This window comes from Pseudomonas sp. C5pp (assembly GCF_000814065.1).
GTDB classification, from domain to species: domain Bacteria; phylum Pseudomonadota; class Gammaproteobacteria; order Pseudomonadales; family Pseudomonadaceae; genus Aquipseudomonas; species Aquipseudomonas asiatica.
Genome location: NZ_JWLN01000017.1, coordinates 54981 through 112651 on the forward strand (window position 1 = coordinate 54981; position 57671 = coordinate 112651).

The 57671-nt window shown below is 54.3% G+C and carries 51 protein-coding genes (2 of these 51 cut by a window edge); 31 read left to right on the top strand and 20 right to left on the bottom strand.

Going from position 1 to position 57671, the window contains the following annotated elements:
- A protein-coding gene (locus RR51_RS15620; protein ID WP_023662237.1) for a conjugal transfer protein TraG N-terminal domain-containing protein crosses the window boundary here: on the top strand, positions 1–418 show its 3' end. 3332 nt of this gene lie to the left of the window's left edge; 418 of the gene's 3750 nt are visible here — the last part of the coding sequence; its start codon lies off the left edge, out of view; its stop codon occupies positions 416–418.
- 250 nt (positions 419–668) lie between these two features.
- Here RR51_RS15620 and RR51_RS15625 read toward each other — a convergent pair whose 3' ends face one another.
- The 3 genes from RR51_RS15625 to RR51_RS15635 all read right to left on the bottom strand — a co-directional run bounded on the left by RR51_RS15625 (position 669) and on the right by RR51_RS15635 (position 3549).
- Complete coding sequence (locus RR51_RS15625) at positions 669–1289, bottom strand: thiol:disulfide interchange protein DsbA/DsbL (protein ID WP_223817437.1); 621 nt, start codon at positions 1287–1289, stop codon at positions 669–671.
- Positions 1195–2829: a GspE/PulE family protein gene (locus RR51_RS15630; protein WP_023662235.1), complete on the bottom strand. Its 1635-nt coding sequence runs from the start codon at positions 2827–2829 to the stop codon at positions 1195–1197. Before RR51_RS15630 ends, RR51_RS15625 begins: the two co-directional genes overlap by 95 nt.
- 288 nt (positions 2830–3117) lie before the next feature.
- On the bottom strand, positions 3118–3549 hold the full coding sequence (locus RR51_RS15635) for a lytic transglycosylase domain-containing protein (RefSeq protein ID WP_039614013.1): 432 nt from the start codon (positions 3547–3549) through the stop codon (positions 3118–3120).
- Between the two features lie 48 nt (positions 3550–3597).
- On the opposite strand from RR51_RS15635, the gene RR51_RS15640 reads away from it, so the two are divergent.
- The 10 genes from RR51_RS15640 (at position 3598) to RR51_RS15685 (ending at position 16076) form a co-directional block, all read left to right on the top strand.
- Entirely contained in the window at positions 3598–4557 is a 960-nt protein-coding gene (locus RR51_RS15640; protein ID WP_039614014.1) for a tetratricopeptide repeat protein, read from the top strand.
- A 659-nt stretch (positions 4558–5216) separates the two neighbouring features.
- Positions 5217–5633: a hypothetical protein gene (locus RR51_RS15645; protein WP_039614015.1), complete on the top strand. Its 417-nt coding sequence runs from the start codon at positions 5217–5219 to the stop codon at positions 5631–5633.
- Entirely contained in the window at positions 5630–6790 is a 1161-nt protein-coding gene (locus RR51_RS15650; RefSeq protein WP_039614016.1) for a hypothetical protein, read from the top strand. The genes RR51_RS15645 and RR51_RS15650 overlap by 4 nt, the downstream gene beginning before the upstream one ends.
- Before the next feature lie 13 nt (positions 6791–6803).
- The gene (locus tag RR51_RS29345; RefSeq protein ID WP_177328661.1) at positions 6804–8399 is read left to right on the top strand and encodes a conjugal transfer protein TraN; all 1596 of its coding nucleotides are present in this window, start codon (positions 6804–6806) and stop codon (positions 8397–8399) included.
- A gap of 258 nt (positions 8400–8657) precedes the next feature.
- Positions 8658–9125 (top strand): membrane protein, encoded by a 468-nt coding sequence (locus RR51_RS15660; RefSeq protein WP_039614017.1) that lies wholly within the window; start codon positions 8658–8660, stop codon positions 9123–9125.
- Positions 9126–9392: 267 nt separating this feature from the next.
- Positions 9393–11186: a helicase-related protein gene (locus tag RR51_RS15665; protein ID WP_231115669.1), complete on the top strand. Its 1794-nt coding sequence runs from the start codon at positions 9393–9395 to the stop codon at positions 11184–11186.
- A 101-nt stretch (positions 11187–11287) separates the two neighbouring features.
- Complete coding sequence (locus RR51_RS15670) at positions 11288–11842, top strand: hypothetical protein (protein WP_177328662.1); 555 nt, start codon at positions 11288–11290, stop codon at positions 11840–11842.
- An 80-nt stretch (positions 11843–11922) separates the two neighbouring features.
- On the top strand, positions 11923–13650 hold the full coding sequence (locus RR51_RS15675; RefSeq protein WP_039614020.1) for a VWA domain-containing protein: 1728 nt from the start codon (positions 11923–11925) through the stop codon (positions 13648–13650).
- A gap of 124 nt (positions 13651–13774) precedes the next feature.
- The gene (locus RR51_RS15680; protein ID WP_023662227.1) at positions 13775–14839 is read left to right on the top strand and encodes an AAA family ATPase; all 1065 of its coding nucleotides are present in this window, start codon (positions 13775–13777) and stop codon (positions 14837–14839) included.
- A 115-nt stretch (positions 14840–14954) separates the two neighbouring features.
- Entirely contained in the window at positions 14955–16076 is a 1122-nt protein-coding gene (locus RR51_RS15685; RefSeq protein ID WP_023662226.1) for a DUF3150 domain-containing protein, read from the top strand.
- Positions 16077–16132: 56 nt separating this feature from the next.
- Here the strand turns inward: RR51_RS15685 and RR51_RS15690 are convergent, their stop codons facing one another.
- Positions 16133–16822 (bottom strand): XRE family transcriptional regulator, encoded by a 690-nt coding sequence (locus tag RR51_RS15690; protein WP_223817440.1) that lies wholly within the window; start codon positions 16820–16822, stop codon positions 16133–16135.
- 286 nt (positions 16823–17108) lie between these two features.
- Between RR51_RS15690 and RR51_RS15695 the strand changes: the two genes are divergently transcribed.
- The 3 genes from RR51_RS15695 to RR51_RS15705 all read left to right on the top strand — a co-directional run bounded on the left by RR51_RS15695 (position 17109) and on the right by RR51_RS15705 (position 23265).
- The gene (locus RR51_RS15695; protein ID WP_023662224.1) at positions 17109–18101 is read left to right on the top strand and encodes a hypothetical protein; all 993 of its coding nucleotides are present in this window, start codon (positions 17109–17111) and stop codon (positions 18099–18101) included.
- A gap of 137 nt (positions 18102–18238) precedes the next feature.
- Positions 18239–20773, top strand: a complete 2535-nt coding sequence (locus RR51_RS15700) for a DNA topoisomerase (RefSeq protein WP_024717739.1) — start codon at positions 18239–18241, stop codon at positions 20771–20773.
- Positions 20770–23265 carry a hypothetical protein gene (locus tag RR51_RS15705; protein ID WP_039614021.1) on the top strand — a complete coding sequence of 832 codons (2496 nt, stop codon included), beginning with the start codon at positions 20770–20772 and terminating at the stop codon, positions 23263–23265. The genes RR51_RS15700 and RR51_RS15705 overlap by 4 nt, the downstream gene beginning before the upstream one ends.
- A 57-nt stretch (positions 23266–23322) precedes the next feature.
- On the opposite strand, the gene RR51_RS15710 is transcribed toward RR51_RS15705, so the two are convergent.
- Both RR51_RS15710 and RR51_RS15715 read right to left on the bottom strand, forming a co-directional pair.
- On the bottom strand, positions 23323–23784 hold the full coding sequence (locus tag RR51_RS15710; RefSeq protein WP_023662221.1) for a hypothetical protein: 462 nt from the start codon (positions 23782–23784) through the stop codon (positions 23323–23325).
- Between the two features lie 112 nt (positions 23785–23896).
- Complete coding sequence (locus RR51_RS15715; RefSeq protein WP_039614022.1) at positions 23897–24922, bottom strand: DNA-binding protein; 1026 nt, start codon at positions 24920–24922, stop codon at positions 23897–23899.
- 971 nt (positions 24923–25893) lie between these two features.
- Between RR51_RS15715 and RR51_RS31235 the strand changes: the two genes are divergently transcribed.
- From RR51_RS31235 to RR51_RS15735, 4 genes are all read left to right on the top strand, one after another.
- Entirely contained in the window at positions 25894–26565 is a 672-nt protein-coding gene (locus RR51_RS31235; protein ID WP_177328663.1) for a hypothetical protein, read from the top strand.
- Positions 26562–27713, top strand: coding sequence for a tyrosine-type recombinase/integrase (locus RR51_RS15725; RefSeq protein WP_039614023.1), 1152 nt, complete (start codon positions 26562–26564; stop codon positions 27711–27713). Before RR51_RS31235 ends, RR51_RS15725 begins: the two co-directional genes overlap by 4 nt.
- 436 nt (positions 27714–28149) lie before the next feature.
- On the top strand, positions 28150–29271 hold the full coding sequence (locus RR51_RS15730; protein ID WP_004574780.1) for a ParA family protein: 1122 nt from the start codon (positions 28150–28152) through the stop codon (positions 29269–29271).
- Between the two features lie 110 nt (positions 29272–29381).
- Positions 29382–30305 carry a ParB/RepB/Spo0J family partition protein gene (locus tag RR51_RS15735; protein WP_177328664.1) on the top strand — a complete coding sequence of 308 codons (924 nt, stop codon included), beginning with the start codon at positions 29382–29384 and terminating at the stop codon, positions 30303–30305.
- 1255 nt (positions 30306–31560) lie between these two features.
- Here RR51_RS15735 and cadR read toward each other — a convergent pair.
- The gene (cadR, locus tag RR51_RS15740; protein ID WP_009403731.1) at positions 31561–31968 is read right to left on the bottom strand and encodes a Cd(II)/Pb(II)-responsive transcriptional regulator; all 408 of its coding nucleotides are present in this window, start codon (positions 31966–31968) and stop codon (positions 31561–31563) included.
- Between the two features lie 95 nt (positions 31969–32063).
- Here cadR and RR51_RS15745 point away from each other — a divergent pair, with 95 nt between their 5' ends.
- The 5 genes from RR51_RS15745 (at position 32064) to RR51_RS15765 (ending at position 39502) form a co-directional block, all read left to right on the top strand.
- Entirely contained in the window at positions 32064–32960 is an 897-nt protein-coding gene (locus RR51_RS15745) for a cation transporter (protein WP_004364974.1), read from the top strand.
- 3 nt (positions 32961–32963) lie between these two features.
- The gene (gene lspA, locus RR51_RS15750; protein WP_003821921.1) at positions 32964–33476 is read left to right on the top strand and encodes a signal peptidase II; all 513 of its coding nucleotides are present in this window, start codon (positions 32964–32966) and stop codon (positions 33474–33476) included.
- 21 nt (positions 33477–33497) lie between these two features.
- The gene (locus RR51_RS15755; RefSeq protein WP_004574636.1) at positions 33498–34787 is read left to right on the top strand and encodes an ISL3-like element ISPpu12 family transposase; all 1290 of its coding nucleotides are present in this window, start codon (positions 33498–33500) and stop codon (positions 34785–34787) included.
- A 1204-nt stretch (positions 34788–35991) separates the two neighbouring features.
- A complete protein-coding gene (locus tag RR51_RS15760; RefSeq protein ID WP_023662217.1) occupies positions 35992–36459 on the top strand; it encodes a hypothetical protein in 468 nt (155 codons plus the stop codon).
- 1759 nt (positions 36460–38218) lie between these two features.
- The gene (locus RR51_RS15765; protein WP_039614024.1) at positions 38219–39502 is read left to right on the top strand and encodes a RepB family plasmid replication initiator protein; all 1284 of its coding nucleotides are present in this window, start codon (positions 38219–38221) and stop codon (positions 39500–39502) included.
- Positions 39503–39509: 7 nt separating this feature from the next.
- Here RR51_RS15765 and RR51_RS15770 read toward each other — a convergent pair whose 3' ends face one another.
- The 3 genes from RR51_RS15770 to RR51_RS15780 all read right to left on the bottom strand — a co-directional run bounded on the left by RR51_RS15770 (position 39510) and on the right by RR51_RS15780 (position 42039).
- Entirely contained in the window at positions 39510–40439 is a 930-nt protein-coding gene (locus RR51_RS15770; RefSeq protein WP_039614025.1) for a hypothetical protein, read from the bottom strand.
- Positions 40440–40550: 111 nt separating this feature from the next.
- Positions 40551–41207, bottom strand: coding sequence for a hypothetical protein (locus tag RR51_RS15775; RefSeq protein WP_039614026.1), 657 nt, complete (start codon positions 41205–41207; stop codon positions 40551–40553).
- 16 nt (positions 41208–41223) lie between these two features.
- Positions 41224–42039, bottom strand: coding sequence for an HDOD domain-containing protein (locus RR51_RS15780; RefSeq protein WP_039614027.1), 816 nt, complete (start codon positions 42037–42039; stop codon positions 41224–41226).
- 306 nt (positions 42040–42345) lie between these two features.
- Between RR51_RS15780 and RR51_RS15785 the strand changes: the two genes are divergently transcribed.
- Positions 42346–42963, top strand: a complete 618-nt coding sequence (locus RR51_RS15785; RefSeq protein ID WP_023662212.1) for a hypothetical protein — start codon at positions 42346–42348, stop codon at positions 42961–42963.
- A gap of 39 nt (positions 42964–43002) precedes the next feature.
- On the opposite strand, the gene RR51_RS15790 is transcribed toward RR51_RS15785, so the two are convergent.
- Positions 43003–43326, bottom strand: a complete 324-nt coding sequence (locus RR51_RS15790) for a hypothetical protein (RefSeq protein ID WP_039614028.1) — start codon at positions 43324–43326, stop codon at positions 43003–43005.
- Positions 43327–43435: 109 nt separating this feature from the next.
- On the opposite strand from RR51_RS15790, the gene RR51_RS15795 reads away from it, so the two are divergent.
- A complete protein-coding gene (locus RR51_RS15795) occupies positions 43436–43804 on the top strand; it encodes a histone-like nucleoid-structuring protein, MvaT/MvaU family (RefSeq protein WP_004577632.1) in 369 nt (122 codons plus the stop codon).
- 85 nt (positions 43805–43889) lie between these two features.
- Here RR51_RS15795 and RR51_RS31410 read toward each other — a convergent pair whose 3' ends face one another.
- The 9 genes from RR51_RS31410 to RR51_RS15830 all read right to left on the bottom strand — a co-directional run bounded on the left by RR51_RS31410 (position 43890) and on the right by RR51_RS15830 (position 51716).
- Entirely contained in the window at positions 43890–45050 is a 1161-nt protein-coding gene (locus RR51_RS31410; protein ID WP_039614029.1) for a hypothetical protein, read from the bottom strand.
- A 24-nt stretch (positions 45051–45074) separates the two neighbouring features.
- On the bottom strand, positions 45075–45359 hold the full coding sequence (locus RR51_RS15805; RefSeq protein WP_004577630.1) for a hypothetical protein: 285 nt from the start codon (positions 45357–45359) through the stop codon (positions 45075–45077).
- A gap of 162 nt (positions 45360–45521) precedes the next feature.
- On the bottom strand, positions 45522–45806 hold the full coding sequence (locus tag RR51_RS31245) for a hypothetical protein (RefSeq protein ID WP_177328659.1): 285 nt from the start codon (positions 45804–45806) through the stop codon (positions 45522–45524).
- Between the two features lie 245 nt (positions 45807–46051).
- Positions 46052–46597, bottom strand: coding sequence for a hypothetical protein (locus RR51_RS29355; RefSeq protein ID WP_063977446.1), 546 nt, complete (start codon positions 46595–46597; stop codon positions 46052–46054).
- A 95-nt stretch (positions 46598–46692) separates the two neighbouring features.
- The gene (locus RR51_RS15810) at positions 46693–47799 is read right to left on the bottom strand and encodes a lambda-exonuclease family protein (protein WP_371263319.1); all 1107 of its coding nucleotides are present in this window, start codon (positions 47797–47799) and stop codon (positions 46693–46695) included.
- Between the two features lie 88 nt (positions 47800–47887).
- Positions 47888–48526, bottom strand: a complete 639-nt coding sequence (locus tag RR51_RS15815) for a hypothetical protein (protein ID WP_023662208.1) — start codon at positions 48524–48526, stop codon at positions 47888–47890.
- A 910-nt stretch (positions 48527–49436) separates the two neighbouring features.
- Positions 49437–49961, bottom strand: coding sequence for an RDD family protein (locus RR51_RS15820; protein ID WP_039614030.1), 525 nt, complete (start codon positions 49959–49961; stop codon positions 49437–49439).
- 23 nt (positions 49962–49984) lie between these two features.
- Entirely contained in the window at positions 49985–50686 is a 702-nt protein-coding gene (locus RR51_RS15825; protein WP_023662206.1) for a hypothetical protein, read from the bottom strand.
- Positions 50679–51716, bottom strand: a complete 1038-nt coding sequence (locus RR51_RS15830) for a ParM/StbA family protein (protein ID WP_039614031.1) — start codon at positions 51714–51716, stop codon at positions 50679–50681. Before RR51_RS15830 ends, RR51_RS15825 begins: the two co-directional genes overlap by 8 nt.
- Positions 51717–51939: 223 nt before the next feature.
- Here RR51_RS15830 and RR51_RS15835 point away from each other — a divergent pair, with 223 nt between their 5' ends.
- From RR51_RS15835 to RR51_RS15860, 6 genes are all read left to right on the top strand, one after another.
- Entirely contained in the window at positions 51940–52467 is a 528-nt protein-coding gene (locus tag RR51_RS15835; RefSeq protein ID WP_004577623.1) for a hypothetical protein, read from the top strand.
- 1646 nt (positions 52468–54113) lie between these two features.
- On the top strand, positions 54114–54398 hold the full coding sequence (locus RR51_RS15840) for a hypothetical protein (RefSeq protein WP_023662205.1): 285 nt from the start codon (positions 54114–54116) through the stop codon (positions 54396–54398).
- A 30-nt stretch (positions 54399–54428) separates the two neighbouring features.
- Positions 54429–56300: a UvrD-helicase domain-containing protein gene (locus RR51_RS15845; protein ID WP_039614032.1), complete on the top strand. Its 1872-nt coding sequence runs from the start codon at positions 54429–54431 to the stop codon at positions 56298–56300.
- Positions 56301–56333: 33 nt separating this feature from the next.
- A complete protein-coding gene (locus RR51_RS15850) occupies positions 56334–56735 on the top strand; it encodes a hypothetical protein (RefSeq protein ID WP_039614033.1) in 402 nt (133 codons plus the stop codon).
- A 355-nt stretch (positions 56736–57090) separates the two neighbouring features.
- The gene (locus RR51_RS15855) at positions 57091–57576 is read left to right on the top strand and encodes a DUF2726 domain-containing protein (RefSeq protein WP_052261072.1); all 486 of its coding nucleotides are present in this window, start codon (positions 57091–57093) and stop codon (positions 57574–57576) included.
- Positions 57577–57624: 48 nt separating this feature from the next.
- Positions 57625–57671: the start of a hypothetical protein gene (locus RR51_RS15860; RefSeq protein WP_039614034.1), read on the top strand. 622 nt of this gene lie beyond the right edge of the window; only the first 47 of its 669 coding nucleotides appear in the window; it begins with the start codon at positions 57625–57627; its stop codon lies beyond the right edge, outside the window.

A 57671-nucleotide genomic window follows, 5' to 3' on the forward strand; every position in this document is an offset into this window, starting at 1 on the left:
AGCTGATGCTCTCGCTCCTTTAGGTGGTCATGCAGGCAACTTGATGGCTGCTCCCGGCGAAAATGGGCAATCCCCAGCGCTAGGTCAGCCCCTTGTCACACCGATGAACACGAACGCTGAAGCTGGTGACCTGATGACAGGGTCTGGAGGGGGTTTAATGACCGCCGGGCCTCAATCGCCGGCTAGCGCCGGTCTTTCAGCAGGAGAACCTCAACAAGCAGCCTCAGAAAGTGGTCAAGGTAGCCCATATGGCGAGGGCATGATGGGGGCAGCGGATGCGTACCAGTCCCCGTTCTCCGGCGGAGAGAAGCCAGCGCCAGCTACACGAGTAATGACGTTGCAGAACACTGTTGTGGGCCCGGAGGACAAGGGTGACGGGGACGCCAAGCCGCCAACGACAAGAGGAGGCAGTCACTAACCATAGGTACTGAATAAAGCCCGACATAGTCGGGCTTTTTCGTACCATGCCGGTGTGCAACCTTCACCTCTGCCATCTCCTACAACGCTAACCAGGCATTCCGCTGAATCTTTGACGAGTGCCGCGGGGGCCTGGAGCAATAGCATGGCGGTCTAACCAGGTCGCAGCTTGCTCTACAAATGCAAAACCCCCGTCAGTACGGGGGTTAGGCGTATTCACAAGCTTTAACGGACAAACCAGACACCCGGTATTAACGCTCTTGCATCACCTTAGAAATCATACCGTTGGCCAGGTTCATATAGAGTGCACTATCGCCTGAGACGTCGTCAGGCGTGATCACATACTTACCGCTGATCACCATGGACGGTGTGGCGTCGACGCCATATGTGAGGAGCTTGGCAAATGCTCTCTCCAGTCTTTGTTGCGTGACGTTATGCCAGGCCTCATTGAAACCCTGGACGTCTGCCATCGCTACCGCTCTCGACCACGTGCCAGGGTCCTCCATTGTCATGCCGTTTTGCTGGATCAGCGTATAGGCCGCTGACATGAATGCAGCAAGTCGGCTCGGATCTGCATCCTGGACAGCGAAGAATGCACGAGCTGCGATGTAGTTCCCTTTGTCGGGAACCGCTACAGGAAGGAACTCAGCTGACCAGCCGGGCGGCAACGTTTTCGCCCAGCGTGAGAAGGTCTGGTCGTATGAAGCGCAGACAGGGCATGCGAACGAGAAGAACACCACTACCTTGTGACTGTCTTCTGCCTGAGCCGAAACCTCCCTATACGGCAGTGATGGCTGCGACTCCTGCGCTATCGAGAGGACTGGAGTGGCCAGTAGGGCTGCCATAGCCATCTGCGCTATAAACTTCTTCATATAACCGTTCCTTGCTGATCAGGTTCTGCTCGATGAGCATGTCGAAAATCGATTCTTGATTACGCTCGGCACGCCACAACTCAACAGTTTCCTTCAGTGCTTTGAAGTTAATTTCTCGGGCGGCGGCTAGGTCGTTCAAAAACTCGACAGCACCCTCGGTGAAGCCAAGCGCATTTACTACGTCATCTTGTGAGGCAAACTTCAGATCGATGAGGGCTTGCCCGAACTTTTTCACCTTTCCTTCAATAGTGCAGCGGAGTTGCAGCTCCGCTGCCTGATTCGCTTGAGTAAAGGTGATTATGCCTTGCGCAATCAGAACATCGCCGATGCGTCTGACTGTCGGTTTGACTGAGTCGTCTTTAATCAGGGTCCGCACCCGTGACATAGTGGTCACGCCATCAGTCACCATCCGCACGGCGGATTGGCCTAACGTGTCGAATTGGTTTTGTCGCGCAGCAGCGTTAAGGACTGTCATCTCGCTACCGCCACTGACTATGGCTGAGCGAACTTGCTTGTCCGATCTGATAAGTTCAATAATTGGGCATTTACCGGAGAATGCTTCTTTCGATGCCGCTATTGGTACGTATCCAGTCACTGCTGGTAGCCCATTTTTCTTCAGCCACATACGCTCAACATCATTTATGGGCGCCCACTCATGTTCTACATCCGCCCGCAAAGTTGGGACCAGTCTTTGCGCAATCACGCCAATTAGAACGGAAGCTAGCGTCTGGGCGTCGACACCCAGATCAATGATCCGCGGGACAGCTTGAGCGGCGCTGTTGGAGTGCAAGGTAGCGAATACCAGGTGACCAGTGTTCGCAGCCTGAATGGCAATCTGTGCGGTTTCCTGGTCACGGATCTCACCAATCAGAATGACGTCTGGATCCTGACGCAATAGAGCCCGAAGCCCCAAGGCGAAACTGAGCTGGGGTGTAACGTTGATTTGGACAAAGCCCTTGACCACATACTCGACAGGATGCTCGATCGTACAGATGTTAAGCGTTCCATCGTTGATTGCGTTGAGCGCAGCGTAGAGGGTGGTGGTTTTCCCTGAGCCGGTTGGACCGGTGACGAGGATCAACCCTTGAGGTTCGTTGATCATCTCGCGGAAAGCATGCTCAACCAGCATTGGCATCCTGATGCGTTCGAGGTCCATCGACGCGTTTTCTTGATCGAGCAACCGGCATACGATTTTTTGCCCGTTGTGGCTTGGAACCAAGCTCACTCGAACTTCTAGCTCAATACCCGGATATCTCAACCCGATGCGCCCGTCGATGGGAATCTGATGCTGAGAGAGGTCCATGGTGGCTCGCGATCGAATTTTCGTATCGATCATTTTGCCCATCGCCGGCTCTACGGTATCAAAGTGTCTGAGCTTGCCGTCTTCACGCAATTGAATATACACATGCCCTTGAACCCACTGAAAATGAATATCCGGGATTCTTTTCTGAGCAGCCATCAGGAACAAATCGTTCAAGTACGTGGCCGCAGGCTTATCCGATGGCGAGTTGAAAATAAAAAGATCTGGCTCTTTTGCCACAGTCAGCTCCTATTTAGCCTGGCCGCTAGTGCAAGTGAGTTCTGGGCCATAGAACAAACGCGAGATGAAATTTTGCACGGCTTTATCGGCTGCAATGCTCCAGAGCAGCAAATCAATCCGTGAGTCAGTACTGAGATAGTTCGTGCCAGCCCAACGAACCGCATCAAAAACCACTCGTATCGGTAAAGCCCCACGGTCTACTCGCTCACAGGGCTCTTCAGGCGATACTGTGTACAGTATCCACCCGAATAACAAGACAGCAAAACCACTGCTGAATAGCTGTTTCATTTATAGACCACCATAGTTACTCATAACTTTCTGAATATATATCCGCTGATTTTTCTCGTTGGGACTGTTGTATGCGCCAACAGCTTTCCAGACGTGGCCGTGAGAGGCGATGTTGCTTGCTAGGATCCACGCCCCAACATTTGCACTGACACAGCGATCTAAAAGCTCTTTCTCACCGATGCCGTATTTCGACAGCGCAGGGAGCCAAGATGAGTTGATCTGCATCAGCCCAATGTCCCAGCTGCCGTCGCTGTTCTTAGGGCTCACTGCGTCAGCTTTACCCGGGCGATTTTCGGTGATCTGGATGGCGCGGAGCAGCTTCTCGCTGACCCTATAGCGGGCAGCGGCGTCGGCGAAGCAGTCCGCGTGAGCAGCCGAGGACATCTCGGTCAGCACACCTGCCAGAAGAAAAAGGAGGGATAGTTTTTTCATGCGCTTAAGAATACATTACGCGTATCAATAAACAAGGTGTATCAGACCATGGCTTTATCGAATCGACTGCCGGCCTTGTTGGCGCTGCCCCTAGCGCTCGCCAGCGTCACCTGTGCAGCTAACAGCTCCGCAGACACTTCCGCCGCTGCATACTTCAGTAGCGAAGCCGCTGGGGACTCCGGCCTTCCAGATATCTCCTCTGCCATGAAGGGACTACTCTCTACCGCCCGTGAGGGAGGCGACGTGCTTCGGACGTGGGCAGCCTACAAGGCCGGAGATAAGGCCGCACTGCCGAAGCTTTTTGAACTCGCCCAGGGCGGGAATAGCCGAGCACAGAACGTGGTGGGCTATCTGCTGGACCACGGCGAAGGCGTCAAGAAGGACAGCGCTGCCGCTGCCGCATATTTCTCAGCCGCCAGCACTGACTACCCCCTTGCTAGGTACAATCTGGCCGTCCTTACCTTACTTGGCCGTGGTGTTGCGAAGGATGAGGCCAAGGCGATGGAGATGTTCGAGTCTTCTGTGAAGGACGCATCCGTCGACCTCGCCGCTGTACGCCTGTCACTCTACTACCTCAACAAAGGCGACCGTGACAGGGCCTGGACATGGGCAAACGAAGGCGCCAATCGCGGTAACGTGACTGCCTACTACCTCCTTGGGCGCATGCTCTACGAGCGGGGAGAGTATCAGGAAGCGTACAACTGGCTGACGAAGGCGGCGCAAGCCAGCGAGCCCAACGCGCCGGCTATCCTCTCGGCCATGTACAAAAATGGCCATGGCATGAATGAGAACAAGAAGATGGCTGCTTCCTGGTGGATGATCTACGTCGGCCTTAACAAGGGAAAACCGGGGATGAATTCGGGTGGCATATCGTCCTTCGGGCTCAGCTCAAAAGAGCAGAACGACGCGACCAGCTTCGCAACCAACTGGCTTGCGACACATAAGCACATGAAGCGCCCTGACTACGACGCCACACTGCTCCAGGCCAACAGGAACGACAAATCTTGACTCCAGGCGTACAGCGCCGCGGCTAGCAAAGCCAAGCCAAGAATGGGCCACGAGATGAGGGCCAATCGCCAGTCTGTCCTCGATGGCCAGCAGTGCAGGATTATCGGCCCTGCCAGAATCCAACAGCTCAGATCCACCAAAGTCAGTCCCCCCGAATGATTCGAGGTTCGCCAAAAGGCGAGCGCATAAAGGCCTGGCAAGGCAAATAGGGGCGCAAGAGCAGTTATCCAGGCATTCGCCCAGGTCAGGCGCTCGAACTCTACTGACCCTAGGATAATTTGATTCCCTTCGCGGCGGGGTATGAGCGACATTCCGACTGGCTTCGCCTTCGTGAAATACCCCACCAGGAGGTGGGCTATTTCATGGGACAGAACCCCAGCGCTCCTAAGTAGAGACGTTGCTAGCCACCGGGGTGGCAACGCTCTGACGACAACTGCCATTGCGAGCATCGGCACCACGTAACCACGAGGGCTTGCGAACGCAAACTCCATCGTGGCGCGATAGAACTCATCCACCGTGTCGACCTCGCACAATTGTCCTTCAGCATTGGTGACCGGGCGGCGATCGGCACGGCCTCATACAAATCTATCAGATTGCTTTCGATGCCTGAACTGACTTACAGTTACGTGTAAAATACTGTCAGTATCTGGAAAGCAAAAATGCGATTCAAGACCAACCTTTTGCCCCTGTGCACCTCCCTCATCGTCCTTGGCGCAGCATCCTTCACAGCGCACGCCGACACCTCGAAAGAAATTCTGATCGAAGCCGTGAAAACCGGCCACGCATCCGCCGAATTAACCGGGGACCAAGCTGACGTCTGGAAAGCCAAAACCCACTCACGCGAACCAGTCATGGTGGAGGCCAAGGTCGTTGAGCAACTCCAGCAGCCCGGCTGCGCCCGCGTAGCAATCCAGTTCACGCAGCAAGAGGTTCCCAAGGTCAACGGCGGCTCCGGCCCACTCGAAGTTGGCTGGGGGATGAACGTCTGTGAAGACGGCTCCCCGCCGGCAGACCCAAGCCTGTTCACTCAAGACCCGCACTCGCCAACCAAGGTTAACAAGGTTCAATCCCAATGAAATTCAGAACGCATAGCTTACTGACCTTGGCCGCGGCTCTGGTGCTATCTAGCACTGCTGGGGCTGACCCACACTCTGAGGGAACGGAGCTCGGCAAGTCTAACCTCAGTAAACTGTCCTCCAATGTGACTTCTTCCAATGCCAAGGCGATGCCGTTCTATACGGCCACTCCGTCGCAATCATCACAGTTTGGCAGCACCTCTCTCTTCAACGTCGGAACTGCACGGATCAATAGTTGCAAAACGGAACCCGATGGCACCGACCAGATAGCGAACCAAGAATGTGACGCTGTCAACTTCCTGGCCAAGAATCCATATGAGCGTGTCAAAGTCAATGTGGATGAGAACGACCCGATTATCAGTGGCATCGGCGAGATCATCAATAACGCCAAACCGGGGGATATAACCGAGAACTGTGGAACCAAAACCACAACCACGCCAGACATCTACTCCACTGAAGTCTGTAACATATATAACTTAAGTGAAGAGAAGGCCTGCTCGATGGGGCAGATCGTAGATGTTGATGCCAAGGCAAACTTCCAGTGCAATGTGACACACAATGCGATTCAGACCGTCCAGTGTGATCGTTACCTAACATTGGCATGCCAGCCACCTATTGTAGGATGCGACAACGGAGGTATTGTGCCAGGGACAACACAATCTGACATGTATACATCGTGGTCGCTGGCAAACTCTAACGGCACCTATGCACTTCAGTTCGGCTCCATCGGTGACAACTACTGGAGCGATGGTATTTATTCGCGTTCGCTTGAGTTCCAAGTTAAAGACCCGACGATGCTCACCCAGTTTACGCTAGCATCCGTGTATTACGACGATTACATCCTAATTAAGATAAATGGAACTTACTTGTTCAGTGGCCCCTATGGCGGAACTCAGCTGTCCCTGTTCAGTAATGGTAAAGTTAACATCGGCGATGGAGTTCAGCGCAACCGGGAACTTGGTAACAGCTGGGGGGCGACACCAAACATTAATCTTATTCCGTACTTGGTTGCGGGTGTCAACAAGCTTGAGACGATCACTGCTGTTGGCGGCGGGGGCGAAACCTACATCACAATGTACGCTCGGATGCTGTGCAATGGCCCCTGCACCGAAACATGGACTGATCAATGTAGTGCGCTGAATGCTCGCACTAAGTAGGGGGTTATAACAGATGAGTATTCAGAAAACATTGATGAAACTGATACCGCTAGTATTAGTTTTTTTTGCAAAAATCTCCCATGCCGCGGATTGCCGCAAAACAGGGGAAACATGCGTAGAGGGTGCCGAAACAAGAAACATCGCGGGCAACCTTATTTATAAGGCTTGCTGGCGTTATAGATCGACATACCAGTGCGTTGAACCTAATTCGATTGACTATTGTGCGGCTATTTCAAAGGTTGCCGGGTGCTATCAGACCTCTACGTCCTGTATATCTACAGCCTGGAACGGCACCTGCTTAGTGGAGCAGAGAACCTACAGATGTGACAACCCAGCAACAGCAAAGCCTTCAAACACTATCCAGCTTGATAATACTTACACCATCACTCGCGATGAGTTAGATACCACGCAGTGCGATCCACTGGCTGATAATCCACTCTGTTATCTCGCTTCTCACACATGCGTCGAAGGCCCAGAAACGCGTGTCATAAACGGCTTGCCAGTCTACAAAGCATGCTGGAAGTACGATGATGACTACTCATGCATCAATCCAAACAAGGAAAATGATTGTCAGCAATACGAGGATAAAGGCTGTACAAAGATCGACGAAACATGTATCGAGAGCACTGACCCGATTGGCTGCGTCATGGCCCAGGTCACATATAGCTGCATTACCAAAAAAGGTGAGACTACTACAACCGAGGACTGCAGCACTAAAGTTTCCTGCTATCAGGGTGTCTGCTGGGATACAAGTTACCCATCGGATACTGATTTCGCCAAAGCTGTTGCAGCCAAAGAGGCCGCACGTGAAGCCGGCGTATATGGCTCGGACGGTGAGCTGTTTGGTGGGGAAGATGAATCATGCCGTAAGGGGTATGGCGGCATCAAAAACTGCTGTGGTAAAAGTGGTGGAGCTGAAACCAATTTTTCCATTATGGGCCAGGTAGCCACCTCAGTAGGTGGAGGCTTAGCGAGCTATGGCTCGAAGTACATGTATGACTTTGCATACAATAACGCCGAGTGGGTGAAGCAAGGTGCCTCTGCGCTGGGGGCCTCAGCTCCCTCCGCTCCAACCCTTAGCTTCGGTGTCTACGGGCTGAGCTATGCAGTGGGTGGAGCAGCAGCCGTTCCCGCAACGGGAATGTTAGGCGGGCCTGTTTATGCTCTGGGAAATGGTTTTTACTTCGACCCATACAGTTTTGCGATTGCGGTTGCAATTCAAGTGGTGATGGAGCTCAAGTCGTGCGAACCGGAAGAGCAGCAACTGGGGATGCACCGCGGTGCAAATCTCTGCCACTTCGTCGGCAGCTACTGCTCCAAGAAAGTGTTTGGTGCCTGCCTGGAGACAACTGAAGCCTACTGCTGCTACAACTCGATCCTGGCGAAGATCATCAACGAGCAGGGCAAGCCGCAGATCGGGAAGGGCTGGGGAACGCCCGAGAGTCCTAGTTGTGGAGGATTTACGGTTGAAGAGTTCCAGCAAATCGACTTCTCAGCGCTCGACCTGTCTGAGTTTGTAGATGACATCATGAATGCGACCGTTCTTCCAGAGGTAGAAGACATTCAGAGTGACATCTCGCAGAAAGCCAGCGAAAACACATACAACTAAATCAAACCTACTGTACGGCCCCGCGGATAAGCGGGGCTTTTTTTTGCGGATTTTCTAGCCCGCCCCCGGCAAATATGCGCCAGACCATGGGCTGATTAATGTGAGGCTTAAGAGATGAGTTACACGAGCACATAACGGCTCCTGATTATTTTTGCTGCGTTTTACAAGCGCGTGTTGCACATACCGTCAATGTGAAGCTAACCAAAGATCCTCAAATCCGCGCTCTCAAAGCAAACCTCTTATTCAAGGATGCATATTATGAAAAAGCTCATCGCTACTCTGCTGATCATCACCACGGCTACTGTCATGTCTGGCTGCGCTTCGAATATGACCAGCCGGGACTACTCCCAGGCAACTGCTATGCAGAAAATGAAGGTTGAGCTCGGTGTTGTCGACTCAGTCCGTGACGTGAAAATCAACGGGAAGCCTTCACCGATCGGCGGTATGGCTGGTGGTGCCCTCGGAGCGATCGCCGGCAGCAATGGCGGTGGTGGTTTGGGACAACTGGCCGTAATGGTTGTCGCTGGCGCGGTCGGCGCAGCGATTGGTGCAGCAGTCGACAAGAAAGCCCATGATGCTGACGGGATCGAAATCACTGTGAAAATGAGCAGCGACGGCAGCTTGCAGGCCGTCACCCAGGCCAAAGATCCAGCAGAGACCTTTACCCCTGGTGATTCGGTTCGTTTGATCACAGGCCAAACTGGCAACTCTCGGGTCAGCCACTAAAAAGTTTCACCCCAAAGCCCTAGACGACATACATCGTCTAGGGCTTTTTTGCGTCAAGCACTTTTGATTCTCATGGGTTATAGTTACGCGTGACTATCCATCCTCGATCACCAGCCACGAAATCTGATTATGCATTACATAGGGCGACTTACTCGCTTGGGGTTCACAACGCTGCCCGAGTGCCTTTTGACGGTACCAAAGGAATACAGGGACTTTCACGAGCCCATTGAGGTGCTTCCCTTGCCAGATATCGGGCAGGCCTCATACATGGCTCTGACCTTGATTGAGCGAGCGATCTTTGATCGTAGCGGCGTTGCACTGCAAGAAGTCAAAGGAGCGTTCCGCGGATACGTCAAGGTGGTTGACGGGCGAGGGCAGCGCTTGCACATCAACTTGATAGGTAAGCCTTCGATCGAACCGTGGATGGGGTACGACTTTGGCGCAACTGTGCACACTTACGGAGAGGTGGTCACCTTCGAAGGGCGGCCAACCATGTCGAATCCGATGGTCATACCTCCGGCGATGATTGGACGTGTGATGCCTGTCTACCAGGGCAAGCAGAATCAGGTGAGCGCCGAAGTTCTTGGCGAAGCCGTCACCGCGGCTATGGCGCACATCAATGAGGCCGCCTGCCTGTTGCTGGAACAGGCCCTGATGCACGAGGATGACTTTCGAAAGCTCACAGGCCTCAACGACCCTGCTGACTTGCTACGCAACCTGCATTCACCCCTTTCAGTCCGGGAAGGAGAGGAGGCGGTGAGAATTGCCAAGGCCGTCTGCATACAGGCGTTGGTTAATCGCGTCGAAGCGCATCGGAACCGCCCGGCAGTGAAGGGGGCTCTCCTGCGAATCGACCGGGACCAGGTGGCTGACCTGATCAAGCGAGCACCTTTCAAGCCTTCTGCTGACCAGCTCCAAGCAATCGATGAGATCGTGTCAGACCTAAGGTCACCCTATCCAATGCAGCGCATATTGTCGGGCGATGTCAGTACCGGCAAGTCATTCACGTTCATGATTCCAGCCGCCGCGAGCTATCTCGCTGGGGCCAGGGTCGCCATTATCGCGCCTGGCCAGATCCTCGCCCAGCAACTGGCGGCTGAGCTGAGCAGCCTCTTTTACGAGATTCCCGTTGTCACCGTTGTAGGCCCTGTTGGGAAAGCCAAGATCGACCTGTCATCTGGAATCGTGGTGGGCACCACAGCAGTTATTTCTGCAGCAAGCAAAGAAGGGATCGTCTTTGACCTGGTCATCGCTGACGAGCAGCAACGATTCTCTGTAGCTCAGCGAAAGAAGCTCATCGCGCCTCATACCAACTTCCTTGAATCAACAGCAACCGCGATCCCGCGAACAGTGGCGCTGGTCCAACTGGGCGGGCTACCGATCTCAATCCTGAGGTCCACCCCGGTACCGCGGGACATCGTCACAAGGATCATCACCCACAACGCCAGGCAGAAACTGCATGATCTGGTTATGCAGGTCATCAAGCAGGGCGGACAGGCTGCGTTCGTCTATCCCGTGGTGAATGGTGAGGCAGACACTCGGAATGCTGTGGAGGCAGCCTACGAACGTTTCCGGAAGCTTCTGGGAGACGATGTAGGTTACATTCACGGCAGCCTTCCCGAGTCGGCCAAAACTGAAACCATAGAGAAGATGAAATCTGGCCAAATCAAGCTGTTAGTCGCCTCAACTGTGATCGAGGTTGGGGTAACCTTCCCGGGTTTGACACTGATGGTTGCAGTGAGTCCAGAACACTTCGGCGTAGCTCAGTTGCACCAGCTCCGTGGCCGAGTAGCTCGGAAAGGAGGCCGCGGATTCTTCATCATGTATCTTCCCAGTCCAATCAAACAGTCAGCGTCCTCACGCTTGAGGCTGCTGACCGCTTGCAATGACGGGTTTGTACTGGCCGAAAAGGATGCGGAGAGTCGTGGCTATGGCGATCTGAGCCTAGAGGGAGAGAGACAATCTGGTGCCACGCGACCTCTATTTTTTGGCCTGAGCCTCACTCGTGGTGAAATAGAGGCCGGGGCTGTACAAGCGGGCCTCATTCCGGCTCAGCAATAGATAGGGAGGTCAAATTGGCCGCAAAATCAACACCGCTCGCAGTCAAGGTAGCGATTTACCAGCGGCTACTCGCAGGGGACATAGCCCGGGATGTAGGCCGCATGTATGTCATCAGCCTGCCTACCATCTGGAAGTATGCGAATGACGCCGTCGCTGAGCTGCGCCTGCTTGAGGCAGTTGAGAGTTCGCCAATACTCATAGGCTTCTTGAGTCGAACCGTCAAAATCCAATGCTTCCAGTATGTGGACGACGAGGTCGTGCGTGATCTGATGGCACCGATCTTGGAGCCATACCTTAGCCAGGCAGAGAAAATAAACTTCGCTGGTCGCGAGAGCGCTGATCAACCGCTGTCGACCAGGGTAAGTCGGACAACCGAAGAGGACTTTCAAGCGATCGTCGCAGAGATGTCGCAGTCATCCCATCCAGGCCTCACACCCTCTGCACTCCTGCGCGACATTGTCGAGGACTATATCGCCCGTTACAAAGCCAACGGGCGGGCGCTACTGCCACCCCTAGACCATCAATCACTGTCGCCGGCCCCAGTACAGCCTCCAGCGCCTTCACTTGACGGCGCAGCACTGATGAAGGACCTCCATGGCGCTCTTCGCGACCAGTTGATGAAGCATGGCATCGAGCTGCCATTGACTGACCAGTGATCTTCTAATCACGTGTCAAGCATCCCCCTTTGTAAGGCGTAGGCATAGCCGATGCCGTCATTCAACAACAGGGGATATCCATGAGTCTCGCTCAAGCGCAGCTTCCTGCAAAGTCCAACGTCTCGATGCGTCACATTTACCTTTACACCCATCTGCTGATCGCGGAAGCGAACAAGGCGGGTCGACGGGTGCGCATCATCTGGGGGAATATCAAAACGGCTTCGATTGGCCCTGATCACCAGGAGTCCGGCGGGTTGCTACTGACCTTGCCACAGACTGCTGCTATGGGTACTGATGAAGATCTCGAACTGATTAATGGTCTACTCGACCATGAAATCCTCTGCCATGGCCTTCACACGGATTTCTCCGTCGTGATGAAACCAGATATCTCCGGAACATTGCTGAACGTTCTTGAGGATCCACGTGGTGAGCTTTTGGCAAAGCCACGCTTTCGTGGAGCCAACACCAATATCCACAACGCCCTAAAGATCCTGAAGAAAAGAGGGATTTTTCACGGGCCTGTCGCTGGCCAAGAAACCCCTCAGTCAATCTTGGTCGCCTGGCTGGTCACTGAGCTTCGTAGCGAGCTCCTTGAACAAACCTGCCTGCAGGAGTTCTCTCTCGCTTACCGTGCTCTTGCTGTCGCAACATTTGGAGCGGCGCTAGTTGATCAAGTCAAGGCAATTGCAGTGAAAGGCTGCAATGCACCGGATACTCAGGGGGCAAACAAAGCTGCCAATGAAATTGTCGATCTGCTGAAACTTACCAAGGACCAACAAACGGCTGCGCCCAAGCAAGGCCCTGGTAGCCCGTCCGACACGCAAGGCGAGCCCGGTTCTCCGGGTCAGACTGAAGGGAAAGGTCAACCAGGAGATATCTCAGACGCTCTCAACCAAGTCCTTAGCGCAAGCCAGAGTGACTGCGGAAGTTATGCAAAAGGTTTGGAAGATATAATTTGCTCTAGCCTGCCTGGGGTCAATCAGAATCGGGCTGGCGGATATCAACCAGACTTATCCAACGAGATGCAGGAAATGAGTCTGTCGAAGTCTGGCGGATCATTTGAAAATCGACGCCTTCTTCGGGCTGGCGCTCAGAAAACGGCAGCAATGCTATCTGCAACCTTCGAACAGTTTATTGAAGCTATTACCCAAAATGAGGTTTTGACAACAAACGAGGGAAGACTTAACACCCGAAAACTTTGGCGGTACGCAGTAGGCGACGATCAGATCTTCACCAAAAGAAAGCAAGCGGAGGAAATCGACACCTGCTTTTATTTGTTGGGTGATGAAAGTTCGTCCATGAGAAGTCGACTTGGACCCGAACCTGAAAAAGGTAAGGACGACAACAGGATCACAGCGCAAGAAGCTTGTAACCGTGTTTCGGTCGCAGTGGGTGAGGTGTTGAATAATACGTCCATACCTGTCGGAATTGCCACTTACAACACGGTGATTCGGGAATGGCACGCATTTGAAGATAGCTGGGCTAGCACGCTGCAACGGTATATGCCTACTCCCAAGGGACAAACGAAAACTCACCTTGCTGTGGTATGGGCGCTGAAGAAACTCATTGACCGGCCGGAGGCGCGCAGGATCCTGATTGTCATCACCGATGGCGACCCAGGTAACAGCGACATGCTGAGGTCGGCCGTTGACGAGGCAGCGCTCATGGGAATCGAAGTACGCTTCGTCCTGATCGGTGATGAACACTACAACCTATTCCAGGATGCTGGGATGGCCTGTGGTGTAGCTAAGACTGACAACGACCTGGCTACAGCCGTATTTGCGGCGCTTAAGCAGGGTTTCGTATAGACCACAACGTAAGACCAGCCGGACTCCTTGGGGTCCGGTTTTTTTATTCTTCTACACGCGTGTTAGGCATCCCCTTGTACCAGGCCTTCGCAAGAGGCCATCCATTGTCTACAGGGAATCGATCATGACCGCTTTTCAGTCCATCAATGAGCCACAACTCGACGCCGTAATCGACACACTCAACCCAATCGCTGTTCGTCTTGCACCAGAAGTTTTTGGTACCGACGCGCCATTTTTTGTTGGCTTGCAGACCAAAATCTTCAAAGAAACCCGGTTCACCCCAAAAATTGTTCCATACAGTTTTGATCCGGATTTACTAACTCGCTTAATCGTTTGGGCAGCCTCAGCTGGACTTGCACAGGACTTTTTCAAGGCCTCCATCAAGAAAGCGACCTACATTTACGGCCCCTCTGGCGCTGGTAAAACAACCTTGGTAGAAGCCTTCGCGTCACGGACGGGCAGATCGGTGTTTACAGTCCAGTGCTCTGAAGAATCTACGCTTTCCGACCTGTTCGGTAGCTGGAAACTCTGCGGCCCTGACGGGATGCAGTGGATCAACGGGAAGGTGTGTCAGTGGGCTAAAACCCCTAACTCCATTCTTCTCCTGGACGAGTTCGATCAGTTGCCACCTCAGATCCAAATGGGCCTCAATGGAATCCTCGATGGTAAGCCAATCTTCCTTGATCAGACTGGCGAGTTGATTCACATCGCGCCAGGTTGTTTGATCGCAGCTACCGGCAACACGAATGGTAGCGGTTCCGCTGGCGGTAAAGGAGGTAGTGCTGCGGGTTACAGGGGCACGAAGAAAATGAACATCGCCACGATTGACCGTTTCAACGTCATGTACTGCAACTACATGGAGGAAGGCCGGGAGGCCAACCTCATTGTTGAGCAGACCGGCACCCCCGTGGTCATCGCGCAAGCGATGGCAACCCTGGCTGCCAAGATCAGAGCCAATTTCATTGCTCTGACTGAGGACGCTGGGGCTGGTGGCATGGCCCTTAACTTCACAATCACCACCCGGAACGTGCTGAACTGGGCGATGAACTACAGGCTGCTCATGCAGATGGGGAAAACGACCGAGGAAAGCCAGAAACTGGCTCTCCAAATGACGGTTCTGGATTTTGCTCAACACCATGAAGCCGCGTCGATCTTGAAGATCTGGTCGACCATCGTCGGTACCGTCTAACGCTTCACCATACCCCGGTTCGCCGGGGTTTTTTCGTTTATGGGCGCCTGTGAGACATCTCCTGACACTGGGTCTTTCGCAAGAGATCCGTTCTTTCAATTTCAGGAGAGCCATCATGAGCACAACCAATCAAACCGATGACCTGGGTATCAGCATCCTTCAGGATGTTGTGCTTTTTGACTACATCATTGGTGGCAGCACCGGTGAGAAGACAGTTGATGGCGACGACTTCATCCGTGAGGTTGGCCGCATGCTGCCTTCAGGCTCGTTTGCCTGGGTCAACAAGTCCCGGTCGGAAGCAAAGCGAGAGATTCTCAAGGTAGGGGTATCTCGCAAGGTGAACAATCGTATCCGAGGGTACTTCGTTCCTACTCAGCACGCCAAAGAGCTTGCAAAAGTACTTAATGCGATTAAAGAGAAGTACCTAGAGGAGAAAGCTAAATTCCTCAGCGGTCTTCCAAAAATGGTAGAGGACTGGGCTAGTTCGGCTACTAACGCAGGTGTAACACAGGGTGGTAAGTCTCGTGCAGACTTGATCCGCCAGCATGCTCCTCAGGTTTCAGTACTTGAAAGGATGCTGACATTCGACACTTCGGCGATTCGTATCAACGACACCAGCTACTTTGGTGAAGATGATGCGCTTCAAAAGGAGGTCAAAGGCTTAGTCGGGCAAGCTGCATTAGAGATTGCGGAGGACGTTAATCGCTCCTGGACTCGCAAAGGCAACGGGAAAACCACATCAAGGATCTTGGGCTTGATTCGTCGCGTTCAGGACAAAGCTGAAGCGATGAGCGTTCTCTCAAGCAAGTTCTCTAACCTGGAACAGATGTGTGCTTCGGTATTAGCGGCTGTCCCTAGCGGACCGAGCATTGAAGGACTTGCTTACATTCAGGTATCTAGCTTGCTGTCATTCTGCATGGATCCTGAAAAGATTCTTGGAGAACATGCGACTGAGTTTGATCCGTTGAGTGTTGAAGCGTCAGATCCGGCCTCAGTAGTGGATCAAGACAGCGTTTTCTTCAGTAATTCGGCGCCTTCCTCTGTTCAGCCACAAGTCGAACACGATGAGGTGACTATTGTCCCTGAAGTCTCGGTGATCCCACCACTTCCAACTAGTCATAAGTCAGAAGATAATGTCTTCTTTGGAACAGCACCTGATCAACCCCTAATCGAGCCTGAGAAGGCGGTAGCATCGGATACGAACTCGCAGGCTTTAACAACTGCGTTCATTTTCTAACCCACAAAAAACCCCGGTCAATGACCGGGGTTTCTTTTTTTCTCTATGGATGTGGGTTAAGCAGTCGGCGAGCCTTTCAGATGAGGCAGCTCGATTTCCGCCTTAGCCAACAGCTGGCGCCCGGAGAGCTGCTCATACAGCAACACCATGGTCATGCGAACGGCGAGAGGGGTTTGATCCCATTCTTCCTGTTTCGGGATATAGCCAACCCAGGTGGGATCGCTGCCCATCTTCTCAATCGACAGCCAGAGTTGCTCATCAAGATCTTTTTTGTAGACAAAATCTTCTGGCGTGAAGAAATCAGCCAGGTTGTAAACTTGGATGAGCGGAAGACCAAGGAAGTCGGCCACCAACGACAGCTTTTCTTTGCCAAGCGACCGAATCTGGCGATTCCCGTTAGCCAGGGAGTTCCAGTAGATGACTGTGATACCCATGACATCGGCAATTGCACGGTCGGGCAGCCCTCGATCGACGATCACCTTCTTAATCAGCTTGACGAGGCGGGAGCCTGGCATGGTGTTTCGAGTGCTTTTTGCTGCAGGTGAATTTTCTTTTGGCGCTGCTTTGGCCTTGGCTGAAGCACGAGGTCTCTTAGGCGTGGCGGCAGCCTGAGGAGCCTGTGCCTCGGCCTCAGCAACACGTTTTCGAGCTACTGGCTTCGCAGCAGCTTTTGCAGGTGCTTTGGCAGGCGCTTGAGACTGCCGTCCTGTCGATTCACTTGCGGTCTTGTCGCTAGCTTTGGGCATTGTGCGGCTCCGGTTTGGTCGCGGCGTCTAACATGATTCGGGACGCTCTCTAGACAAATAAAGCAGAGAAATCCAGTATTAAATGGAAAAGATTCTACACAGTTAACAACAAGATTCAAATCTCTTGTTCCGGTGGAAAAAGAGACTTCTTTGACCTGGTGTGTCCCTGTGGCGGTAGCTCTGCGGGCGCTTCACGCGAGACAAGACGATTTTGATTCATCTTGTATTATTGGTACGTGTTGCGTATTCTTTGGAAAACCACGCCATTCACGTATCGAGGTACTCAATGCTGCCCCAGGACGCAAAGCGGAAGCCTGATTCCTATTCGTATCCAAACGGGATGCTCAACTCTGGCTACATCGCCGGCGTCCTGCGGTTCAATGATCCGGTCGAAGGTCTCTGTTTCATCCAGCAGACCCGTTCGGAAAACCACATGCTTCCCATCCACTACGACCCCAAGAAGTCGCCGATTCCTCGGGAGATCAAGGAGTGGGACCTCATCATGGCGTTCGTTCACACCGATGGCGCCATGCAGGGTGAAAACCGTATTGCACGGCTCAAGAGCATCCGTTTCGAGGCGCCGAACGTTATGCACCTGGGCGGCCGCTTCCGGGATGACTTTATGCGGAAGTGGGATGCTGTCGTACATGCCGCCGCAAAAGACTCTGGCACTCCGGCCTCGGTTGCAGCGCTGGAGCAGCAGCCCGGCGCCGGTACTGAAGACCGTCTCGACTCCTTCGACTGGAAGGCGATGGATCTCAACAAAAACGCCTCGAACCAGATTCGCATTGCAGGCTTCATCCAAGCCAAGAATCTGGAACGCAACCGGCGACACCCCGTGGACGGTACGCCAATCAACGACCGCCTGGTGGTGCTGATTCGACAGTCGAAAGACACCGATGCCTGCATCCCTGTTCGGTGGTATGGGCGTAATCTGCAGCCGCTGTCCGAAAAGCTTGCCCGCGGCATGCCCATCATCGTCAACGGTGAGTTCCGTATGGACGTCAAGGCCATCTCCCTGCCTGATGAGGAAACAGGGATCGCTGAGGTGTCCAAGATCCCATACATCCAGGCCAAAGATATGCCGGCTCCTGTGACCCCCGATTCAGGTCATATCAAGATCGTGCCGGGCTGGGCCGCTGAACTGTTCAAGAGCCACGGCACTCAAGCTTCGCAACCGAAAGAAGGCGGTGCAGAACGCAGCGCTTTGTTCGCATCGGCCTTTGGTTCTGAGTCGGCAAGCAAGCCTGCAACCCCAGGTGAGCAACAGGACGATTAAGCTGGGGCTGCCTCAACCCGTTTCGTGAAGCCATCGAGATCCAGCATTGGAGTCGGTGGCTTTTTTGTTTCTCAGCCATCAGTCACAGCCGGCAGCTGAGGAAGAAATCAAATTCTGTATTGGAAGACTAAGCCGCAATGGGCAAGACACTGATCATCACTGAAAAAGCAACCGTAGCGGTCTCTATCGCGCAAGCGGTCGGGGGCTTCAGTAAGGTGGAAACATGGCTTGAGAGCGAGAACGCAATTCTTGCCCCCGCGGCCGGCCACCTGGTTGAAATCTACTCCGAGGAAATGGCCAAGGCCGGGCGGGACATCGGCAATTTGCCAGTGATCCCTGACCATTTCGACCTGAGGGTCATCGAGCCCAAGGCCAAGTTCTACAACGTGCTTCAACGCCTTATGCGGCGCCCGGATGTCACTGCTGTAGCGAACGCGTGTGACGCCGGCCGCGAGGGTGAACTGATTTTTCGGCTCATTTACAAGATGGCTGGGTGCACAAAGCCGATGCTTCGGATGTGGATGAGATCCATGGTCGATGACGCCATCCGCCAGGCATACAAGAATATGCAGCCCGGCGCTGACTTCGACAACCTTGCAATGGCGGCTGAGATACGAGGCGAGGGCGACTACATCGTAGGCATTAACGCAAGTCGGGGGATTTCCCGCCTCTACGAGCGTGAGACAGCCAAAGCAGAGATCTTCCCGCTCGGCCGCGTGCAGACCCCTACGCTGTCCCTGGTTTGTGCTCTGGAGCTGGCCATTCTAACCTTCCGACCGGTTCCCTATTGGGAGGTGCACGGCAGTTTTGGGGTGGCCGCTGGTAAATACACCGGCAAGTGGGTGGCACCACAGCCCTCCGAGGCGAAGGGCGGATCCCAGCACCGGATCATGGATCGAGCAAAAGCGGATGCTCTGATCAGCAAGTGCTCTGGAGTAGCACCGAGCAGTGTGGTGGATGAAGTCAAGCCTGCCCAGACAGGCCCTGGCAAGCTATACGACCTCACCTCACTTCAGCGCGAGGCGAACCGCAAGCTTGGATTTTCTGCAGCTTACACGCTGGAGATTGCGCAGAAGCTTTACCTGGAGCTCAGCCTCACCACTTACCCACGAACAGACTCGGCTTACCTCCCTGATGACGCAATCAACGACACGAAGAAGGTCATGGGGATGTTTGGAGGAACCCCCTATGCAGAGCACGCGCAACGCGTGCTAGATGAAGGCTGGGTGCGACCCAACAAGAAGATTTTCGACTCGACGAAGGTGTCGGACCACTTCGCAATCATTCCTACCGGAAAGCGAGCAGGGGACCTAGAGCCGGACGTTCAGAAAATCTATGACATGATCGTCAAGCGCTTCATTGCCGTTTTCCATCCAGCGGCTGAGTATTCGGTGACTGTCCGGCTTACGACGGTGGCTGACGAACTCTTCAGGTCGACTGGTCGTGTGCTTGTCTCCCCAGGCTGGATGGTGGTTTACGGAGCCGGGATCGTCGAGGACGCAACCGATCGAGATGGTGACTCCGACGACAAGAAAGAGCTCGCACGGTACGTCAAGGGAGAGTCAGTCACTCCGCAGGGCATCGAGCTGAAGATGCTCAAAACCAAGCCTCCAGAACGGTACACCGAGGACACGTTGCTGGGCGCGATGGAGACGGCAGGGCGCCTGGTAGAGGATGAAGACCTTCGTGAGGCGATGAAAGAGCGGGGACTGGGTACACCGGTCACGCGCTCTGCAATGATCGAATCGCTCCAATCCACCAAGGACGGTGCCGGCCGAAAGAAAGAGCCCTATCTCATCCAGCAGAAGAAGTACTTTGCTCCCAGCGCAAAGGGGATGACTGTCTACCGTTTCCTGGTCGACAACGGCATCGATGCCCTTACGTCGCCAGTTCTCACCGGGGAATGGGAGCACAAGCTCCGTCAGATGGAAAAGGGGGCGTACAAGCGGGACGCTTTTAAGTCCGAGCTTGCAGAGTTGACGACGGCAATCCTCGACACCATCAAGAACAAATACGCAGGTGTCCAGGTCAAGAAGCTTGGCGCTCTTTGCCCCACCTGTGGTGGCGCAGTTGAGATCCAGGCCCGAACGTTCATGTGCGAGCGGCAGTGCGGATTTTCCATATGGCGGGAGATTGCCAGTCGCATGCTAAAAGTATCGGAAGCAGAAACTTTGCTCCGGGACAAGGTAGTGCTTGGGCTCAAGGGCTTTGTCAATCCGAAGAAATCCACCAAGTTCGAGGCAGGGCTGAAGCTGCTCGACACCGGCAAGGTCGAGTTTTACTTCGACCCGACGGCGAACACTCGGGACTCCAAAGGGAATGTCGTTTCCTGCCCGAAATGCCAAGGCGGCATGCGCAAAATCAAAGCCCCCAAAGGGCACTTCTGGGCCTGCGTTGATCGAGAGCAGTGCAATCACACCATGAACGATCGCGACGGCGATCCAGTGGAGCGGCCGAAGTCATTTCCATGTGACCTCTGCGGTAAACCCATGTACCTGCGGAATGCTGAAAAGTCTCCTTTCTGGGGTTGCAGTGGCTTTGTGAAGGGGGGCGGTGGGTGCTCTAACACCGTGAAAGACAATAACGGGACTCCGGTACCGAAGGAACAACCAGCAAGTTCTGACGGGGCGCCGTCTCCAACGATCCAGACAGACAGCGGAGCTTTCCTGTGAACGCCAACAACAAGGTCATACGCGCAACGGCCATCGTGTTCGGTTTCTGGTGGCTTTTGCTCACTGCCCGGGCCTTCGGCGGTTCTCCTATAGAGTTTTTAGATAGCTGGCCTCTGGTGGGCTACAACGTCTCACACTGGATTCTGGGTGTTGTTTCCGGCCTGTTCATCGGTGTCTGGTTTATCTGGTTCACCAGGTTGTCTGCACTGAACAAGCTGTACGCCGGCAAGAAAGGAAACACCCTCAACGGCGCCCGCTCGACGCTCGGCAAAGTTCCTATGCCCACCTTGGCTTTACCTCGCGTCGAGGCTGCGTCAAAGCGCCTACCCATTGCAAGCAAAAAAGTGCTCGCCTGGGTTGCCGCCAATGAGAAGAAGTGGCCAGCCCATGTAGCGTTCTTCTGGGCCATCTGGGATACCTATTCTGCACATGCTCACTTCCCCGCATCGCATCGCAAAGGGGGGCACGGAAATCGCCGGCTTTGGGAGCATTGTCTGGCCGTGGCAGACACCGCGCTGGAGGACGCTGGCACTTACGTATTCGACGGGGTTTACGTAAAGGCCCGTGGAAAGCCCAAGTTCAAAATCATCGACCTGAAGAACAAGGAATATCGATTTGACGCTACTGATCCACTGATCCCGATTCTGGGCCTGGCGCACGATATCGGGAAGCTCGAAGCCTACGTCCTCCTACCCGACGGTAGCGTGAAAACCCAGGAGGAGGGCGGAGCGCTCACCCCTCAGGATGACAACCGCATCTCCCACGACGCCCTGGGTGCGAGAATTCTTGCTCGCTTCCCAGAATACTGGGCCCTCCCTGCACGCGATCGACAAGCCGTGAACCTGGTCATTGCACATTACCACCACCCAAGTGATTTCCCGGTTGACCGCAATGGCCTTAGCCTGGATGACCGCATGACAGCCCTCATGGAGTTCTTGATCCTGGTAGACAAGAAGACCGGCACGGCCGAGTCGAGTATCACAGAGACACTGAGTGATCACGAGATTTCTGAGGACGAGTCCAACGCCATTTATCACTGCTTCGTCGAGATCATCACGGAGTACGGCAGGGTAAACGGCACCGGTGACCAGGCCAAGGACTCCACGCTCAAAATTGCTCAGAAGCATGACGGACTGATCGTCATCAGGGAAAAGGACCTACGGTCTCTGATCTTGGCCAAAATGGGCTGGTCGTTGGAGGAGGGTGAGGGCCGTTACCGCATGACCCTCAACCTGATGACAACCCTCCAGGAAAAAGGGCTACTGTACTCGCGGCACAATCATGCCGACATGAGCCGGTTCTTGCCGATGTACTCGGTGTCATTGCGCAACGCACAAACAGGTGCACATCTGACTACCTGGGAGCCTTGCATCATTGTACTGCCAGTTGCCACGACCCCCGAGCTTGCCGGCCTCAGTGGTTTGCCCAACATGGGTACCAAGCTGGACATCGAGCGCCCATTGTTCACACACAACCTGGGTATCACTGAAGCTGATGCGCTTCGGGCGATTGTTGCTCGCGGGTTCAGCGCTGAGATTGCAGCGAAGGTGAACATCGCCGGCAAGCAGGAAGAGAAGCCGAAGCCACAACCAGCACCAGCACCAGCACCAGCACCAGCACCAGCACCACAAGCTCAGCCTGATGTGGAGCAGGGTCAACCTGCAACTGCTGTCACCAGTGGAGCGAAACCAGGTGCTATGACGACCAATGTAAACGCACATCAAAGCTCCTCGCCAGCCCGCACCGCGGCTAACGAGGCCAGCGACGAGCACGACGCTCAAACTGGTATGTCAGCTGATGCGCAAGCGGCACTAGATGATGACGACCCGATCGTGAGCGGCGGTGATGATGACGACCTACTAGACGACGATCTACAGAGCTTGTCGCTCAGCTCGTTTGGGCCGGGGCCAGAGGCAGAACCAGAGGATGACTTCCTAAATCTGGAATCTGGGCAGCCTGGTAACGATGACGTCGATGATGTTGATGATGTGTTCGGCGCGTTCGCGATCAGTGAGCCTCCGCCGGTGAATACAACCGAGCAAAGTGGGCTTTCAGCGCCAGAACAAGAGGGTACTTACCCTGCCACTGTACCGAATAATGACGCCCCAGTCGTTTCCGTTTCTGTAGCGGTAGCTATCCCTGATCCAGACGCTGTACCAACGCGGAGGGTAAGCCCCGCTGCCGAGGCTGCGGCGCTCAAGGCACTTGCAGAGGCGGGCGCCAACTTCACTGCATTCGTTGCACCTAGGAAGAAAAAATCCAGCTCAGCTGAGCAGCTGCAAGGTATCCGCGCAGCAGTGAAAGCGGCAGAAATTCCGATCTGTGGGACAAGGGATGGATTTGATTACGTGCTGGAGGCCGACCTGATGATCTACGACCCTAAACTGAAATTGAGCACGCTAATTCGAACCGAGAAGTTGCCCACTGTAGAGGCTGCACCTGGAGTGGTGATGGTGGGCATTCCGGTTGCACCGATGCAACTGGACCTATGAGCTGCTGACCCTGACCATGACTCCCTGGCTGTCACGTAGAAAGCCAGGGAGGCATGATCAATTGTGCATGTCAGCGAGCTGCTTTTCGGTCACTCGGCTCAGCAGCCTGAAATAATCTGCTCGCGAATCTTGGTCAAACACCTTGGTTTGGACTGAAAGCATCACCGCAAGAGCGTCCTCCTTCGTTTTGCCAGCAGTGAACGGCAGTGGTGCTGGCGCAAAGTGAACGCTCCCGTTGCTAACCGCTACGGCTGCATCCAGCACGCTCTTCACCTCCATGTAGCGCGGGTACCGTTTTGCGGTCAGGAACAATCCATCGTAAATATCATAATTGCCTTGAAGGGTCTGAACCAAGGCCGCCATCAATGGCCAGTTCGTGTCTGGACCATCATCATCTGACCCACCGACGGTAGTACTTGCGAAAAAGATGACTGTTTGGAAGTTGTTTTGGGCGAACACATCCAGAAGTGCTTTCAGGTTGGTGTCGGTGTCCGATGAAGTCTTGCGGTTAATTTCCATGTAATTTCCTCATTTATGTTGGTGCACCAAATGATGCATCACAAAGATACCACCATCCATCAGAAACATTCAATAAGCACTTGACAAATTGACAAAATGTCAATAAGGCAAACTATTCGTCTGCTGCTAGCGATCCCGCCTTGGCATCCCTCAAGCCTTCCAGCAGGGCAGTCTGCAGGGTGGTGTTCAACTCTCTTAGCTCCTTGTTCTGGGCCTCTAGGGCGCGCAGACCCTGCTGGGTAGCCTCTAACCGACCACGCATCTCAGCCGCTTCGTCAGTGGCTTTCGATCGCTGAATCCTTAACTGGTCAATCAGCGTCAACGATTGCTGCAGCTCCTTGCTGACCCTCTCTGTTTTGGCTCTCTCATCGTCCCGAACCCTTGCGGTCTCCATCATCAAGTGGTTCTCGGTCTTCTCAAGGTGCTGCTCTGCGGCAACCCGGGCGGTCTCGGCCTTAGCTTGGGCAGTCTCTGTCGCCGTGTTGGCTGCCTTGAGCTGCTCCTGAAGGCGCTCAAGCTCTCCACGATGCATCTCCTGGGCGCGCTCGATTGCACCGTGGTGCACTTCCTGAAGGCGCTTGATTTCCTCGTTATGCGACTGGCTTGAGGAAACGAGCTTTGCATTGAGCTCTGCGAGCTCTGCTTGGAGCTGTCGAACATCAGCGCTCACCTGATCCAATTGGTCAGTCAGCCGCTCCTTGTCCGCCATGAGTCCGGCCAGCTCTCGGCGCTGGACCTCAAGGCTCGCTGAAGCAGTCCGTTCATTTTCCTGCGCCACCCTTGCCGCAACTACGGCAGCTGCGGCCTCCGCCTCAAGGGCTTTACGCTCAACCGCATGGGAGTCAGTTGCCGCTCTCAGAGCCACATCCCAGATCTCATCGAGCTTCTCGCACACCGCGTCAGGAACACCAGGTCTTCGCAGCCTGGCACTCAGGACAGGGCCTATCTCGCTCCAGAATTTCTTGATCTCCTCGTACACCAGGTTGGGCGAGGCCTTTATGTCGTGGTTGGCGTAAATGCACTCACGAATATCCGCCTGGCGCACTTCGCGCCCCGCATCAAGTAGCTCCCTCGCGTAGAGATGCACAAGATCCCGCGTACTTAGCCTTTTGTCAGATGAAATTCCGGTGCTGGTCATTAGCCGTAACCTGATAGGTAGATAGGTAAAAGTCAGAAGGCTGTGCGTCGACAAGCTCGGCGAGAGGCTGGCTTGCAACAAGGTCGCGCCCATCAGACGGGGCGGTGCGGCCCTGGACGGAGCTTACACCCACGCCCCGAAAACTACAAAAATGTATTGTGTATCATACGATACATATCCATGAAGCCATAAATTCGTGAATATCTCCGATTATCACGAATTTTTCAGATGGCAAAAAAACGCCCCTCTAAAAGCCCATCGCTATCAGTAGCTGGCTTTACAGAGAGGCGTTTTTGATTTCTCGCTAAACCCTTATGGACAAGGGGTTCTGGAAATTTTGCTTGCGCTGGAGATCAAGTGTCTACGTCAGCTAAAAATGCGAAACCACAGTCATATATGCGAAAAATGCACAACCACAGTTAAACATGCGAAAGCAAAGCGGCACGGCATCCGCGGAGCACCATCGTCGAATCGATCCATGCTCATCCTCCAAAGCTTAGCACGGAGCGACCGCTGCCCGGCCAAGGTCCGACCAGTTGCAGAAAACCTTCAGAAGCCCTCTATGTCGAGCAGACGGACGCCGGCGGCAATCCACACGATCCGAGGCATGACAGCCAACGACCGGAAGTAATTCGTGGACTTGGAGGAAAAACGCCATGGTCTGGGAATTAGTTCCGCAAGCATCCTAAGAATTACTTCCGAGGACATAGCAAAAGCACAGCTTCACCTTGCTCATGAGCCGCAGCGCCTTCCAGGGTTTGTTTGAACCGCCCTCGAATGCCGCTCCTACGTCGATTCTGATCAACTCGCAGGGGCTAAGGTCGTCAGATTTCACACAGGAGCGCGTGAGGATCCGGTTATTTGGGCTCATTTCAGGGCTTACCGGACATAGTCGACCTAGCTCATCCAGCCACTTGATTTCACCATGAAAGGCCCTAAAATCAGGGCTTTCACCACAAAAGACTTGCGCTGTGGATCAAGCCAAAAATGCAAAGATTTCTCGTGGGCTGCTGCTCTTGCGCCCGGGGAAACTGTCCCGAGATGACTTCAAGCAACTGATCGTTCAGAAGGGATGGCGCATGGCAGATGTGGCTTGCCGATGGTCAATTCGCCCTGAGCACATGAGCCGCATCGCAGCAGACGACGACCGGGACTGTAAATGGGACGATCTGGCGCGAGCTCTACCTACACTGAGCCCTAACGAACAGGCCGCCGTTAAGGCAGCTCGACTAGTGCTGGCGCCACCAACAAAACGGCCGCGCAAGACAACTGCAGTCCATGAAGCATCGACTGAAATGCCTCAAGCGATAGCGCCCCCTGCTGCGACACCCAAGCCTTTCAATTGGGATCATGATGATGATGACGATGATGACGACGATTTCGCCGGTGCCTATACCGACGGCTATCGTTGGAGACGGTACCTAACCCGCGGCGCCGAGCTTGTCGTCGACAGGGAGATCGACAACTTTGCAGCGTATGGGGCCATCCTGGTGGTGATCGCCACACGGGAAGGCGTCGATTCGGCTGGAGGTGCACAGGAAGAGTACCAGTGCGAAGCACCATCAGGGGCGCAGCGCTGGTTCGAGCCCGATGAGATTGACGACTGCCTTGTCTACAACGGCAAAACGCGAGACATACGATGAGCACGAACTCTCCAGCCGTACACGGAATTCCTTACCTCCAGGCCAAGTCAGAAGTTGCTCTGCTCGATCGCGAGTCAGCTGACGACTTTGATCAGGTCGATGTAATCCAAGCGGATAGCGACATCGAAGCAGCCTGGATGTGGCTCCATGCCAAAGGAAAAAATCCGAAGACCAGGCGCGTTATGCAAAAGGAAGTGGAGAGGTTCATTCTCTGGGCAATGCACACCCTGGGTAAGCAGCTCTCACAGATCACGGTGATGGACATCAACCAGTACATCGACTTTATGGATAACCCCCAGCCGACTGAGGTTTGGGTATCACCTACAAAGCACAAGCGCTCGAACCCAGACTGGAGACCATTTGCAGGACCTCTTAGTAAAGCATCCCAGCAGTATGCCTTGATCCAGATTGGCAGCATGTACAAATGGATGATCAAGGGTGGACGCCTGAAAGCGAACCCCGTATCGCTCGTGGCAAAGCCACAGGTCGAAGTGGACTTAACAATCAAGCGACTGCTGCCCGAGGCTGCCATCGCCTTGGCATTCGAGGCTATTGCAGCGACCAAAAGCCCACGCAAACGGGCCCGTGACCATTTCATGCTGAGCCTGTTTTACATGACCGGTGTGCGGACGTTCGAAGCGACTGGGGCAACCATGGGCAAGATCAGGCGCTCTGCTAGCGGGGTTCTGTGGTTGGAGGTCCTGGGCAAGCGGAACAAAATTCGAGATGTACCGATATCCGATGATCTCTATGAGGACCTACTGCAGTATCGCGAAGCGTTCGGTTTGCCACGTGAGGTTCCAGTTAAGGACACAACCCCCCTCCTCCTAGCCTCGAACTCAAAGCTCAAACGCGCCCATAACGACACCATCCTGAAATCGATCAAAGACATCATGCATCGCGCTGCAGCCCTCGCTGTTGAGCGCAGCCTATTTGATTTAGCCGACCGGCTTGAAGAGGCCTCAACACACTGGCTCCGCCACTCGTGCTTTAGCCACCTGGCTAAAGCTACCGGCGACCTGGTGATGATCAAGGCGCTGGCTGGTCACAGCAAAATCGAAACAATCAGCCGATATCTGCACACTGAAGACGACGCTTTGCATGCAGGGGTCGTCCAAACACTAAGCACACCGCGACTACACCGGTAGTGTTGCCGCAGGCCAAAGGCCGCCGGCATCGAGGTCGAGCGGCTGGCCGCTGCCGCAGAATGAGGTCGCGCCAAGCGCTGCACAGGTCTGCTGAGCCCTGAGCTCCGACACACCTATGAGCTCCGTGACCTACTTCACCTCGCTCGATGCCTGGCCAACCGCGGGGCTCGCTCTAGGCCCCCTGCCTAGTTGTCCTTTGTTTTGTGCCTCTCCCTTACCTAATCCTGAACGCCCTACCCTCGACATTTCATGCCGCAAAACGGTCTAACTATCAATTCAGTCATGCGGTTGACAGCTGGTTCTTCGAGATCTGACCTAATGACAAACTTCGGTTTATGGCCTATCTCTATCTGGTAGAAACGCATTTATGCTTGTCTGACCGTATGGATTCGTATGAGAATGCGGTCATCCTACCTACTTGGCACTGGTAAATCACATGACTGCAGCTGCTACTCCCCTCGATCAGTACACTTTCACTGATTTCACTCAGTTAACCTTCACCCCACAATTTGTGGCTGAACGCTTGATGATAAGCACTCAGACCCTCAAGGCCATAGAGAAGGAAAACGACCTCAACATCGCTCGTGTAGCTCGTGGATCCGTTGAGGTTCGTAGCTACACGCTCGCTGACATGTTTTTGATCGCCTCGATTCGTCGCGGGAATGGAAACACTAAAGGCTTTTCCCGCCCCATCACCTGCTCTACGTACGTACAGAAGGGTGGCACCGCAAAAACCACCACGACCTGCAATATCGGCATCGAGTTCGCTTTGGCGGGATTCAAAACCCTGATCATCGACAACGATCCTCAAGCCGATGTGTCCAGCATGCTGGGCTATGATCCTGACCAAACAACCGAAGAGCTTGTAGAGCTTGGCCTCCCTGCTGATAGAGCTGTTGAGGGCCATCTCGGCAACTTGATTCGCCTCGGTAACTTCACTGAGATGACGCTAGACCAGGTAATCAAGAAACCTTTCGGCGAGCATGGCCCTCACCTCATCCCAGCGTTTGATTCTCTGGACGACATGGACGTTGTGCTACGGAATGCCCAGGGCGCCGACTTCCGGTATTCGCTTTTCATCGAGCGAGCCCGCAAAGGCCTTCTGCCGCACTGCGACCTGTCGAGCTATGATGTGATCATCATGGATAACGCACCCTCTGGAACTATGCTTTCCCGTAACAGCCTTGCCGCTGCTGATTTCCTGCTGTGCCCTATCCGTATGGACAAATTCTCCTTCCGTGCACTTTCCCGTCTGGCGCACAAGATCAATGAAATGAGCTCCGATTTCGGCCGGGCCCCAGAGATCGTTGCAATTCCCACCATGTACATGCGCAACCGCCCACGTCTACAAGCTAACCTCGCTCGCTTGTCCAGCTTGTTCCCCGGCAAGGTCACAGAACAACAGTTGTTCCACTCCGAGGACTACTCGAAAAGCTTGGAAGACGGTGTTCCTCTCTCCCTCTGGAAGCAAGGTAGCGAAAACTCTCTGGGGGCGTTCCGAAGCGTATTTGAGGAAATGGTTGGAAGAATCAAAACGGTTTTGGAGAAGGGTAAATGAGGAGCTCTAGCCCAATTGGCAAACCAACCGTAATCCCGACAGCTGAGGGTACGAGCAGCATTCAAGGTGTTCACGTACCTAAAGTGATTCCGGAGGCCAACCTCCGGCCGATGAGTGATGTGCTGAGTGAGTTGCACCTTGATGAGGACACAAGCAGCTCAAAAGAGCCGCTTGATCGTGCACCTGTTGCTCAGGCGGATCACGTTCATGAGCCGGGCCTTGATGACATAATCTTGAGCGGGGAGCGCTTGCCAGGCGAGGCGACGTTCTTGCCTTTGACGCTCATACGCCGAGGCACGTATCAGCCACGCCGCAAGTTCGACCCTGAGAAGCTGGGTCTTCTCGCAAACACGATTGAAGATAAAGGCCTCAACAACGCGATTATCGTTCGCCCTCTAGCGGACGGTACTTTCGAGCTGATTGCCGGTGAGCGCCGGTTCCTAGCCCATGAGCTGCTCCGCAAAGACCACATCTACGCGCTCATCCGTAATCTGTCGGATGCTGAAGCGGCTATCTTGTCGGTTACGGACAACGACGCCCGGGAAGACCTTACTGATTTCGAGCGAGGTGCGAGTTACAAGAAGCTTCTCGATGACAAGGTTGTGCAATCCCAGGCGGAGCTTTCCCGCCGTGTCGGCCGTAGCATGGCCACGATCAGCCGCTGCCTTGCTTATTTCAAGCTGCCTGTGGGTGTCATTTCACTGCTGGAAGAAGATCCTGACCTGATTGGTAATAGGGTTGTCTCGGAGATGGTTGCTCTAGCTGACAAGGGACATACTGAAACCGTACTGGCAGCCGCCAACCGAATTAAAGAAGGTGCGTCCCAGGACAGCGCAATCAACTGGGCCAAGGGCGAGGTCCGGCGCAAGACTTCTCCTCAAGCACCAATCCCTCCACGGCAGATCGACTATAAAGAGCGCACCCAATTGGACGCTCGTATTGATGGGCGCAAGTTGATCCTCACCCCTCCCAAAGGCATTGATCCAGCGGAGGTCCTCGCCTACATCGAGGAGATGCTCAAAGCTCGTAGCTAATTCGCTGCCACTCCGCCGCCGGGTCCTCCGGCGGCGTGGCGTCTACGCCCTCCCCCGGTTAATCCTCTGATATTTCTGGCTTTTCACGATTTCACTGTGAAAATCTCATCCTGCGTTTTCTCCTTTTAGCTCCTATTTTTCACAGTGAAATTCCAGGTTCCGTTGCCCAGTTTTCACTGTGAAAATCAGCTCGCTCGCATCTTTTCACAGTGAAAATTTCACTCATCATCGGGGGTGTCCCGACCAGGCGTCTGACTTAACAGTCGGCATTAGCCTGGTGATCAGATCTTGCTGCTCAAACCAACACGCACAACGCACCATTCACTGCATACTGCACAGTGATAACTGCACACTGCACAGTTACCACTGTGCACATCGTCCTACCTGCTTGGGCAGCAACGAAGATGCCCGCGTGGAGACCGTTTCACTGTGAAAAGGTCCATCGAGCTTGCCCCTCGCCCAGGCCGACTCCTCGCCTCCAGCCACTGCGCGCCGACTGGGGGAATTTGTAGCTCTCATACACGCTTCCCAATGAGACTGGAGCCCCGTCCTGACTGCCGGCTACAGGCTGCGCTCCAGAACTGAGCTCTAAGATCAACGAGAGCGATATCACTGGCATCTCCCACAGGCTGATGTCGGTGTCGATCAGATCCGCTCACCCTTTCACAGTGAAAAGCACCTCAACATGGGCCGGTGAACGAACCAGCTGCTCAGACTGGTCTGGGCAGTCCTACACTCGGCCTGCCTGTCTTTTCACTGTGAATGACCACGCATCAACTGCAAGCACTCAACCCCATGGCGAGGGTTTTAATCACCACCCTTTCACAGTGAAATCATGAGCTTTCCTGGACGTCATCTGCGCCTCGAACGATCCACATATAGTGGCAAGCATTGGGGATGACGAGGATAGGCCCCCCACGCTCTCAAATAGGCTTAAGCCGCCCTTTCACAGTGAAAGGGAATACCCAAACGTCGACTCAATGGGACCTGATGCAGTCCAAAAGCTGCAGCCTTTCACTGGGTACAACCAGGTTCTTGGTCGTGAGGCGAGCCGGTTAACACGGGCAGGCTGATACGCATCCCGCTGGGCTTTTCACTGTGAAAAGATCTCTCCCTGATCTTGAGCAACTAGCCAAGGGCGCAAGCACGCGACCTGCCTAATTTTTTCGGGTAAGCGGATTAAATGGTTGATCTTACCTTTGCATGAGAGTGAGACAGACCGGCATCTCATCGGATTATCTGGTTGATGCTTCACCTACTGCTGGTGCATGTTTCCTTCGCTAATTCCAGCAAGAACCCCACACGCCTCAACTTCCCGGTCATCGTTGCAACTCGCTCTCAGTGAAACGAGTTGTTTCTCAAGCGCTTGCAGAGCGGTTATCTGCGACCGCACATGAGAGATGTGATCATCGAGCAAGGCGTTGACGGCGGTACAAGGCTGATGAGGGTCGTCCTCATAGCTCTGTAGTTCGTGAATCTCAGCCAGTGACAGGCCCAGGATTCTGCAGCGACGGATGAAGGCCAGCCCCTCACCATGCTTCTCGGTATAGACACGGTAACCGTTGTCCTGCCGATCAGGCGGCGGCAACAAGCCCTGCTGTTCATAGAAGCGGATCGTCTGTGTTTCGACCCCTACCAACTGCGCCAACTGACCAATGCGCATCAGCCTCCTCCCCAACGGATTCTTTACTCTATTGACCTTATAGTAGCTTTATAGTTTTAAATGGTACCACAACATTGTTCAAGTGGAGTCGTATCATGAGCAAATCCTGTGGTGGCGCCTGTGGCGGTGATGCAACGTCCGCAGCGGATACCGATATACAGGCCTCCTCCGAGGCGCCAGGGAGATGGGTCAGTGTTTATGCCGTGCCGAAGATGGACTGTCCATCAGAAGAACGAATGATTCGCCTAGCCCTGAACGGCTTTGAGGAGATTCGGGCGCTGTCCTTCGACTTGTCGAACCGCCGGCTGAAGGTCGTGCATGACGGCGAGGTCGAGCCCGTCACCTCGAAACTGAAGACCTTGGGGCTAGGCGCCTCGCTTCAGGAAACCGTCGCTGCAAATCCGGAGACCATCAAGGCCGCCGAGTTTTCGGCAGCTTCTGCTAAGCAAGAATCCGGGACCCTGCGCTGGTTGCTCGGCATCAATGCACTTCTGTTCGTGGTGGAAATGACTGCCGGTCTGATCGCCCGGTCCACCGGCCTGATTGGAGAATCCCTGGACAATTTTGCCGATGCGGCGGTGTACGGGCTTGCCCTTTATGCGGTTGGACATAGCGTGAAAATGCAGGTACGTGCCGCGCATCTTGCTGGTGTACTGCAACTGATCTTGGCTGTGGGCGTGCTCGTAGAGGTGGTGAGACGCTTTGTATTCGGTAGTGAGCCTGAATCGCTGGTGATGATGGCTATCGCATTCGTCGCATTGATTGCCAATACCAGTTGTCTGCTGCTCATATCCAAACATCGGGAAGGCGGGGCGCACATGAAGGCAAGCTGGATATTCTCGGCCAACGACGTGGTGATCAACCTGGGGGTCATCACCGCCGGCGCCCTGGTCGCGTGGACCGGTTCCAATTATCCGGATCTGATTATCGGCACCATCGCGGGGGGCATTGTACTTAACGGTGCCAGACGCATTTTGGCGTTGAAGGGTTAAATAATGCTCATTATTGGCAAAAAGCTCTCGCCGTATGCCCTATTGTCCATATCGGGCCTGCTGGCAGCGTCTGATCAGGCTGTAAAGTGGCTGGTGCAGCAATCAATGGCCTATGGCGAGTATGTTTCGGTGACCCCGTTCTTTAACTGGGTGCACCTATGGAACACCGGTGCCGCATTCAGTCTTTTTGCGAATGGTGGAGGCTGGCAGCGCTACTTTTTTATCGGAATCGCGGTAGTGGTCTCGATTTTTCTGATCAAGCTGATCCTTGAAAATCGTCATAAAGGAGAAGCCATCGCTTACAGTCTTATCCTCGGTGGCGCCATGGGCAACCTGATTGACCGGGTCTTTCGCGGCTATGTTGTGGATTCCTTTGATTTCTATTGGCGAGACTGGCATTGGCCGGCCTTCAACCTGGCTGATATTGCAATTGTCCTCGGTGCCTTACTTTTCGTTTCCAGCAGCTTGTTGGGTAAAAAAGCAAACACCAATGCCGAGTCGGATGGATCTGACTGACACCTACGCCTATACAACACCATGACCGAACTTCCCGACAACATCCTTCACCTGCCGCAATACCAAGTACTGGGCTGCAAATCAACCGACGACGAAATGCACTTCCAGGTGGACGTGCCCGATCCCATCGCCTGCGAGGAATGCGGCGTGCAGGGTGAGTTCGTACGGTTCGGCAAGCGTGACGTTCCCTATCGTGATCTGCCCATCCACGGCAAGCGGGTCACTCTCTGGGTGGTCCGCCGCCGATACACCTGCCGGGCCTGCAAGACAACATTCAGGCCCCAGCTACCGGAGATGGTGGACGGATTCCGTATGACACTGCGGCTGCATGAGTACGTGGAGAAGGAATCCTTCAACCACCCCTACACCTTTGTGGCGGCACAGACCGGCCTGGACGAGAAGACGGTGCGCGACATCTTCAACGCCCGCGCCGAGTTCCTGGGGCGCTGGCACCGCTTCGAGACGCCCCGCATCCTGGGCATTGACGAGCTATACCTGAACAAGCGCTACCGCTGCATTCTGACCAACATTGAGGAGCGAACCCTGCTCGACCTGCTGGCCACCCGCCGCCAGGACGTGGTGACCAACTACCTGATGAAGCTGAAAGACCGGCAGAAGGTCGAGATCGTCAGCATGGACATGTGGAACCCCTACCGGGCAGCGGTCAAGGCTGTGCTGCCCCAGGCCCGTATCGTGGTCGATAAGTTCCATGTGGTGCGCATGGCCAACGATGCCCTAGAGAGAGTGCGCAAGGGCCTCAGAAAGGAGCTGAAACCGTCCCAGAGCCGGACTCTCAAGGGAGACCGGAAAATCCTGCTGAAACGCGCTCACGAAGTCTCAGACCGGGAGCGCCTCATCATGGAGACCTGGACAGGCGCGTTCCCGCAACTGCTGGCCGCCTACGAGCACAAGGAGCGCTTCTACGGCATCTGGGACGCCACCACACGGCTCCAGGCAGAAGCCGCCCTGGACGAGTGGATAGCCACCATCCCGAAGGGCCAAAAGGAAGTCTGGAGCGATCTGGTCAGGGCAGTGGGAAACTGGCGCGAAGAGACCATGACCTACTTCGAGACGGACATGCCCGTCACCAACGCTTACACGGAGTCCATCAACCGACTGGCCAAGGACAAGAACCGTGAAGGGCGCGGTTACTCCTTCGAGGTGATGCGGGCACGAATGCTCTACACCACGAAGCACAAGAAGAAGGCACCGACTGCGAAGGTCTCTCCTTTCTACAAGAAAACCATCGGTTACGGACTGCCGGACTTCGCAGAGGAACTCAACTACGGAGTCGATCTATCAACCATCTGAGGGTGGTATCAGATTGATGGGGTGAAGGTGCCCCATCAACCATTAAATCCGTATACCCATTTTTTCACTGTGAAAATCGCGCCTCATTTTCCGATCCAGGCTGTGTGCCTCAAACCATCTACCGGCCATGGGATGCAGTTGCACCTTAAGAGCTGTCTTGCCGGAGGGGGCCTTGCATTTCACAGTGAAAAGGAACAGTCCCGAGCTGCTGGGCTGATGCTACCCAGCGCCTTAGCCCTTGTTTGGGTAACGCTTGTACGGTCGCTCCGCCTCTACCTGATGCACACCGGCAGGTCGACCCTCATCATGGATAGCTTTTCACAGTGAAAAGGCATCCCCGGCTTAGAGCCACTGGCCGAGAGCAGCTCGAACGAGATATGCCAGGTTTTCACTGTAGAAACCTGGTCACCAGATTCTAAGTTCCAAGCACCACGACTCTCAGCTTTTGCTGTTAACGCATGTACCTACTTTCCAGTAGATGACTCCACTTGAGTGGCTCCAACCATTTCACCGTGAAAAGGTAGACCTGCGCTGCCCCAAGGGGGAACAGCTTGATGCTTCCCAAGCGACTCAATCATTCGGAGCATCAACGAAGCGTCGCCTGACCAGACCTGATTTACACGAGCAGGCCGATCAACATCTCGCGGGCTTTTCACAGTGAAAAGGTTTCCCAGGTACAGAGCCACATGCCAAGGCTTGAAACACGAGAAGGTTGAGACTTTTCACTGTGAAAACTAGGGCACCTCGATCGCTGTTCCAGGACGTGTGTCTCTGCCTGGTTGGTCCCTGGCATTTCACAGTGAAAAGGGATGTCTCATGCCAGGCCATAGATCCTGGTTTGATGCTGCCCAAGCGACTCAACCTTTAGCGGCAAAACCCAACGGTCAGCTCTGGTTGTGGAAAGCCGACAGGCATCATCCGGGCTGACTAGGGAGCGAGCACGGCTGACTCGATTAGCGGATATAGGCCAGTACCCATTCCCACGGTTTGTGCTAGCAGGTCCTAGGTAGGTCCTGTACCACCACAATGGAGTACCGTCCTATCCTTCGCGTGCTTTAGGTTCACGGAGCCAAACCACAACCTGCTATCATTCGATTCATATAGCGTACGTTTACGTGTTACATAGCGGATACACAACCATGTGCTGCATATCAGCAGTACAACCTATGGCGTAAACGCCCCCAAATCAGATCTGGAGAAACGCATGTCTATTGCACTGGTATTGAGTGAAGGCTCTGGAACCATCTTTGAAAACAAGAACCGCACGTCTGACGCAGCACCTGTGATGGTCGGCTACATGGAGTTCCCGCTGAACAAGGAGCGCAACCAGAAGCTCAAGCTTGAGGTAGCCGTCTGGGTCAAGCAGAAGCAGGGTACGAACGATAAGTTCTATTCGCTGTCGGTGGGTGGCATCAACGCGAGCCTCTTCAAGGAGGCCGACAAGAAGGAAAAGGGTCCCGACTACGCGGGGAGCTTCGGCTTCAACCACGAAATGCGGATCGCGGGATGGCGTAAGGAAGGCGTTGACGGTGGAGCACCATTCATCAGCCTCTCGGTTTCACCCAAAGTAAAGCCAGCTAGCCAGCAAATGCCATCAGCTGATGCTGCAACGCCAAACAGCCAAACGCCGAATGGTGCAGTGGATACAGGTGATCCAATGTTCGCATTCTGATAAACCCCACGACCCCGCCTTAGCGGGGTTTTTTTTTGCCTGTCGAATTGGCCAGGCACCACCCACGCTGGCGTAAGGGCTCTAACAACAGCATGGTAGGCAGCTACTGCAGTATGCGAAGTGACTGAGAGGCAGAGTGCTGTAGGAGGGCGGCTAACATGAGCGCCGGAGCGGTTGTCTAGCACCAGTCGGCCCCTTCGCAGCAAACTCGCTACACACATCAAGCCAGAGAGCCGCTGCAGAGCAGGTCACAGGCCATGACTGACCCGATTCCGTTGCCAGTTGATCTACCGCTGAACGCACCACAACCTCGTTACCACTAACCGCAGCGATTTCGCCGGCAGAGATGATGGGATCTACGGTTAACGAGCAACGTGACCACCCAAGCCTGCCCCCTTGTTCGGTTTGCTCTGGTCGACTCGATCGCCCATCGCGGGTTAAGCCCCTGCCACATCCATCCGGCACCAGGGCTCCAGCACGCCCGCTCAACGGCAGATTGTTGACCTGCCATCGCTGTGCTCATTGGTTTTCACGTGAAAACCTGGCGCCGTCAAATTGTGCCATTGCTAGATGAACGCCCCTCTCAACGGCCCGTCCCCCTGGATCCGCCGGCCGATATACGAGCTAAAGCAGCGAATTGTGCCATTGCTAGAGGATCGAGAGCGCCTAGATTGCCAAATGTGCCACGCCTAGAGCCTAAAGCAGGATCCGCCCACCAAATGTGCCATCGTTAGATGATGGTCCTGGAGATAGCGTCCACTCCAGATGTGCCACGCTTAGTGCAGTAGCTCATCTGGCTTATGCCACTTTTCACAGTGAAAACTATATCAACGATGCCGTTTACGAGCTCCGTTCAACTAGTACAAAGAGACGGAGGCAATGTGCGTCGAGTCTATCAGGTAAGAGAGGGGGTCCACGGGGGGGGCTTACTACCCTTGCCCCCTCAATTGTGCCATCGTCAGGGGCAGTGGAGGCTCTGTAGGTGTCTGATAAGGCTCAAGAATCGAAATGTGCCATCGTTAGAGCATTGCTAAAGCAATTGCTGAGGATTAGCGCGTTTGGGTGCCGCGAATCTTGGGGAAGAGTGCCATCGTTAGGGCTCGCACATATGCCCAGTTATGAGCCGCAGATAAGCTGGAGGCACCGTATTTATTGGGCTCCAGCAAATTGTGCCATGCCTAGGAAGCCCAATCCCTAGGGACGGCACATTTCAGGAGATCCTCTAGCAATGGCACAGGAAGGTACTAAACGTGGCACATAGCTCTAAGGATGGCACTGGCGACATCTAGCCCCGGCACATAAGCCTAGAAAGATGGCACTGTTGGCCCTGGAGATGGCACAGAAAAATGGCTGTAGCCCTTGTGGCGTAAGGGTTTGGGGGCTTCACTAACAAAGCTTTAAAAAAGCAGTGAAAACAGAAACAAGCTGTTGTAGGTTTTTTGCTTTCGCAATTTTGAGTCAAAAGCGAAGAGCAAAAAGCACTCTCTAGGCATGGCACAATTTACCACTGACGGTGGAACCGTAATTTCGTTGACCGGACGACAATTGATCGAGTAATGTGCCACCACAGTCACTGATGGCACAATTCACAATGGACTCAGAAACCCCCACACCGAGAGCTCCGCGAGCAAAGCGTACAACCGGAGCAACAACGGAAACTAGTCCAGCGAGACGCAAGAGAGCACCAAAGCTCCAGGTCGTTCGAGATGTCGAACCATCCAAAGCCGTTGAGCTGAGGAAGGCTACCGAAGCCCTGTCAATGCGAAACGTCTCCGCCACTAGTGACTTCACCTTCCTACAGCGAAAACTCTACAACACGCTCCTGCAGTTCGCCCAGCAACGGCCACGGGAGGAGATGGTTCACGAGATCCCGATTCGAGACGTCGAAGACAACATTGGACACACCACGTCCAATAGCCGCGACTACCTCAAAAAGGTGCTCGTGAGCATGTCGCAGACGCAGGTTGAGTTTGACTACAAAGGTGAGAGCCCTGGCCGAAAAAGCGAGTGGGGTATCGCAAACCTAATTGCTGAAGCCTACATCCTTGAGGATGGGCAAACCCTGCGCTTCTCGTTCCCACCAGATCTGAAACGCCGGCTGCTCGACCCAGCGATCTTCAATTTGATCGATCTGCGGATGCAGTACCACTTTTCAAGCTTTTCAGCGCTCACGCTCCACGAGATCACGTCACGCTATTTTGGTTCACCCATGGGTGAGACCTACCGTGCGCACTGGTCTGAGTGGAGCGTTGTGTTATCTGGATCAGCCACTCCGCACGCCGAGTTTCGCGATTTCAACAAGATGCTTGGTCGTGCTATCGACCAGGTCAACAGCATCGAGCGAAGATTCCGCATCACTCCGCACGTGACCAAGGCCAACCGGAAGATGGATAAACTCTGGTTCAAATTGGAGACCTTGGTTCAACCAGGCTTAGACTTGGGACCATCCCCGGAGCTGGTTAGCCAGGACGTATCCAAGCGCCTGAAAGCACTGTCCTTGAGCAAAAAGGATATCGATGAGCTCGGGATGACTCATGATGAAGAATACCTCCTAGCTCAAGCTGACTACACAGAAGCGCAAATGCGCAAGGAAGGGGCCAACGTTGCAAGTCCCGCGGCATATTTCAAGGCTGCGGTCGCCAACAACTACGCCAAGGCGCCAACCCAACAGAAGGGAGTGGAATCTGGCAAATCCCAGAAGCCATCGGCTAACGCTACTAAGCCAGCTGCGAAACCAAAGCCAGCGCCGAAAGCAGCACCAACGAATCAAATGGCAGACCTTTTGGAGCAGTGGGGAGCTGCTCAACGCGAGACTATCCGTGGCGAGTTCCAGGGGTTGTCGGATGAAGAAAAGAACGAGCTGGCAGAGAAGTATGACGCCGAGCTGAGGAAGGATGACTTCGCTTACGGGCAGTACCGAACCAAAGGATTGACCCCTATGGTGACCAATTGCTTGGTGGCAATCCTGTTCCAGGAACGCTTCCCTGAGACTCCGACCCCGGAAACGCTCCTTCAATTCTTGCTTAGTGCCGGCAAGATCTGACGCTTTGTTACGCGGGCTTAGCCATTTGCGCGGTCCGCTGCACCAGGTTCAATAGGGTATCGGCCGAAAGGTAAGGGGCATTCTTTAGCATTTGCTCAATGAGCAAGGTCACAACCCCGAAGCAGTCGCCTGGACCTATGGGTACCGATCTCGGCGGACGGCCTTTCGTGTTCACCGAGATGAACACTTTCCCTGGCTGATTCTCGATGGTGAACCATTTTTCGTTCTGCGCACCGTGGCCTTTACCATCGAATTTCGTCTGCATCTGCATGAAGGTGGCCAGCACACCAGGCAGCTCGCGGCCAGAAAGCTGAATACTGATTTTTTCGGCCCAGTTGAACGTCCGGGACGCGGTTGCTTCGGCAGCTTCGATCCGAATCGTATGCTCTCCGCTTCTGGTTGTATCAGATTGGAAGCACAAGGCCGCCTTCGCCCCGTAAACATGCCGAGTGACGAAGGTCTTCTTGTCTGCAGACTCGCTCGATAGCTCAGAGGTAGCTGGTTCTTCACTACTCTGGATTTCGGCGGCCTCTATCAACACCTCTTGTTCCTCAGGGGAGGAGAACTGCTGATGTAAGCTTCTGTAGGTGTCACAGAGATACCTGCCAATATCTGAGTCAGCACACCCGCTATCCGACCACTGCTTGAGCTGCTGAGAAAATTTCGGCCCTTCGACCTTCCCGATGTTGATCAGCACAGGCAAAGACGGTTGTGGCAGATTGGCTACGCGGATGCGCTCGACACACCCCGGGAGGATCGTGAAAAAAATCCCTTTGAGGTAGTGCAGGGCAGTGTGGTCGCCAGCTTGCGCCCTTTCGATCGCGTCACTAAGGGCATCGCCCTCTGATTGGTAAACCTCATCGAGCACATCGCTGGACGGTATTGGGATTCGCAAACTAGAGAGCTTGGCGGATGCAGACTGGGCATCAAAACGCATATAAGAAAACCCTTGGCTCAAGAAATACCGTTACTTGCCTAACGGATACTAGCAATACAGGAAATTCTTATCAATACGTGTTATATGCTCTATTGGTATGCTTGGATTGCCCTATAGTATTTCTATGTCTAAGGCTTTGTTCAGCTCATCTTCTATGTCGACTGAGCAGCCACCCAGCAAGAAATCAGATTTCTCCAGGACGCCAAGTGCCATCATGATCAGTGGGGTTCCGATATCAATATGCTTCGCCACGACCCTGATCGCTGAAAGATCACGCAGTGAGGGTTTTGGGCGCCCAGTGCGCCATGAGTTGAGCTTTTCAAAAGGGACATGAATTTTTTCGGCCGCCTCCTTTAGGTTCTCAGACCAGGTGGCTGCGATCAGTTCATCCAGGATGAAGGTTGGAGAAGAGGCGACGTCTGCCTTTGTGACGTCCTCGAAATAGGCTGCAGTCTCATGGCTCTCGCTGACTGCTTTCGCATTGAACATCGCGGACTGCTGGATAAGGCAGTAATCCGACCAGCGGAAAACGTCCGCCATCTGCAGCACTCGAAAACCAGAACAGTCAAGAAATGCAGCGATCAGGTCGATTCGTTTTCGATCCAGTTCGTCGTGGAGGGCACGCGGCTTGGCTTTTGACTCATCCCCAAAGCAACTCGCTAACGTGTCAGCGGTGAAACCACAAGCTTTGCTGGCTTCTTGGAAAGGGAGCGATAGCAGTTCAGATCTATCGATTATGGCCTGATAAAGGCGGAGCCCTGGGTTCACTACAAATCCTTCTCTCTTAACCGATCATCAGCACAGATTCAGACACACGTTGTCGGCAGGTATCCAACAAATCATGAGTGAGACCTAAGGAATTTATGATCTCGGTGTCCATCTGATCTGCGAGTGACGATCTATCCAACCCCATAACCACGCCGTAAGCATAGGTCGAGGATACTGATAGCAATTGGCCAAGGATATCGGGTAGCGGTGATCTATTGGAATACGTTTGCAGCGCTTTTTGAATTGGGGCCGGGAATTTCCAGCGTTTCAGCAGCTCTGCACCAACCTCAGCATTGTCAAATCCTAGCTGAATCTGCTCTACGGGACGTCGGCCCGCGAAGTCGAATGGATCTACGGACTCTACTACGACACAAGCTTCTTCGGGGATTACGAGGTGAATGAGTAGTGCGCCAATGCCTTGCATCAAACCAGTCGTAAATGCGACATCTCGGTCAGCTCCGATGCTCTCGGCCAGAAAGGAAGCCATGAATGCGGTATGCAAACCCATCTTCCAGTAGGTCGGCATATCAATGCCTGGGGCGTCCGGCAGCGCCTTCAATAGGCCGGTGGTAATGATGGTGGTTCGGAAATTGTGAATGCCAATGGTCGATATGGCCTCTTCAAGACGGGAAATAGTACCGCTCCTGCCGAAATAAGCAGAGTTTGCAGTGCGTAGCACCTTCGCCGCGAGAGCCTGGTCAAGGCTCACGGCTTTCACAATGTTTGCCAGCGGTACTAAAGGGTCCCTCGACATCGCTAGCAGTTCCATTACCACCGTGGAGATCGTTGGTAAGGCTGCAGGATTCTGAAAAATTTTTGCCAGGGGTTTCATAAAAATCTCAATGAGAATATGAGTCAGCTATCCAGAGGTAGAATGTCAAATTGTAACGTCTTGATGGGGCATGGTCATTAATCATTCAAGGAGTGAGGCTCAACGCAGATGGGATCAAATGGCCACAGTGAAGTAATTACTCAACTTTTTATCTCGTACAAATACGCCTACAGTATCACTATCCCATGGTTTGGTATTTTACGTTATGTGTTCGTGATTTCACTTTATAAACGCATGTGACACATCCCTTGAAGCAAGGCCGTTAGGCGAGAAGCCTTAACAGCACACTCTTTCAGGAGACCCCACATGATTTCGCACCCTCAACACACTCAAGCGCAAACTCGATCCCTGCTGATTTCCGGGCTGTTCCCCAACGGGGAGCTGTTCTCACATGAGGTCCATGCCGACTCATCCTACGAAGCCCAGATCAAGGTGCTTGCCCAGTGTCGCTACAGCGATTTTGGGGGAGACCTAGATGTCACCGGGCTCGCGGATGCTGCGACTGGTTCGTCTGTTCAGGACGCACTTCTGTCGGCTGGCCAGGACCTCCTCAGTGAAGTTGAAGCTGTCGAGTATGTGATCCACACCGTTCAAAATTCCCTCGACAAAGGCCGTATCTTCTCTGCTGGTTCTGCCAGCGAGTTGAGCGCCTTTGTTGAGTTCTTCGACCTCATCCTATCCGAAGCCCCTCATACGTTTGACGGTTTATGTTCAGGCGCTACGGTGGCAGATGATGAGGAAATTACCCTTGATTTCGAAGATTCCAGTTCCGCCGAGTTTGCGCTCGTACCGGCCGATGCACTGCTGGTGCTGGCGACTGCGGCACTGGAGGAAGGGAGGGCTGCTGCCGCATATCAAGTACTGACGATGGCGAGCATCACCCGTGTTGCACTGAGCAAGGCCTGCATTCGGGCCTTGGTTTAAAAAGGACCTTCTGGACATTCTCCAGAAGGTCCTTTTTTTTTACCACTGTATTTTCAGTTGGTGTAACTCGCTGATGCGCGCACACAGCTGATCCTCGATGAGAATCACCTGGCCTTTCAGTAGCACTCGAATACTCGCAAAGTGTTCACCCTGCACCCATCCCGCCCGCACAGGATCAACAAGACATTTGATACGGCCAGTCAGATCGGATGCGATAAAGATCAACCCCATTTCCCCATCAATGCATGTGGTTTCGGGTGGTTCTGCAATCAAGTAAACACCCTCAAAGCTCCGGCCAGCTAGAAGTGTTGCTATGTGGTGGTGATGGCCGCTTGCCGCATAGGTTTCAGCGTTGCAAATCATAGAAATTCCGTTGAGTCAGTAGAAAATGCGCTGTACCTAAGGTATAGTAATTCTTTATACAGATTAGTTATATTTACTTTTCTGAATCTTACATCATTGAGGGTTACAGATGAGCAAGCTGGCTGAGTTTCGCGCTGCTGAAAAAGCTCTGCAAGAGCAACTTTCTGCCTTGGAAGCGCTGAAGAATGATTCTGGTCTGCAGCGCGAAATTGAATTCGAAGAGAAGCTCAAGAGCTTGATGCAAGAGTACGATGCGAATTTGGGCAAGGTAATCGCTATTCTCGATCCGGCTTCGGTTCAGCGCAAATCGTTTACAAGCCCTGATAGCAATCGCCAGCAGCGCAAGCCACGTGAAGTCAAAGTCTACAAGAACCCACACACCGGTGAGACTATCGAGACCAAAGGTGGCAATCACCGGCAGCTGAAAGAGTGGAAAGCGCAGTGGGGCGGTGATGTCGTTGAAGGATGGAAGAACTAAGCAAGCCTAGCTCCTCAGCTGAAGACCGGCCGCAGAGGCCGGTTTTTTGGGCCATAAAAAAACCCGCATATGTGCGGGTTTATATTTAAGAGCGCTTACCTTGAAGCCGCTGCTCTACAGCTTTTCTCATACGAATTTCGTAGTCAATCCGCTGCTCATACCGAGCTAGAGCCGTTGCATCGGGCTTGGTCTCGTTGTTGCGCCACCGGTAAATCGTCATTTTGGTCACCCCAAGTGTGGTGCCCATGTCTTCGTCGTCATTGGTACCGAGGCGTTTCATCCAATCGGTCAGAATGACGCTCATGTCTCGGTCGAAACGCTTAAGGCGTTCCCTGCGGTGCGGTTCTTCTGCCAGAAGTCCCCGAGCCTTTTCCATTACTTCATCCGGCACCGACGCTGTACGACCATAAATGTAGGAGGATAGGCGAGGGAGACCGATACCCAGGGCAAAGGCATAATCTTGATTGCGCAAGCCCAGGTCAGAGCCAATCTTGACCAATTCTTGCTGATCTGCCGAAAGCTCGGCACGGCTGCCGCCGCGAGGACGCTTGGTGCTAGCGTCAGCTGGTTTGGTTTGTGACGTAGTGTCCGTCTCGTGCTCTTCGTCCGAAGGCTTAGGTTGTACAAGGCGCACCATTGGATCTTGATCCATGGCATAAATGCCGGAACTGGCCACTGTTTGTTCTCCGTTGATCACTCGTTTAAGTGCTGCGGCCATTTTGATGGTGGCAGCTTCTGTATCGATATCTCGATCGTGGTCTACTTCTACCTGGTCGGCAAGACCGACCTGCTCCAGCTCTTCACCCTTTTCCTGCATGTCCTCGATGGAGCGATGATTGATCAGTAGCTTCTGGCGGTCCCGGAGGACTTCTCGACTTACGTTATGCGCTACTGCGTAGACAACGGCATACACAGCGTCTTGATCTTCGATTTTTGCCAGCATCGAGCCAAAGAAGACCTCAAGCGTCCTTTGCATGACCTCATCAAAATCTGTGAGTTCGCACTTGTTCTGCCGAAGCTTCACCCTGCAGATTTTGCGGACGCGCTCATCGCGGTCCATCTCGTAGGCCAAGCGGTTTACAAAGGTGCGCGATCGGTCCGTGTTCGAGATGTAAGTCCCGCACAGCTTTTCGAAGGTCGAGGGAGGGCCGGAAGGCTCGGAGGAGGGGAGATGCTCGATGTCGGTGCCTAGTGCAAGCCCTGAAGCAGTTTCTTGCTCCAGGGCTTCAAACTTTTCTACTGCCATAAAGGGCTCGTTGATTTATCAATCCTACGCAGCCACGGTATCCACAGATCGATCCAGTTGAGGGAGAGCGACACTCCTGAATTGCGCCAGAGAACTGGAGACATCAAGGAGGACATTGATGCCGGCAGCCAAGATCTCAGTCTTGATCTCAGGGTAGGCACTCATCGCTTGCTCGATCCGCTCACCTACTATCCGCATCTGGTCCGCTCTGTTGAGGTCATCCACCCCAAACACTGTGCTGGGGTTCTGACCAGGCTCAACACCAAGGGCGTCCAGGCCGATCTCGATTGGGGAGTACTCGTGAATCATGAAGCATTACCTCTGGTAGCGGCCACATAGGGTCGCCTTTATTGATTATACGTACGTGACAGATAACGTCAATCAAATCCATAACGCGTATGTGGAAGATTGGCAGGTTTCAATCGTTGTACTGTGCATTACGCAGGCATGAGATTGGTGAGGCAGGAGGGGTCAGATACAGGTCAGCTGGATTGCCTGTTCGAAGCCGAACAGTGCCGCACGAACCTCTGTGACATCAGATGCAAAAGTTGACGCGATGACGACACCTGCAAGCAAAATTTCCGTCTTAGCTTCTGGGAAGTCTGTCATCGCTTTGCGCATGCACTTCGACGCGCACTTGTTGGAGCAGCTTTTATTGAATCTCGGGCAATTTGGCTTGCCATCTGTTGAAAGGCACCCGAGCGACGAAAGACCAATTTCCGTAGCTCCCTGGTATGTGTCAAAGCTGAAAGACATACAGTATCCCTATCTAGTCCGTTGATTGGCGCTGTTTGTCAAATTATAGGGACGTGATGTCGGAGGGGTCAACGAATCGGCGCCAGAAAAGTTCCGTAGTAAGCTAACTTTAATGCGTGCAAAATTTGGTATGCACGATTTTATGTCTGCAAAAATGCGGTTTAGGGATGGCGTATCGAAAGTGTAGTTTATTTTTGGAATAAAAAACCAGCACCTTAAATAAGGCGCTGGTTTATGTGGTGCAGTTAGAGAAAGACATCGCCATCAGGAACAATGAGAATGTCGTCTGAGGTGTCTACCATGCTGGTTTCACTCTCGAACAGGTCTCCGGTAGATCCAATTACAGGTATAGCCTTTACTTTGCTCGGTTGCGTGGTCCTTTTTGTCAGGATGGCACACTGAGCAACGTTAGGCTGCTTTACTGTCGGGCGCGGGCTTATGCCGTTGCTTTGGGGGAGGCACTTGAGGCTTGAGGCGTTGCTTCTTTTGGGGGGATATGGAATGTCGCTCAGGTCATAGGACTTAGGCGTATCCCGCTTGCGCTGAGGTTGCTCTGTATGTCTGTGTTCGTATGTTTTGCGAGATCTAAATTCCGAGGGGGGGGGCTGAGTCTGGAGTGCTGGCCAGTATGTAAAATCCCCTGTTTTCCACCAGGCAATTACTGGGAAACATATAAGGACTGTCAAAACAAACAGCGTTAGCTTGTTCGCCACATCTGTCATTGCCACTAAAACAATGTAAATAAAGATTGTGACAAACCAAGTGGATACATGCCTATTGATACGTTTCATTCGGTCTCCTGGGTTTACCTTATGAAAGGTGATGCTGCACATGGCTGTGCAAACAGAAGGCAAAAAAAACCCCCGTTTCCGGGGGCTGTGTGGCGTTAGAAGATGAAATCCCTCTTCAGGTCTTGAGTCGTTGGTTGAGATGCTGGCTGGCCAGAGTGTGCGGTTGGAGGAACAGTGTATGGGTTCTTCACCGCCGGTAGCGCAGGGATACTCAGGGGGGCACCCAACTGATCCCGAACAATCACACTCTCTACAGAGGGGTTCCTGTAGGCATCAATTTGGCTTTCAGTCAGCGTTACACCGTGTGCCCTTAGCAAGGCACGCCAGTCGACCTTCCCTTTACGTGCGGAAAGCAGAACAGAAACACCATCACTTTGATGTCGTTTGCGGCCTGGGGGCATCTGCGATAACAGAGCACTCCGGGCTGCCTCCTCGCGAGCAGTGGCTTCCTGAAGGACCCGGTTTGCTTGCTGCCAGGCGGCCGCTGCAGCCTCCCATTCATCAGTGCTCCATTTTCCTGTTTGTAGCCGGTCCCAAAAGTCGAGCTCGGCCTTGAGGATTTGATCTATCCGCTTCTGATTTCTAGGGACCTTGAGCAGCACCCCGTTAGATCCGTCGAAGGAGTAGTAATGAGCGAAGCGGGCTTCAGCAACAAAGATCTGGTGCTGAACCTGGTCAATGTATTCCGGTGGGACGATTCCTTTGAGTGCAAGCCCATGAGCAGTCTCCCCGGGGCATTTGATCTCAACTGGGATCTGCTGGAAGGGGTCGAAGCCATCTAGCGATGCACGGATGATCGGTATTGAGTCACTTTCAGCGATGATGGGCGTTACGGTGCTGCCGGTGTGCCTTTCGTAGGCAGCCCTTGCTACGGGCTCCAACTGATGGCCCCTAGCGCGAATTCGATCGACAAAGGGGTTCGCTGGCGGGGGAGGTCCAATGCCTAGCCTGAGACGGAAGAGTTCGTATGAGCTTCGGAACTTCGACGTCCCCATAATTTGGGGCGCCTCACTAGCTCCGATCCCTCCACTTCGCCAGGCAAACCATGCAGCTGAGTTTTGCTGAGCCTCTGGGCCCGTGATGATGCGCATTGCCATGTTGCGATCTCCTGGAAACGTGACCTGCACCGGAACGGTGGGAGGCCTGATAACGGGAGATGCATAACGTACTAGCTGAATCTTGATGCCCTTGGTTAGCTCCATGAGCAAAGGGGGGAGAGGAGAAGTGAGGGGGGAGGGCGCAAACCCTGAAGACCGGCTGCCAAGCAGCCGGTCGCATACGGCACCAGCGTTATTCGCCGATCCTCATCGTGCGAGGAATACCCAGCTTAGCGTTTTGCATACGCAGATCATCCAGCGTCATCGAGGGATCTGACGACGCAGCAGCTGAACTGGCGCAGCCCCGGAAATTTTGGCAAACCGTGTGGATTACCAGGTTCGTTCCAGCGAGGTTGTCGACGTTCTGGCCGTTGGTGTTTTGTGCAGCGTCAGATGCTGCGGTTAGGCCTGAGGTGACGTTGTTCCCCAGTACTCCGGGGTCACTGCAACTGCTCAACAGTAAGCAGGTCGTGAGAGAGACAGCCACGGACGCGCCCGTAGCCACAGCATTGCCAACGGCAGTATGGGCTTCTTTGTACTCTGAGGCTGGACCCGCATAGACCTCACTGATTGTGTAGGTGACCTTGGCATCGCCCGCAGTCTGGTTGTAGCCAGCTTTCTTGAGAGCCTCATTCACATACGCAGTCATATCAGCCAGGGCGGCGTCTTCGGTTACAGCCTTTACTGTCAAGCCATCCACAAGCCGTGCGTTGATCTGAGCTGCTTGAACGCGTACCGAGCCTTCCTCAACGGTGATTGGTTTTGCGGCACAGCCTGGTAAGGCGATGATGACGCAGGTGGCAGCTAATGCGGCGATTGCTTTGTTGATCACGTGGAGGCCTCAGGAGTCTTGATAACATGTAACTATAATACTGGGGTGAGGTGCTCCAGGCTAGTGGCAAAATGATTGTGCCGAAAGTGGAGTGGCGCATCGATGCGGGATTGGGCAATTCCGTAAATCCCCATCAGAAGCTCGCGGTGTTGGTCTACGTACAAAAACACGGAGATGTGTAGCAGGACAAGAGGAGGGCAGAGGAGGTGTGGGTCAGTGGGCGGCCTAGCGTCACTGGGAATCGTGAGAGAGGCAGGGTAACTCACGACTTAGGGTAAGAAGCCGACAGCCCGGGCTGCCAACGACAGACAAAAAAACTGGGCCTTTGATATACAAAGAGCCCAGTCCTGGTAACCACAGCTGCCGCGGCGCTGTAGGTGGAGAATCCACCGTTACCAAGACTGAGCTCACCTCTTTATCGCCATTAGGATAGTCGACAGCAGTACGACGTCCTGCTTGGCTAGCTTGCGAATCCCCACCAGTTGCACCTGGCTGCTATGTAAGGACCTATGTCCGGGGAAGTCATTTGCGCTGCTCACGTAGTGGTGAGCGACCTGAGGGATAACCGCTTCGACCTAATCGTCCAGCTGTGTTGTCAGTTCCTGGGAGAAGCCCGGACTCGACTATTGTCTGATCTCAAAACTGGCGGTGCATCACCGAGTCGAGAACACAGAGGCAAACACAGGGGATGCATTAGGGAGCGGAGATATCAGGCGGTATGTGGGTAATGCGCTAACCCGTTACCGTGTTGCTGACTACAAAGGAGGCTTCGCGACCTCGGACCTGACTGGCTTCTCCAGTGGGAGTATCCGTTAACTTTGCCTCAGGTGATGTCGAACATGGACTGATAAACAGGTTTTCCTCTGGACAAAAAAACCGGCCCTTAGGCCGGTCATACAATCTGGGGAGCTCACGTTCCTCGTTTTGCTACGGTTGTGGATGCCAGGAGGTCGAAAATGAACTGGGTTTTCACAGTGAAAACTGGAACAGCGACGTAGACAGCCAGCACCCCGGCCAGTGCGAGCGGGTGACCGATGCTCAGCAAAAGCAAGACGGACATGATCTTCAAGGTGGTGCGCAGTATGCACTGCCAAGTGGACAGATCACCTGTGAGAGAGAGGGTCCTGACGCGGAACAACAGTTTGCCGGCCGTTGTGCCTTTGCAGGTCCTGGTCAGAGTTGCTTCATAGATCAACCACACGAAAGGCAACAGAACAAGGAAGTACGGGGCGAGGCTCAGCGCAGCCCCTGCAGTCCAGCTCAGGCCCGGAGTAGCAGCATCGAATGGGCCCGACATATCGACATGGGCGTTGTGCGCCATGATGGATGCCAGAAGCGCTAGTGATCCTCCTAGCACCAGCGACACCAGAGCAAAGTCAGTCGTGGTTGCCGCTATGCGCTGAGCCACGGTCAGCAGTTTGGAACCAATTTTCATCTTTCAACTGATCTCCTGTGGGATTAGAACATATCGCCCATCGCGTCCAATGCTGCCAACTGCACGAGTGTTGGCTCAGTCGGCGTTGCGTCTTGGGCGGCAGGTAGTGAGTGGACCTCATCCGGGGTATCTGCGGTTGGGAGCTGCTGAGCCTGCAGTTCGATGTTCGCTTCCTGAACATCCGTACTATGGATGGGGTTGGATAGGGGAGTGATTGGCTGTGTCTGTACGCGTTCTGCCTGGACCTCATCCGCCCCACTGAGCAATGGATCACCAACCGGAGCGGCTACCGGCTCGGGTTGCCGGGGAGAGTGGACCTCCTCGGCAACGTGTGGCGGGATAGCCGGAGCCGCTGGAGCTTGAGGTTCTGGGTGACCCAAAATCTCAGAGGCCTTGACCGTTCCAGGTCTGGCTGTGACCTCCCGCTGCTTTGGTACCCGCTTTTTGCGAGCTGGCGGTTCTGCGCTTTCACGCCTGGATTGGCGGCCGGTCGGAATCATGCCCCCTGGCCCAGCAAGTGCGGCATTGAGAGCTTGGTCTAAGGTGCCGGCCGCATTGTTGCTCAGAAACCATTGGTAAAAGACACCCCTGATTAGAGGTGTGTCTTTTCCGTATGGCAGTTCGGACATGAACTCCAGCAAACCTGGGCAAACATCTTCTGGGATGTTCAGATTGATTTTTCGCTCAGTTTCATTAGGGTCATATACACGAATTAACTTAGCCATTTACAGCGGACATCCTTTTGGCATTCGCATTTACGATGCTACGGATGATTTGGCCAAGGGCATATCGAGCAAAGCCATCAGCAACAGCCCAGCGAGGGTTTTTCACCAGAATGCTGTGTTTCCATACCTCTTTAGCACGCCCATAGATCGCCTCGGCACTTCCACCAGCAACCAGAATGCCATTAAGCGAGCGAGCATCATCGGAGAACAACGAGTTACCCTTAGAGATAACCTCTTGAACCACATGCTGTTGAGCTTCGGCCACTTGGGCTTCAATGTTAATTTGCTCGCCGAACTGGAAAAGGAATTTAGTGCTGAACGACTCCTCGCACTCGACAAGGCTGGCTTGTATTTCGTGCTTACCGAGGATACGACGCAACTGCTCAGCAGCAGCACTCATTCCAGCACAAGAGTCAGCACCCCGCTCAATGTATTGACCTTCCCGCATCAGAAGGAAATCAGTCGAATAATGGCCGCCCTCAATGACGCCATAGGACTTTGGCCTTCCGTTCGCGCCATTGATCAATTCCTCTACTGGGATCCCTGACTGATCCAAAATGTAGTCGCAGTAAGCACCCATTGGCTGAGGGAGCGCTTTCAACTCGACAGTATCAGGTAGTGCTTTCTTGGTGCGCTCAACCAGACTGTCTTTGCGAGAGCCGAACAACTTGGACGGAGTACCGATGATGACAAATGCTTCATCAATCCCTTGAACGCCCTTGGCACGGAGCCGGGTAAAAGCAGACTGAATAAGAGCCAGATATTCCGGGGTGTCCGTCCAATTGTCGTTCAAGCCAATAGAGGAGGTGAGGTTGCCCTGGAGGCGAGCGGTATCGCCGGTGAAGTATGCCTTCCCGTCGACAATCTCGGTCTCGGCTTTGGCGCGAGCGGCAGTCGTTGGGTCGGTGAGTTCGACGGCAGGAACCGCCAGGGTGGGGTACATGACCTGAGTGCGCTTACCTTCGTGATACGCGACCACCTTAATGGCGCTACGACCCGCATCCAAACCGATTGCTACGCGACCTTTCATGGAATTAAACCTATATAAACCAGAGACTTAGAGGGGTTAATGATGCGCACTGCACAGTGTGCAGTACCTACAGATCAGTACGCAGTAGCTACTGCCCTGTATGCATTGAGTCGAGTCTAAGATACATAACACGTATTGACAATACTGGATAAGCACAAAGAAAATTCGCCAGAACGCGCCCCTCGGCGCGGCTATACACAACCCCCCGGCGAACGCTTAAACAATGGCTATACACAACCCCCCCTCCATCGACGATTTCGAAGAGCTGCGGCGCAAAGGCAAAGAGTCGGTCGACACCGCCGTCGACTACCTGATCCGCATCGATCAGCTCCTGGTGCGCATGGGCGAATTGCTCTACGTCATGCAGCCGTTTCAGACGGGGCGCATAGGGATCGATTTCAACCAGCACCGAGGTCAGTCCAGGCCATTCGTACGGGTGTACCGCAAGCTCAAGGCCGGCAAGGGAAAATGGATGTCCACGAACGTGAGTCATAAAGGGCTGACGAAGAGAGTGAAGCGTGCACGGGAGTTCGAGCCGAACCACAAGCTGGTACTGATCCTGTGCGAGAGGGTTTCCAAGCTCTTTGACCTTAGAGCGGAAATGCACGAACGAGTACGAAATATGAGTCATGGCGTAAAGCTAACGCTCAAAGCACGCGAGGATGATTTGTCTTCTCTTGAGACATTGGTGGGCAGCATGCTGGACCAGATCGAAACCAAGTTTGAAGGAGAGCTCGACGTGGACGAGTAAACCTTAATCTGATTCGCGAAGGCCTTGTCGATTAACGTCGGCAGGGCCTTTTTTGTGGCTGAGCGGAACCGGAAACATTGCGGTGTCAGGCCAAGTAGGAACCGGGCTATGGGCAAAGCGGACTAGAAGCAAACCGGTGTTATGCGCAGTGAGACCCGCGGCTATGGTTAAGCGGGCCAGAAGCCTACCGGTGGTTTGGCCAAGTAGAACCCGGGCTTGCTGGGCGCAGTGTGATCTGGTTGCGGAGAATTGCATTCGCATTCGGTGGTGGGCCGAGTTTTACCTGGGCCGGGCGGTGTTGGATCCGAGCCGCCTCGCGCCCATCCCCTTAATCTAATTTTATTTACTTCATTCATCTTCTCTTATTCTGGTCGCACCATAGATCTCGTTCTGGCGCCGGCACTTGTGTCAGAATCTCTTTTGCGGCTGCCCGTTGTGTCACGCCCCATTGTGCAAGTTTGGTTTGGGTGTCCGCCCGTGCTGCTGGCTGTTGTTTGCCTGCCAGTTCTGTCTGTGCCGCTTGTGACTCTGCGCCGACCGGCTCCTTCTCCCTGCGAGGCGTTGAGCTCATTCTGCCGCTGTAGATTCTCTTTTCTCTCTTCTCTTCTTCAGCTCCATTATTCCACTGCGACTTCTACATCTTCTCATGCGCGTGCGGATTTGCGTGGTACCGCCCAGTTGTTCTCGCACCAGTTCTATTTGGTGAATTGTGCCATCGCTAGTTTGGGTTCTTCTTGTTGCGCTGTCGCATTGGCATTTCATTATTCCGATGTCTGTGCTGCCGGTGCGCGCTTGACGCTTTTGCTTCCTCCGACAGCATAACCATTTGTGCCTCTCTGTCTCAGATGACCGGTCCCTGCCAGGAGACCTTTCGGTTGCGCCTAGCAATACAGCCCACCAGCTGCCGGTGGCGACCCCAAGAAGGATCTGACGGGGGAGGAGAGCGACGGGCTGAGAAGGATGCGACGGGGGCGGCGGCGGCGGCCGTGCAGAAGCTCGGTGCTGATCCTGCAGCTGGCCTCTGATGATCGCTAGCAGTCGGTGGTGGGTGCCGTGGGATCTGTGCGGCGGTTCGCGACCATTGGCTTGCCCGGTGCTGCTGTTTGACCAGGTTGGCAGAGTGCGATGGGTGGCGCCCGGTGGCGGGTGGTGTTGGATCTGAGCAGGCTGTGTGCGATCCGGCTCGCGGCGTGTGACGCTTGGCTGTCGGTGGTGGCGATGCAGGACCTGTCTGCTCATCTGGTGCGGTGTGTGACCCGGTCAGGTCCGTCTCAGCTCGGGTTGCTTGGAGCTGCTTTTCTCTGATCTGTGTCTCGCGGGGGAGGGTGCTTCATTGTCTTCATGTCTCTCTGCTCTCTACATGCAGTACTCTGCCTGCAGGCTTCCTTCCCATCCCTGGTCGGAGTGTGGGTGCCGCCGGGGCCGGCTTTTATGGGCTGGTATGGGTATAAATGGTTATGCACCTGCGCCACGCTTTTCCTACCCCCTGGTCATAAATGGTTGTGCTCGCACCCGGAGCTTTGCCTTGCCAGTATCCATAAATGCTTATGCCTGCATTCGTAACACGTAACTATAATTTGTCTTGCATCCATGCAAATCTATAGGTATCGTTGAGTCATAAATGGTTGTGCTTAGGAGCCGCCGCAATGAGCAAGTACGGTGTGATGAAACAGGTTGGAAAGGGCGTTGGAGCGATTGCTCTGGCTGTAGCGGCTTGTCTGTTTGCTGCATACGCCCGCCACGCTTTTGGTGGCTGGGTGTTCGCGGGCTCATTGCTCCTGGTGGTCGCAGCCAGCATCCCAATGGTCGTGTTCTTCAACCTGTTTGCTGATCCAAACGCGAAGCGCAGCAAGAAGGTCCCGCTCATGGATCAGGAGGAGGGGCATAACCCCTTCAACGACTGCTTCAACAATTTCAACCGAGACGACTGATCTACCACTCGCACCTCAAGGAGGCCGGCAATGGCCGCGAAAGCTTTCACCCCAAACACAGACCAGGCTGTTGCTCTGGGCAGCACCGCCAAGCGATTGCTGATCCGCGCCAAGGCGGGGGCCGGCAAGACCTCGCTGCTCATCGCGCACGCCCTGCGTTTCCCTGACCAGCGCCTGCTGTATGTCACCTTTGGCAAGGCCAACAAGGAGGACGCAGCTGCTCGCTTCCCTTCCAACGTCACCACCAGGACCAGCCATGGGCTTGCTTGGGAGGTCGGTGGCCAGTTCAAGAAGACTGGCAAGCAGGATGATCTCCATCCGTCCCAACTGGCCAAGCAGTACAAGATCCCCATGGCCTTTGCTCGCCACCTGTACGTCACTCTGCACAACTTCATGGTCTCGGCAGATCGGGAGATCCTGGCTGCGCACGTGCCCACAAAGATCGTTGGCGATGACCGTCAGAAGGCTGCGGAATGGGCGAAGCATGTGTGGGCGGATCTGCAGCGCTTGCGTCAGTGGTCTCGTGGGTGCGGCGAAAGCCAAGCCGAGCGAGCAGAGTTTCTGGAATCCACCCCCCTGCGTATGCCGCACGACGGCTACCTGAAACTGTGGAGCTTGGGTGACCCGGACCTGAGCCACCGCTACGACCAGATCCTGCTGGACGAGTACCAGGACACCAATCCGGTCTTTGCAGCGGTGATCCTGCGCCAGAGCTGCCCACTGCGCTTGGCCGGTGATGACTTCCAAGCCATCTTCGGCTTCCGAGGTGCTTACAACACCTTCGAGCCGTCGCAGTTCGATCAAGTCGTAACGCTGAGCGAGAGCCACCGTTATGGCGCCGGCATTGCCGAGCTCGCCACCATGCTGTTGCGTCAGTTCGCCGGCGAGCAGGACCCAGTGCGCAGTTCGCGCCATGAGCTGACTACCCGATTCGCCGTCGACCGCACCAAGCCTTACGCGATCATCGGGCGCACCAATGCGAAGCTGTTCGCCAGTGCGGTCCAGTTGCTGGAAGGCCAGCGTCTTCACTTCGTGGGTGGCGTCAACGAGTACCCGTTCGACAAGCTGGTTGAAGTGCACCACCTGCGCGCCAACACGGGTGTCCGTCTACGCGATCCTTTGCTCAGTGCGTTCCGCTCGCTCCAGGATCTGGAGGCTTATGCCAACGACACCGATGACAAAGAGATCCACGCCCTCATCAGTGTTGCCAAGCAGTACGGCGATCAAATCCCGAGCCTGGTACAGCGCATCAAGGATGCCTGCGTCAGCGACATCAAGGATGCGACCGTCACTCTGTGCACTGCCCACCGTTCGAAAGGGTTGGAGTTCCCGCAGGTCGTACTGCTGAGCGACTTCCTCAACCTGATCACCGATGCCGGCCTGCCGCTGGTGCTGGATACCCCGGAGTTACGCCAAGAACTCCACCTGCTGTACGTGGCACTGACCCGTGCGATGGAATCCATTGAGGTGAATGAGCAGATCCAGGCAGTGCTGCGTTACTGCGAGGCCGCTGGGGTTGTGGGTGAAGCGGTACGACCTGTGGCGAAGCACACCGAACAAGCAGGGGGGCTCGTGCTGGTTGTGAGCCCTGAACAAGAGGCCGATTCCTTCGCTGCTACCACCGGCGCGGGGGCGCACTCCAAAGTGGTCGAGCTTGTCGGCGCCGATGCCGCTCTGTTGTTCGAAGGCGATGTGGTTGAGTCGCGCATCGAGCTGGCCATCCTGCGCCATGCCGCACTGACCGCGGTGGCGATCGCTGGCGTTGTCGGTGTCTCCGTATCCGAGGCGGCCGACACCGTGGCTTCAATGGTTCGCCAGGGCCGCCTGCATGGTGGCTTGTTCATCGGTTGCCCAGATATCACCTGGCGCCTGGTCAGTGACCTTCACCTGGATGTGGCCTGATGGACTACCTACTGATAGGTGCTGGGGGCTGGCATGGCTGACGATTTCATCCGGATCTTCTACCGCCGTGAAGCGGGAGGCGTGTCCAGGAAGTCATCCGTATCCATTGACCCGCTGATGTTCGAGATCTTCGTCAAGATCAAGGGGAGCATCGGCGAGGCCCGGGACGTCCTGAGGGAATGGGCAAAGGCTGCGGATGCCGAGCGTACCGATGCGAACAACCGCATGGGGAACTCTCGCATTGTGCAGCAGCGGATGTCTCAGGAAATTCTGGACATGGTCAATGAGGGCATGGCAGCCCGGGCGGTGAAAGAGGCGGCGGCCGCGGGCGAGGTGAAAGGCCGGGGTTCTCGACGGGGCAAGCGGGCCGTAGGTATTGAACCCTCGCATCAGCTGCCGGCGGTCACCGGGCACCTCTCGGAGGATCACATCTAGCGGCGTTGCTGGCGCTCATTATCGCGCCAGGCGGTCAGGCTTCGAATAGTTCGTTTGTGGGATTGGTCAAGTCGGCGCGCATGATTGCAGGACGGTGACTTGCTTTGGCTACGAGAGGTTTGGAGTGAGGTGTTGCACGACACGAGCGTGTCGGTAAGAGCGGATAACTACGCTAACGGTTCCACGCCCATTGAGCAATAGCCAGGGCAGGTTTGTTGATCGGCGGAGGCGGCGGTGCCCCTCCCGAGATGGAAGCGTAATCACATTTACTTGACCAACATCACAGGCGGATTACTCGCCATTTTTTAACCATATAGCGTATTGGTACGCGTATAGAATTAAATCAGGAGGAAGGATGTCAATTTTCAATGGCTTGGACGGGTTAGGTGTCCCGCTCTTGGTGGTCTGCGCCATCGGGTACGTCGCCCTCAAGATGCTGAAGGGTCGCAAAGGCTACTCAACCAAGCACTACCAGTGCATCCCCCTGCTCACCGAGCGCGAGCAGGACTTCTTCTGGCGACTCAGGGAGGCAGTTGGCAACGACCTGGTCATCGCTCCCCAGGTGGTGTTCGGTGCCTTCATCAAGGTGAAGGCCACCGCCATGACCGACAAGAACCACGCACGGCATGTGGTGGCCCACAACCGCTGCGACTTCCTGCTCTGCGACAAGAAGCTCAAGCCGGTGGCGCTGGTCGAGGTCGACGACTCCACGCACAACAGCTCGAAGGCCAAGGCAAAGGACCGTCGTCGTGACGAGCTGATGAAGGCAGTAGGGGTTTCCGTGCACCGGTACCGCGGAATGCCGTCGGCCCGAGAGATCCGCAGGGACCTGAAGCTGTAGAGCTCAGGACCTTTCCAACCCGGAATTCGAACACAGTAGGTGAGCAATATGAGTGACTTCGATTCATCCAGCGAATACTTCGCTCGCGCAGCAGA

Excerpts from the sequence above, each read along its gene's own strand:
- RR51_RS15625 (WP_223817437.1), bottom strand. The coding sequence starts at position 1,289 with ATGAAGAAGTTTATAGCGCAGATGGCTATGGCAGCCCTACTGGCCACT.
- RR51_RS15635 (WP_039614013.1), bottom strand. The coding sequence starts at position 3,549 with ATGAAAAAACTATCCCTCCTTTTTCTTCTGGCAGGTGTGCTGACCGAG.
- RR51_RS15640 (WP_039614014.1), top strand. The coding sequence starts at position 3,598 with ATGGCTTTATCGAATCGACTGCCGGCCTTGTTGGCGCTGCCCCTAGCG.
- RR51_RS15645 (WP_039614015.1), top strand. The coding sequence starts at position 5,217 with ATGCGATTCAAGACCAACCTTTTGCCCCTGTGCACCTCCCTCATCGTC.
- RR51_RS15650 (WP_039614016.1), top strand. The coding sequence starts at position 5,630 with ATGAAATTCAGAACGCATAGCTTACTGACCTTGGCCGCGGCTCTGGTG.
- RR51_RS29345 (WP_177328661.1), top strand. The coding sequence starts at position 6,804 with ATGAGTATTCAGAAAACATTGATGAAACTGATACCGCTAGTATTAGTT.
- RR51_RS15660 (WP_039614017.1), top strand. The coding sequence starts at position 8,658 with ATGAAAAAGCTCATCGCTACTCTGCTGATCATCACCACGGCTACTGTC.
- RR51_RS15665 (WP_231115669.1), top strand. The coding sequence starts at position 9,393 with ATGGCTCTGACCTTGATTGAGCGAGCGATCTTTGATCGTAGCGGCGTT.
- RR51_RS15670 (WP_177328662.1), top strand. The coding sequence starts at position 11,288 with ATGTATGTCATCAGCCTGCCTACCATCTGGAAGTATGCGAATGACGCC.
- RR51_RS15675 (WP_039614020.1), top strand. The coding sequence starts at position 11,923 with ATGAGTCTCGCTCAAGCGCAGCTTCCTGCAAAGTCCAACGTCTCGATG.
- RR51_RS15680 (WP_023662227.1), top strand. The coding sequence starts at position 13,775 with ATGACCGCTTTTCAGTCCATCAATGAGCCACAACTCGACGCCGTAATC.
- RR51_RS15685 (WP_023662226.1), top strand. The coding sequence starts at position 14,955 with ATGAGCACAACCAATCAAACCGATGACCTGGGTATCAGCATCCTTCAG.
- RR51_RS15690 (WP_223817440.1), bottom strand. The coding sequence starts at position 16,822 with ATGCCCAAAGCTAGCGACAAGACCGCAAGTGAATCGACAGGACGGCAG.
- RR51_RS15695 (WP_023662224.1), top strand. The coding sequence starts at position 17,109 with ATGCTGCCCCAGGACGCAAAGCGGAAGCCTGATTCCTATTCGTATCCA.
- RR51_RS15700 (WP_024717739.1), top strand. The coding sequence starts at position 18,239 with ATGGGCAAGACACTGATCATCACTGAAAAAGCAACCGTAGCGGTCTCT.
- RR51_RS15710 (WP_023662221.1), bottom strand. The coding sequence starts at position 23,784 with ATGGAAATTAACCGCAAGACTTCATCGGACACCGACACCAACCTGAAA.
- RR51_RS15715 (WP_039614022.1), bottom strand. The coding sequence starts at position 24,922 with ATGACCAGCACCGGAATTTCATCTGACAAAAGGCTAAGTACGCGGGAT.
- RR51_RS15725 (WP_039614023.1), top strand. The coding sequence starts at position 26,562 with ATGAGCACGAACTCTCCAGCCGTACACGGAATTCCTTACCTCCAGGCC.
- RR51_RS15730 (WP_004574780.1), top strand. The coding sequence starts at position 28,150 with ATGACTGCAGCTGCTACTCCCCTCGATCAGTACACTTTCACTGATTTC.
- RR51_RS15735 (WP_177328664.1), top strand. The coding sequence starts at position 29,382 with ATGAGTGATGTGCTGAGTGAGTTGCACCTTGATGAGGACACAAGCAGC.
- cadR (WP_009403731.1), bottom strand. The coding sequence starts at position 31,968 with ATGCGCATTGGTCAGTTGGCGCAGTTGGTAGGGGTCGAAACACAGACG.
- RR51_RS15745 (WP_004364974.1), top strand. The coding sequence starts at position 32,064 with ATGAGCAAATCCTGTGGTGGCGCCTGTGGCGGTGATGCAACGTCCGCA.
- lspA (WP_003821921.1), top strand. The coding sequence starts at position 32,964 with ATGCTCATTATTGGCAAAAAGCTCTCGCCGTATGCCCTATTGTCCATA.
- RR51_RS15755 (WP_004574636.1), top strand. The coding sequence starts at position 33,498 with ATGACCGAACTTCCCGACAACATCCTTCACCTGCCGCAATACCAAGTA.
- RR51_RS15760 (WP_023662217.1), top strand. The coding sequence starts at position 35,992 with ATGTCTATTGCACTGGTATTGAGTGAAGGCTCTGGAACCATCTTTGAA.
- RR51_RS15765 (WP_039614024.1), top strand. The coding sequence starts at position 38,219 with ATGCGAAACGTCTCCGCCACTAGTGACTTCACCTTCCTACAGCGAAAA.
- RR51_RS15770 (WP_039614025.1), bottom strand. The coding sequence starts at position 40,439 with ATGCGTTTTGATGCCCAGTCTGCATCCGCCAAGCTCTCTAGTTTGCGA.
- RR51_RS15780 (WP_039614027.1), bottom strand. The coding sequence starts at position 42,039 with ATGAAACCCCTGGCAAAAATTTTTCAGAATCCTGCAGCCTTACCAACG.
- RR51_RS15785 (WP_023662212.1), top strand. The coding sequence starts at position 42,346 with ATGATTTCGCACCCTCAACACACTCAAGCGCAAACTCGATCCCTGCTG.
- RR51_RS15790 (WP_039614028.1), bottom strand. The coding sequence starts at position 43,326 with ATGATTTGCAACGCTGAAACCTATGCGGCAAGCGGCCATCACCACCAC.
- RR51_RS15795 (WP_004577632.1), top strand. The coding sequence starts at position 43,436 with ATGAGCAAGCTGGCTGAGTTTCGCGCTGCTGAAAAAGCTCTGCAAGAG.
- RR51_RS31410 (WP_039614029.1), bottom strand. The coding sequence starts at position 45,050 with ATGGCAGTAGAAAAGTTTGAAGCCCTGGAGCAAGAAACTGCTTCAGGG.
- RR51_RS15805 (WP_004577630.1), bottom strand. The coding sequence starts at position 45,359 with ATGATTCACGAGTACTCCCCAATCGAGATCGGCCTGGACGCCCTTGGT.
- RR51_RS31245 (WP_177328659.1), bottom strand. The coding sequence starts at position 45,806 with ATGTCTTTCAGCTTTGACACATACCAGGGAGCTACGGAAATTGGTCTT.
- RR51_RS29355 (WP_063977446.1), bottom strand. The coding sequence starts at position 46,597 with ATGAAACGTATCAATAGGCATGTATCCACTTGGTTTGTCACAATCTTT.
- RR51_RS15810 (WP_371263319.1), bottom strand. The coding sequence starts at position 47,799 with ATGGAGCTAACCAAGGGCATCAAGATTCAGCTAGTACGTTATGCATCT.
- RR51_RS15820 (WP_039614030.1), bottom strand. The coding sequence starts at position 49,961 with ATGAAAATTGGTTCCAAACTGCTGACCGTGGCTCAGCGCATAGCGGCA.
- RR51_RS15825 (WP_023662206.1), bottom strand. The coding sequence starts at position 50,686 with ATGGCTAAGTTAATTCGTGTATATGACCCTAATGAAACTGAGCGAAAA.
- RR51_RS15830 (WP_039614031.1), bottom strand. The coding sequence starts at position 51,716 with ATGAAAGGTCGCGTAGCAATCGGTTTGGATGCGGGTCGTAGCGCCATT.
- RR51_RS15835 (WP_004577623.1), top strand. The coding sequence starts at position 51,940 with ATGGCTATACACAACCCCCCCTCCATCGACGATTTCGAAGAGCTGCGG.
- RR51_RS15840 (WP_023662205.1), top strand. The coding sequence starts at position 54,114 with ATGAGCAAGTACGGTGTGATGAAACAGGTTGGAAAGGGCGTTGGAGCG.
- RR51_RS15845 (WP_039614032.1), top strand. The coding sequence starts at position 54,429 with ATGGCCGCGAAAGCTTTCACCCCAAACACAGACCAGGCTGTTGCTCTG.
- RR51_RS15850 (WP_039614033.1), top strand. The coding sequence starts at position 56,334 with ATGGCTGACGATTTCATCCGGATCTTCTACCGCCGTGAAGCGGGAGGC.
- RR51_RS15855 (WP_052261072.1), top strand. The coding sequence starts at position 57,091 with ATGTCAATTTTCAATGGCTTGGACGGGTTAGGTGTCCCGCTCTTGGTG.